40 protein-coding genes and 6 pseudogenes (1 of these 46 running past the window's edge) are annotated in these 57,671 nt (G+C 55.6%); 16 read left to right on the top strand and 30 right to left on the bottom strand.

Annotated features, from left to right (window positions below; translation table 11 throughout):
- The 4 genes from NKF06_RS02275 to kdgK1 form a co-directional block, all read right to left on the bottom strand.
- Positions 1 to 468: the start of a deoxyhypusine synthase gene (locus tag NKF06_RS02275; protein WP_253244392.1), read on the bottom strand. 507 nt of this gene lie to the left of the window's left edge; only the first 468 of its 975 coding nucleotides appear in the window; it begins with the start codon at positions 466 to 468; its stop codon lies beyond the left edge, outside the window.
- A 96-nt stretch (positions 469 to 564) separates the two neighbouring features.
- Positions 565 to 1,005, bottom strand: a complete 441-nt coding sequence (locus NKF06_RS02270; RefSeq protein ID WP_253244391.1) for a hypothetical protein — start codon at positions 1,003 to 1,005, stop codon at positions 565 to 567.
- A gap of 559 nt (positions 1,006 to 1,564) precedes the next feature.
- Positions 1,565 to 4,732: a right-handed parallel beta-helix repeat-containing protein gene (locus NKF06_RS02265; RefSeq protein ID WP_253244390.1), complete on the bottom strand. Its 3,168-nt coding sequence runs from the start codon at positions 4,730 to 4,732 to the stop codon at positions 1,565 to 1,567.
- A gap of 1,151 nt (positions 4,733 to 5,883) precedes the next feature.
- Positions 5,884 to 6,840 carry a bifunctional 2-dehydro-3-deoxygluconokinase/2-dehydro-3-deoxygalactonokinase gene (gene kdgK1, locus NKF06_RS02260; RefSeq protein WP_253244389.1) on the bottom strand — a complete coding sequence of 319 codons (957 nt, stop codon included), beginning with the start codon at positions 6,838 to 6,840 and terminating at the stop codon, positions 5,884 to 5,886.
- Between the two features lie 137 nt (positions 6,841 to 6,977).
- On the opposite strand from kdgK1, the gene eda reads away from it, so the two are divergent.
- Positions 6,978 to 7,625 (top strand): bifunctional 4-hydroxy-2-oxoglutarate aldolase/2-dehydro-3-deoxy-phosphogluconate aldolase, encoded by a 648-nt coding sequence (eda, locus tag NKF06_RS02255; protein WP_253244388.1) that lies wholly within the window; start codon positions 6,978 to 6,980, stop codon positions 7,623 to 7,625.
- Between the two features lie 201 nt (positions 7,626 to 7,826).
- On the opposite strand, the gene NKF06_RS02250 is transcribed toward eda, so the two are convergent.
- The 9 genes and pseudogenes from NKF06_RS02250 to ugpC form a co-directional block, all read right to left on the bottom strand.
- Complete coding sequence (locus NKF06_RS02250; protein ID WP_253244387.1) at positions 7,827 to 8,201, bottom strand: RidA family protein; 375 nt, start codon at positions 8,199 to 8,201, stop codon at positions 7,827 to 7,829.
- An 11-nt stretch (positions 8,202 to 8,212) separates the two neighbouring features.
- The gene (locus NKF06_RS02245; RefSeq protein ID WP_253244386.1) at positions 8,213 to 9,052 is read right to left on the bottom strand and encodes an SDR family NAD(P)-dependent oxidoreductase; all 840 of its coding nucleotides are present in this window, start codon (positions 9,050 to 9,052) and stop codon (positions 8,213 to 8,215) included.
- Positions 9,053 to 9,103: 51 nt separating this feature from the next.
- A complete protein-coding gene (locus NKF06_RS02240) occupies positions 9,104 to 10,270 on the bottom strand; it encodes a mandelate racemase/muconate lactonizing enzyme family protein (protein ID WP_042664080.1) in 1,167 nt (388 codons plus the stop codon).
- Positions 10,271 to 10,311: 41 nt separating this feature from the next.
- Positions 10,312 to 11,460 carry a hypothetical protein gene (locus NKF06_RS02235; protein WP_004062033.1) on the bottom strand — a complete coding sequence of 383 codons (1,149 nt, stop codon included), beginning with the start codon at positions 11,458 to 11,460 and terminating at the stop codon, positions 10,312 to 10,314.
- Between the two features lie 44 nt (positions 11,461 to 11,504).
- Positions 11,505 to 12,350: a carbohydrate ABC transporter permease gene (locus NKF06_RS02230; protein ID WP_008605944.1), complete on the bottom strand. Its 846-nt coding sequence runs from the start codon at positions 12,348 to 12,350 to the stop codon at positions 11,505 to 11,507.
- A pseudogene (locus NKF06_RS02225) lies at positions 12,347 to 13,284 on the bottom strand (sugar ABC transporter permease). The gene NKF06_RS02230 and the pseudogene NKF06_RS02225 overlap by 4 nt, the downstream one beginning before the upstream one ends.
- 9 nt (positions 13,285 to 13,293) lie before the next feature.
- Positions 13,294 to 14,565 carry a sugar ABC transporter substrate-binding protein gene (locus NKF06_RS02220; RefSeq protein ID WP_253244405.1) on the bottom strand — a complete coding sequence of 424 codons (1,272 nt, stop codon included), beginning with the start codon at positions 14,563 to 14,565 and terminating at the stop codon, positions 13,294 to 13,296.
- A gap of 154 nt (positions 14,566 to 14,719) precedes the next feature.
- On the bottom strand, positions 14,720 to 15,520 hold the full coding sequence (locus NKF06_RS02215; RefSeq protein WP_253244385.1) for a creatininase family protein: 801 nt from the start codon (positions 15,518 to 15,520) through the stop codon (positions 14,720 to 14,722).
- Position 15,521: 1 nt separating this feature from the next.
- Entirely contained in the window at positions 15,522 to 16,619 is a 1,098-nt protein-coding gene (gene ugpC, locus NKF06_RS02210) for a sn-glycerol-3-phosphate ABC transporter ATP-binding protein UgpC (protein ID WP_253244384.1), read from the bottom strand.
- Positions 16,620 to 17,123: 504 nt separating this feature from the next.
- Between ugpC and NKF06_RS02205 the strand changes: the two genes are divergently transcribed.
- Complete coding sequence (locus NKF06_RS02205) at positions 17,124 to 17,906, top strand: IclR family transcriptional regulator (protein ID WP_253244383.1); 783 nt, start codon at positions 17,124 to 17,126, stop codon at positions 17,904 to 17,906.
- A 691-nt stretch (positions 17,907 to 18,597) separates the two neighbouring features.
- On the opposite strand, the gene NKF06_RS02200 is transcribed toward NKF06_RS02205, so the two are convergent.
- The 3 genes from NKF06_RS02200 to NKF06_RS02190 all read right to left on the bottom strand — a co-directional run bounded on the left by NKF06_RS02200 (position 18,598) and on the right by NKF06_RS02190 (position 20,847).
- Entirely contained in the window at positions 18,598 to 19,710 is a 1,113-nt protein-coding gene (locus NKF06_RS02200) for a transposase (RefSeq protein WP_253244382.1), read from the bottom strand.
- Positions 19,711 to 19,790: 80 nt separating this feature from the next.
- Positions 19,791 to 20,252: a hypothetical protein gene (locus tag NKF06_RS02195; protein WP_253244381.1), complete on the bottom strand. Its 462-nt coding sequence runs from the start codon at positions 20,250 to 20,252 to the stop codon at positions 19,791 to 19,793.
- Positions 20,253 to 20,547: 295 nt separating this feature from the next.
- Entirely contained in the window at positions 20,548 to 20,847 is a 300-nt protein-coding gene (locus tag NKF06_RS02190) for a hypothetical protein (protein WP_253244380.1), read from the bottom strand.
- A gap of 893 nt (positions 20,848 to 21,740) precedes the next feature.
- On the opposite strand from NKF06_RS02190, the pseudogene NKF06_RS02185 reads away from it, so the two are divergent.
- A pseudogene (locus tag NKF06_RS02185) lies at positions 21,741 to 21,896 on the top strand (ISH3 family transposase); the annotation flags it as partial.
- Positions 21,897 to 22,097: 201 nt separating this feature from the next.
- On the opposite strand, the pseudogene NKF06_RS02180 reads toward NKF06_RS02185, so the two are convergent.
- Positions 22,098 to 22,216, bottom strand: a pseudogene (locus tag NKF06_RS02180) (IS5/IS1182 family transposase); the annotation flags it as partial.
- Between the two features lie 144 nt (positions 22,217 to 22,360).
- Here NKF06_RS02180 and NKF06_RS02175 point away from each other — a divergent pair.
- The 5 genes and pseudogenes from NKF06_RS02175 (at position 22,361) to NKF06_RS02155 (ending at position 29,175) form a co-directional block, all read left to right on the top strand.
- Positions 22,361 to 23,164, top strand: a complete 804-nt coding sequence (locus NKF06_RS02175) for an IclR family transcriptional regulator (protein ID WP_253244379.1) — start codon at positions 22,361 to 22,363, stop codon at positions 23,162 to 23,164.
- 375 nt (positions 23,165 to 23,539) lie between these two features.
- A complete protein-coding gene (locus tag NKF06_RS02170) occupies positions 23,540 to 25,174 on the top strand; it encodes a thiamine pyrophosphate-dependent enzyme (protein ID WP_253244378.1) in 1,635 nt (544 codons plus the stop codon).
- Positions 25,175 to 25,270: 96 nt separating this feature from the next.
- Positions 25,271 to 25,525: pseudogene (locus NKF06_RS02165) on the top strand (aldehyde dehydrogenase family protein); the annotation flags it as partial.
- A gap of 442 nt (positions 25,526 to 25,967) precedes the next feature.
- The gene (locus tag NKF06_RS02160) at positions 25,968 to 28,712 is read left to right on the top strand and encodes an anaerobic glycerol-3-phosphate dehydrogenase subunit C (protein WP_253244377.1); all 2,745 of its coding nucleotides are present in this window, start codon (positions 25,968 to 25,970) and stop codon (positions 28,710 to 28,712) included.
- A gap of 247 nt (positions 28,713 to 28,959) precedes the next feature.
- On the top strand, positions 28,960 to 29,175 hold the full coding sequence (locus NKF06_RS02155) for a hypothetical protein (protein WP_253244376.1): 216 nt from the start codon (positions 28,960 to 28,962) through the stop codon (positions 29,173 to 29,175).
- A 109-nt stretch (positions 29,176 to 29,284) separates the two neighbouring features.
- Here NKF06_RS02155 and NKF06_RS02150 read toward each other — a convergent pair whose 3' ends face one another.
- Both NKF06_RS02150 and NKF06_RS02145 read right to left on the bottom strand, forming a co-directional pair.
- The gene (locus NKF06_RS02150; RefSeq protein ID WP_042665576.1) at positions 29,285 to 29,674 is read right to left on the bottom strand and encodes a Rieske (2Fe-2S) protein; all 390 of its coding nucleotides are present in this window, start codon (positions 29,672 to 29,674) and stop codon (positions 29,285 to 29,287) included.
- 2 nt (positions 29,675 to 29,676) lie between these two features.
- Positions 29,677 to 30,798 (bottom strand): amidohydrolase family protein, encoded by a 1,122-nt coding sequence (locus tag NKF06_RS02145; RefSeq protein ID WP_042665579.1) that lies wholly within the window; start codon positions 30,796 to 30,798, stop codon positions 29,677 to 29,679.
- Between the two features lie 1,722 nt (positions 30,799 to 32,520).
- On the opposite strand from NKF06_RS02145, the gene solA reads away from it, so the two are divergent.
- Positions 32,521 to 33,657 carry an N-methyl-L-tryptophan oxidase gene (gene solA, locus NKF06_RS02140; protein WP_253244375.1) on the top strand — a complete coding sequence of 379 codons (1,137 nt, stop codon included), beginning with the start codon at positions 32,521 to 32,523 and terminating at the stop codon, positions 33,655 to 33,657.
- Positions 33,658 to 33,968: 311 nt separating this feature from the next.
- Positions 33,969 to 34,581 (top strand): annotated as a pseudogene (locus NKF06_RS02135) (DDE-type integrase/transposase/recombinase); the annotation flags it as partial.
- A gap of 136 nt (positions 34,582 to 34,717) precedes the next feature.
- Here NKF06_RS02135 and gdhB read toward each other — a convergent pair.
- The 4 genes from gdhB to NKF06_RS02115 form a co-directional block, all read right to left on the bottom strand.
- The gene (gene gdhB, locus NKF06_RS02130; protein ID WP_253244374.1) at positions 34,718 to 35,995 is read right to left on the bottom strand and encodes a glutamate dehydrogenase GdhB; all 1,278 of its coding nucleotides are present in this window, start codon (positions 35,993 to 35,995) and stop codon (positions 34,718 to 34,720) included.
- A 310-nt stretch (positions 35,996 to 36,305) separates the two neighbouring features.
- On the bottom strand, positions 36,306 to 38,369 hold the full coding sequence (locus tag NKF06_RS02125; RefSeq protein ID WP_253244404.1) for a (Fe-S)-binding protein: 2,064 nt from the start codon (positions 38,367 to 38,369) through the stop codon (positions 36,306 to 36,308).
- Positions 38,370 to 38,488: 119 nt separating this feature from the next.
- Complete coding sequence (locus NKF06_RS02120) at positions 38,489 to 39,448, bottom strand: electron transfer flavoprotein subunit alpha/FixB family protein (protein WP_253244373.1); 960 nt, start codon at positions 39,446 to 39,448, stop codon at positions 38,489 to 38,491.
- A complete protein-coding gene (locus tag NKF06_RS02115) occupies positions 39,445 to 40,242 on the bottom strand; it encodes an electron transfer flavoprotein subunit beta/FixA family protein (protein WP_042665481.1) in 798 nt (265 codons plus the stop codon). The genes NKF06_RS02120 and NKF06_RS02115 overlap by 4 nt, the downstream gene beginning before the upstream one ends.
- Positions 40,243 to 41,049: 807 nt before the next feature.
- On the opposite strand from NKF06_RS02115, the gene NKF06_RS02110 reads away from it, so the two are divergent.
- Genes NKF06_RS02110 through NKF06_RS02095 form a run of 4 tightly spaced genes read left to right on the top strand, consistent with a single transcriptional unit; the run spans position 41,050 to position 45,159 of the window.
- Entirely contained in the window at positions 41,050 to 42,237 is a 1,188-nt protein-coding gene (locus NKF06_RS02110; protein WP_253244372.1) for a hypothetical protein, read from the top strand.
- A 36-nt stretch (positions 42,238 to 42,273) separates the two neighbouring features.
- Positions 42,274 to 43,359, top strand: coding sequence for an ABC transporter ATP-binding protein (locus tag NKF06_RS02105; RefSeq protein WP_253244371.1), 1,086 nt, complete (start codon positions 42,274 to 42,276; stop codon positions 43,357 to 43,359).
- 14 nt (positions 43,360 to 43,373) lie between these two features.
- The gene (locus NKF06_RS02100) at positions 43,374 to 44,303 is read left to right on the top strand and encodes an ABC transporter permease (RefSeq protein WP_082256456.1); all 930 of its coding nucleotides are present in this window, start codon (positions 43,374 to 43,376) and stop codon (positions 44,301 to 44,303) included.
- 1 nt (position 44,304) lies between these two features.
- Positions 44,305 to 45,159 carry an ABC transporter permease gene (locus NKF06_RS02095; protein WP_253244370.1) on the top strand — a complete coding sequence of 285 codons (855 nt, stop codon included), beginning with the start codon at positions 44,305 to 44,307 and terminating at the stop codon, positions 45,157 to 45,159.
- Between the two features lie 184 nt (positions 45,160 to 45,343).
- On the opposite strand, the pseudogene NKF06_RS02090 reads toward NKF06_RS02095, so the two are convergent.
- The 6 genes and pseudogenes from NKF06_RS02090 to NKF06_RS02065 form a co-directional block, all read right to left on the bottom strand.
- Positions 45,344 to 46,016 (bottom strand): annotated as a pseudogene (locus NKF06_RS02090) (IS1595 family transposase); the annotation flags it as partial.
- A 264-nt stretch (positions 46,017 to 46,280) separates the two neighbouring features.
- Positions 46,281 to 48,308, bottom strand: coding sequence for a hydantoinase/oxoprolinase family protein (locus tag NKF06_RS02085; RefSeq protein ID WP_042665469.1), 2,028 nt, complete (start codon positions 48,306 to 48,308; stop codon positions 46,281 to 46,283).
- Positions 48,305 to 50,050 (bottom strand): hydantoinase B/oxoprolinase family protein, encoded by a 1,746-nt coding sequence (locus tag NKF06_RS02080; RefSeq protein ID WP_082256455.1) that lies wholly within the window; start codon positions 50,048 to 50,050, stop codon positions 48,305 to 48,307. The genes NKF06_RS02085 and NKF06_RS02080 overlap by 4 nt, the downstream gene beginning before the upstream one ends.
- A gap of 55 nt (positions 50,051 to 50,105) precedes the next feature.
- Positions 50,106 to 50,975 (bottom strand): NAD(P)-dependent oxidoreductase, encoded by an 870-nt coding sequence (locus NKF06_RS02075; protein WP_253244369.1) that lies wholly within the window; start codon positions 50,973 to 50,975, stop codon positions 50,106 to 50,108.
- 206 nt (positions 50,976 to 51,181) lie between these two features.
- The gene (locus NKF06_RS02070) at positions 51,182 to 52,321 is read right to left on the bottom strand and encodes a pyridoxal phosphate-dependent aminotransferase (RefSeq protein WP_253244368.1); all 1,140 of its coding nucleotides are present in this window, start codon (positions 52,319 to 52,321) and stop codon (positions 51,182 to 51,184) included.
- A gap of 564 nt (positions 52,322 to 52,885) precedes the next feature.
- Positions 52,886 to 53,680 (bottom strand): aldolase/citrate lyase family protein, encoded by a 795-nt coding sequence (locus tag NKF06_RS02065; RefSeq protein WP_042665466.1) that lies wholly within the window; start codon positions 53,678 to 53,680, stop codon positions 52,886 to 52,888.
- Positions 53,681 to 53,898: 218 nt separating this feature from the next.
- On the opposite strand from NKF06_RS02065, the gene NKF06_RS02060 reads away from it, so the two are divergent.
- Positions 53,899 to 55,398 (top strand): CoA-acylating methylmalonate-semialdehyde dehydrogenase, encoded by a 1,500-nt coding sequence (locus NKF06_RS02060; protein WP_253244367.1) that lies wholly within the window; start codon positions 53,899 to 53,901, stop codon positions 55,396 to 55,398.
- An 800-nt stretch (positions 55,399 to 56,198) separates the two neighbouring features.
- Entirely contained in the window at positions 56,199 to 56,432 is a 234-nt protein-coding gene (locus NKF06_RS21075) for a phosphoenolpyruvate carboxylase (RefSeq protein WP_253244403.1), read from the top strand.
- Positions 56,433 to 56,590: 158 nt separating this feature from the next.
- Here the strand turns inward: NKF06_RS21075 and NKF06_RS02050 are convergent, their stop codons facing one another.
- A complete protein-coding gene (locus tag NKF06_RS02050) occupies positions 56,591 to 57,373 on the bottom strand; it encodes an IclR family transcriptional regulator (RefSeq protein ID WP_253244366.1) in 783 nt (260 codons plus the stop codon).
- Between the last annotated feature and the right edge of the window lie 298 nt (positions 57,374 to 57,671).

Genomic DNA, 57,671 nt, shown 5'->3' with positions numbered 1-57,671 from the left:
GAAGAAGTCGTAGAGGTACTCTTCGAGCCAGACGTACCGGTCGGAGGGGACGTAGATGTTGCCGAGGCGGTTGATGCCGCGCTCGCGGAGTTCGCCTTCGTCGGCGTCCCACGAGCCCATCTTGAACGGCTTGGCAGTCTTGATGACGTCCTCGGTTAGCGAACCGGACGTCGTGATGAGCACGTCGACGAAACCTTCGCGGACGAGGTAGGCGACGGCCTCGCGCAGGCCCGACGAGATGATGTTCGAGGTGAACGTCAGGTAGACGGTCGCGTCCGCCTCCTGCATCTGCTCTGCGATGTCGATGGCTTCGGCGAGCTGCGTCGCCTGAAAGCCGGTCGTCGCGTACGCGTCGAGGAACTCGTCGAAGTCGAAGGCGCCGTCGAAGTCGTAGCCCCGAACGTCGGCCGAATCGATGGCCTCGTCGCTTCCGGGGACGACGTGGTCGTGCGTGTCGTCTTCGGTCATCGGCTACGGCTCGTACCGGCGCGCTTGAATCAGTTCCGTTCGGTTCCGAAAACAGCCGGACGGCGTGGGGCTAGGCACCGACCCACTCGGAGACGGTCACCGGCTCGGGGACGAGTCGACGCCGTCGGACTCCGGGCGGGTGTACCACCACGCCCACGCGATAAGCACGCCTTGAAGCGGCAGGCGAAGCCACAGCGCGGCGTCCGAGGGGTCTCGAAGTGTCGCCGGGACGCCTTCGAGGACGATATCGCTCGTCGCCATGTAGACGTTCGCGGGAAAGACCGCGACCAGCAACGCGATGAGTCCCCACGCGGCGACGCGCTGGGTGCGGCGGAAGACGACGCCGACGCCGAGGGCGATTTCGGCGACGCCCGAGACGTAGACGAGGGCGAGCGCCGCCGGGAAGACGGGCGGGACGACCTGCACGTACGCGTCGGGCACGACGAAGTGCATCACGCCGGCGAGGACGTAGAGCGTGCCCATCGCGTACCGGAGCGGCGTCTTGAATCGACGGAGTCGGTCGGCGGCGAGAGCCATTTCGAATCGACGTTGGACCGGCGGTCAAAGACGCTGTCGGCGACAGCGAAGCGACAGTCGCACCTGGATTCGAAAATCACTATTTAGACAGTAAAACAGTACGGATTCTGATTGGTCTGGCGTCAGAGTTCACGAGGGTCGGTCGGGGAGCCAGACCCGACACAGGCGGCCGGCGGTTCGTGAGTACCGACCGCGAGACGCCCCCTGTGTAACCGTCCATACGGACGACAGTAGTTCTACAAACGGGCATCTTTGCGAGCCTGATATAGTTTAGATAATTTGGGTTATTTTAGAATACAGTTTCATGGTGTTAGGTGGTCATTCTTTCATAAATAAGTGGAATGAATTTGGATTCGAGATGTTTATAACAGGATAATTGTTTCCTCACTCATTAATACTCCATATTTCACTCATTTGTATTATCCGTGATTCTACGGTTTTGTACTGACGGGGTGGGACACGCGATAGAACCACGACACGTCCTCGGCCGCGGGGCCGAACGCCACGATACTTCGTCGCGTGGCGGGACGCTATCTGCGACGGTCGTCAGGGGGCGCGTTCACCCTCGCGTCGCCAAGATATATGCGACCCCAGTGAGTCCGGCCCACGCGACACCCGCGGCGAGACCGACACCGACCAGCGAGGCGGTACCGACGAGTCCGCCGATGAGCCAGACGAGGACGGCCGCTCCCGCCAACAGTTGTATTCGAAGGCCGCTCACCGGGGGCGACCGACGCTGAAGGGTCAGCGCCATCCCGTAGCCGCCGAGACCCAGCGCACCCACGTAGAGCCCGCCTCCGAGAAGGCCCCACACCGAGGCCAGTCCGCCGAGGAACCCGTCGTCGGTCGAATCGTTCGTCGGCGACTGAGCCGTGGCCGTCGCCCCCGCCGTGTTCGGGGAGGCCGCTGTCGTCACCGTCGGAGTCGCCTCTGGTGGCGCAACACCAATCGTCGTCGTGACAGTGTCGCTGTCGATTCCCAGTCGACTCTCGACGGCTAACCCGATGTCGAGAGGCTGTTCGCTCATCGTGACGCTGAGTTCGGGGGTCGACTGCACCCGCTCGGTCCCGTTCACGAAGAAGTGATAGCGACCGACTGGCGAGATGTCGCCCGTCGAGCCGGCCCCGGAGAGTCGGAGTTGGCTCGCGGCGCTCGCCGTCGCCGGGGCGTCGATTCGGGCGGTCGGACGGGCATACAACCCGCCGGGTGCCGCGGTTCGGAACGGCGTGAAATCGACCCAGCCGCGCTCGGTGACGACGGGGTTCCCCTCTCCGGACGGGAGAATCGACGAGTGATACGGACCGCTGGCAGCGCCCCAGTAGTTGGACTCGGCGTCGACGGTGCGAATCGGGTCCACCACGATTCGGGCGGTCGCGTTCGCGCTGACCAGCGGCTCGATATCGACCATCAGACCGCGCTCTTGGCCGTAGATACTGTTGTTGACGACGTGGTGGGTCCTGGTTCCCTCGCCGGCCGTTTGGACCCCGATACCCGTCGGGAGCGCGCCGCTCACGCGACGAATCGTCAGGGCGCTGGCTTCCGCGCTCCGCGTCTCGCTTTCGCCGTCCGTCCGGAGGACGACGACCGTGTCGTCCCAGAGCCGAGCGACCGTGAGCCGCTGTGTCAACTCGGGATTTGCGACGAGTTCTTCCAGCGGAACCGTCGACTCGGCCTGGTTGATGATCGCACCGGACGCACCCTCCGCGACGTACACCCCCGTTCCCGGCGTCACCCTCAAAACGAGAACCGGGTCCGCAAAGGCGTTCGTGTTGAACACGATGTCGTTGTCCCGAACGTCGGTCTCGACGACCCCGCGGACGACGACGCCGTAGGAGTTGGCGGCGATAGTGTTGTTGGCGACCGAAAGCTCGCCGCGATGCGTTATCGGGCTGGCGACGAGCAGCCCCGCACCGGCGTTGTTCGCCAGTCGGTTCTCGCTGACGTTCGTCCGGTGAATAATCAGGTTCGAGCGGACCGAAACGGCGTGACCCCCGTTATCGTGGACGGTGTTATTCAGGACGTCGACCCCGCGCGCCGCCGCTCCCGTCTGGATCTCCAGTCCCGCTCCTTCGTTGTCCCGGACGGTGTTGTCCGCCAGTGTGAGACCCGACACGACGGTCCCATCGAGGGCGAAACCGTCGCCGCCGTTCTCGACGAAGCGGTTCCCACGAACGTCGCTCCCCCGCGTCAGCCAGTTGTTGACGTGGACAGCGTCCCCGCCGTTACCGCGAATCGCGTTGTCGGTGAGGTGCAGATTCAGTTCGAGACTGCGAGCGGTGAGGTCGACGCCGTGGCCGACGTTGTCCGCGAGCGTGTTGTCACGGATGGAGACCGCACCCGGTCGGGGGAGTTGCGTCCCCGACTGGCGGATACGGATGCCGGTCCGGGAGCCTCGAATCTCGTTTCCGGCCACGGTCGCCGTCGTCTCGTCGCGAGCGTCGAGTTGGATACCGGCGTCACCGGCGGTGATGTGGTTGTGCAGCAGCGTCGTGTCGCTTCGGGCCGCGCGAACCGCGATTCCGCTGCCCGCGGTCGCCGAAATCTCGTTGTTCAACAACCAGAGCCGGCCGACGCCGTCAGCGGCGACGAAGACGCCGCTCCCGTTGATATCGCGGAACGTCGACTCGCGAACGGTGAGCTGCCGCACGCGCGTCGTGGACGCGGCGCGGTCGTCGACCGGCGACGTGACGTTTCCGACGGCGAGCGAGCCCCGAACACCGTCCGAGAGCTGTGAGACTGTCCCCTTTCGGAGGTCGACCGCAACGGGATAGAAACCGCGCGTCTCCGGGTTGATCACGTCCCCGTACTCCACGAGGAGTCGGCCGTCGCTCGGGATGCTGACCGGCCTCGACAGCGAGATTCGCACGCGACCGTCCCGCGCCGAGACGTCCGCGACGAACGAGTCGAACGACCGCTCTATCGTCCCGTTTCGGTTGCTGTCGAGACCGATGCGGTCGATGCTCTCCGCGTCGACGTCGTCGACGGAGCCGGCGTCGGCGTATCGGAGTTCTATCGTGTCGAAGGTCACGCCGACGCCGGCGTCGAGCGACAGCGTGTGGTTCGACCGCTCCTCGCGCTCTGCGGGTGACGCCGTAATCGAGGTCTCGCCGGCCGCCCCCGTCAGTGGTGTCGCCCGAACCGCGTGCCCGTCGATGCGGCGGAACGTCGACCGCTCGATGGTAATCGGCGGCGTCTCCGCGGTGTCGTCGACCGACAGCCCGGCGTTCGAGAAGTCACGGAACGTCGAGTCGGTAATCGTTATCGACCCGTCCGCACGGGCTACGGTGACGCCGCTTGTCCCGCCCTGCAGGGTCGTGTTGCGTACGACGAGCCGAGAGTCGCTCGTCCCGTTGTAGCGGATGCTCGCCCACCGGCGGTCGGCGGCGGCCCCCTCACTCCGGGAAATCGTCACCGGCTGGGCCACCGTGCCGTCGACGACGAGTGAGCCGTCCACGGAGAGCGTGATTCCCTCGGCGAGTTGAACGTCGGTCCCGGGGCGTATCGTCAGCGTCGTCCCGGAGTCGACGTGGACGCTCTGGATGATTCGGTAGGGGCCGTCTTCCGGCGTCCACGTCGTGTCCGCGGCGATGTCCGATTCCACGAACGTGGTGTTCGCCTCGCTTTGGGCGGCCGCCGCCGGACTGGCGAGTGGGACGAAAAGCGACACGACGACGAGTACGACCAGTATTCGCCGAGTCCAACCGAGAGATGAGGAAGTCAAGAACATTATGCGTCAGCGTAGATATAGGATATATGTGATTTCCACGAGATATAAATGAAGTGGTACTCGGCTCTGAAATCGGCGGAGATCAGCCGTCGGCCGTCACGACTTCCGTTCACACGGAGAGACGCATACAGTTCGCACAATACTACAACTTCTAGCGACCGAATCAAGCGCTCGATGGACGACCAGTTGAGGAGGTCACTAACTATGCAGTGTCTCACAAGAGCGTCAATGAAATGTCTGTCATATTAACTCATCACCCACGCGAACGACGTCGGGGCCGGAGTAGTCCGCGTAGATGACTGGGTTCCGATACTGGCCGTCGTCGAGGTTCGGATCCAAGACTGTTGAGGTGTGTTTCATGATGACTGACAACAAGTAAGGTCTGAATAAACATTGTGTTCAGGGGCCCTCGATTGCACGGCGTTGAACGCTCTCATTAAGTTGTCTGTCGATAACAGAGATATATAAGATAACTGTCTGAATTTGCCTGAGAAACGTCGAATTGCGCTGCAGTCGAGGAGACCAATATCGGGATTAACCACTGATAGTTTTGTAGATATATTACAATATATTATGAGAAATAAGATGCTCGCCGACGAATTTTTTTCAGCCGACATGGTGCCGACCTAACGGCTGTGTTTCATCATCGCCGCTCGGAGAATCACGACATCTCAGGTCCTGTACTCTCGGTGATCTCTGCGTCTATTAGACATCAGTCTCTAGATTTGAATCGAGCAGTCGGCTCGACTACGCCAAGCGAAACCTCACCGAACCGTGGTTTCAGATCCGCAAAATCCGAGTCGGCCGCGTCCACAACTCGTGGGTGAGTAGCCGTGGTACTTTCTCAATTAATATGCAAGACTACATGACACGAGAACGTCCAACGACCGCATCAATCACTCAACAAACGAACGCCGTCCGATATTGTAAATAAATAGATAAAACTATGTCAGAAATCAGTATTATCTTGCGTCCATCACAATGTGAAATCGAAGCTATTTGCCATCAGTTTTCGGAGTGGCTCCCTCAAGTGCGACCTGCCTCGGCGTCGCCTCAGGCGAGTCGTGATCGCGGTCAACCACGACAAACCGGGCATGTGAAACAGCCACCCTCGTATCTCTCGTATCGGCCGCTGAGTCGGTGAACCGTGGTTACCGGCTGATTCCACCGCCGGACTGCTCGCACACGCGCTCGACCTCGGCGGGAGTGATGACGGCTACGTCACCATCCAGCGTTCGCTTGAGGGCCGCCGTCGCAGCACCCGTTTCGAGTGCGTCAGGGACGGGTTCACCGCGAATCCGTGAGGCGAGATAGCCGCCGACGAAGGCGTCGCCCGTACCTATCGGGTCGATTGTCTCGGTTTCGAACGCACCTTGCTCGTACGTCTCGCCGTCGGCGCGGGCGAGTGCGCCCTCGTCGCCGCGCGTGACGAGCACTGTCTCGAAGCCGAACTCCGCTTCGAGCGACGCCGCAATCGCGGCCGCGTCGCCGTCGCGTCCGAGGACGGTTCGGGCGTCGCGCGCCGCAACGACGAATACGTCGACGAGCGGGAAGAGCGGTTCGAGCGTCTCGCGTGCCGCTTCAGGACTCCACAGCTTCGACCGATAGTTCAGGTCGAATGCGGTGGTCGCCCCCGCGCTCCGCGCGGCGTCGAGAAGCGAACGCGTCGTCGATTCCAACTGGTCGGACAGTGCGGGCGTGATGCCGCTCGTGTAGTAGTAGGCCGCGTCTTCGAGGAGGCGCGTCGGGAGTTCGTCGGGCGTCGCGGTCGTCACCGCGGCGTCCGCCCGGTCGTAGATGACCGACGTGCCACGCGGCTCGCCGCCATGTTCGAGGTAGTACGTTCCTTGTCGGTGGTCGTCGCTCCAGGCGACCGCGGGTTCGACTCCGTGTCGACGCACGTCGGTCGCGACCCGGCGGCCGAGCGCCGAGTCGGGGAGTTTCGACAGCCACGCGGCGTTGGCTCCGAGCCTGCTGGCCGCGATTGCGACGTTCGACTCCGCCCCGGCGGTGCTGAACCGCAGCGTGTCACTCGTCTCTAAGCGGCCTCCTCTCGGAGGTGATAGGCGAACCATCGTCTCGCCGAAGGTCACCAGTTCAGGCGTCACAGTATCCACTCCGTCGGGGCGGGTTTGGCATACTCGAACGTCGCGGAGTCGCGTCATAAGGACTCCGCTCTGGACGAAGTTTGCACCCGGCAGTCGTGGACCCCGAAGGTTAAGCCGTGGGTCATCCTGCTACGGATATGGTCGCTTCCACCGCCCAGCGAATCGCAGAGTCGGGTATCGTCGCAATCATCCGCGGGACCGACCCCGAGACGGCGATCGAGACGGTTGACGCGCTCCGCCGCGGCGGGGTTTCGACGGTCGAGATAACCGCGAACACCGAAGGCGTCCTCGATATGATTCGAGACGTGTCTGAGTCGTTCGCGGCCGACGAGGTCACCGTCGGCGCGGGGACCGTCCTCGACGCGGAGACGGCGCGGGCGACGACCCTCGCCGGCGCGGAGTTCATCGTCACGCCGTCGTTCGACGAGGGCGTCGTCGAAACAGCGAACCGCTACGGTGCACCCTCGCTCGTCGGCATCTCCACGCCGACCGAAGCCGTGAACGCCTTCGAAGCCGGCGCCGACATGGTGAAAGTGTTCCCCGCGGGCACGCTCGGTCCGGGGTTCGTCTCGGCGCTCGGTGGCCCGCTCGGCCACATTCCGACCGTTCCGACCGGCGGGGTTGGACTGGACAACGTGGACGGGTTCTTCGACGCGGGCGCAACGGCCGTCGGCGTCGGGAGTTCTATTGTCGACACCGAGGCCATCGCTCGCGGCGAGTTCGACGTTATTGAAGCGAACGCCCGCGCGTTCAGAGAGGCTGTCGAGGCCGCACGGTCGGAGTAGGAGTTCGTTCGGCTCCGACGGCCGCGACAACCGAGGTGTCGCGCGTTCTGAACTGCACGAAGCGAAAGCGGAACCCGACGGTCCACACTGCTTCGGGACCACGGGGAAGGTAGCGTCGTCACTCCCGACGCGGTGTTGCGCCGTCGGCTTCCGCTCTCACCTACGGTCGGGACGTGCTCTCGGAATCGTTGACTCGGCGCGTCACCGCTCGGCGACGACCTCGATTTCCACGTCGATGTCGACGGGGAGTTTCACGACCTCGACGGCGCTCCGTGCCGGATACGGTGCCGACATGTACTCGCCGTAAACCTCGTTCACCTCGTCGTAGTAGCGCATGTCCTTGAGGAAGACGGTGGCTTTCACCACGTCCGCAAGCGACGACCCGCCGGCCTCCAGAATCGCCTCGACGTTCTCGAGGGTTCGCCGCGTCTGTTCCGCCGGCGTTCCATCGACGACCTTGCCCGTTTCGGGGTCGACGGGGCCCTGTCCAGAGACGTAGAGTTTGTCGCCCGAGATGATGCCCTGCGAGTACGGTCCGATGCTGTCCGGTGCGTCCGCTGTGGTTAGTTCTTTCATCGTTGATGTGGTTACCGTCGTGATGGTACTTCGTCCGCGTCGTACACTTCATTGATGAACGACGTCGAGAGACTCGTCGTGAGGCCGCCGTCGAGGACGACGTTCTCGCCGGTGATGAAACTGGACAGCTCCGATGCGAGGAACAGCGAGGTGTCCGCGACCTCACGCGGCGTCCCGAAGCGACCGAGCGGGTACTGGTCGAGCCAGCCTTCGCGCGCGTTCGAATCACTCCGGCCCTCTGTGTTCTCCATCTCTTCGCGCCTGCTCGCGGTTTCTATCGTCCCTGCGGAGATAACGTTCGAGCGAACACCGTGTTGGCCGTAGTGGGCCGCGATGTTTCGCGACATCGCGAGGAGACCGCTTTTCGCCTCCGAGTAGCCGGACAGACCGATGCCGAAGAGCCCGTTGACCGAGCCCATATGGACCATCGAGCCTCCCCCGGCGGCGACCATGGCCGGGAGGACCTCCTTGCTCAGGAGGAACTGGCTCTTGAGGTTCAGGTCGACCATCCGTTCGAACGTCTCCTCGTCGCAGCGGTGGGTCACGTTCGCGGACTCGTCCGAGCCGCCCGCGTTGTTCACCAGCACCTTGACCTCGCCGAACTCATCGAGCGCGGTATCGACGAGGCTTCGAACCTCGTCGCGGTCGGTCACGTCGCACTCGACCGGAACGACCCGGCCGTCGTGTGCGGCGGTGAGTTCCTCAGCGACCGGTCTCACGTCGTCCAACGAGCGCGAGCAGATGGCGACGTCTCCGCCCGCCTCCGCGAACCGCGCCGCGATTTCGCGACCGATACCCCGAGAGGCACCGGTTACGATTGCCGGACGGTCTCGTAGTGATAACTCAACCATAGCGTGCGCACCGATGTGGTCGGAGCTATTCAACCTTGCTATGGTGTTGCACTATATTCGGTACGCTTCGACGGCGTCGAGGTCGACCGAGATTCCGAGGCCGGGTCCGCGCGGTGCGGGGAGACAGCCGTCTTCGACTTCGAACGGCTCCGCGATGACGTCGCCTTCCCACGCGTAGTACGTCGAGTCCGGGGGAAGCGAAAAGCCGGGAATCCCGCTTACGGCGTGGAGAATCGCCGCCGTTCGAATCCCGAGGTCGAACGCACAGTGGTGGGTAAACGGTACGCCGGCGTCTTCGAGTATCGCCGCCTGTTGCCGGATCCCGCTGATGCCGCCGGCCGGGGTGAGGTCGATGACGCCCACGTCCATCGCGCCGGCCTCGACGAGCGAAGAGATGTTGTGTGGCACGTAGGTGTCCTCATTCGGAGCGATGGGCTGCCGAAGGCGCTGTCGCAACCGTGCGAGCGACACGTGGGAGTCCACCCGAATCGGCTGTTCGAGGTACTGCAGGTAGATACCCTCGTCTTCGAGCATCGCGCCGACGCGAACTGCCTGGTCGAGCGTCCAGCCTTGGTTCGGGTCGAGGCGGAACTCCAGCTGTCCGTCCGTCTCGTCGTGCATCGCCTTGATCCGCGCAACGTCTTGTCGCCAGTCCCTCCCCGCTTTCGTCTTGAGCACGTCGAACCCCGCGTCTAGTGCCTCTCGGGCTTTCACGCGAGACTCCTCGGGTGACAGGATTCCGAGGCAGAACGCGACCGGGACTGGACCGGGGCTGCGGGTGCCGTCGGCCACGTGGGACCTGTGCTGGAGCGTGCTCTGGGTCGGCGCGGTCCAGCCGCCGAGCAGTTCGTACACGGGGCGGTCGAGCGCTTTTCCTACGATGTCCCAACAGGCCGTTTCGACGGCGGAAAAGAACATATCGACGTTCGTGTACTCGACGAACACCTGTCGGCGGAGGCGTTCGATTTCGAACGGCGACTGGCCGATGACCATCGGCCCGATACCGTCTTCGATGAGCGATTCGGTCGCCGTCGGCGAGAGGAACACGCGCATCTCGCCCCAGCCTTCGATACCCTCGTCGGTGTCGACGCGGACGAGCACGCGCTCCATCGATTCGAGCTCGCCGTGATTCGTGGTGTACGGGGCGATTCCGAGCGGTTCGTCGGTACTCGTTAGCGGAACATCAACAGTAACCGCTGTCACGTCGGTTATCTCCATACCAACGCTTGGAGGGGGCGGCAGTATGAAAGTATCGTTTGTTACAGACTCCCGTTCGTGGCCTCCCGAATCCACGACAACGACCGCTCGGGCAGTAGTCCGTAGTTGTAGAACGAGACCCGCGGTACGTCAGCGGCACGGAGTGAGTCGACGATGTCGACGAGCGTGTCGCCGTCGTGTATCGCCGGGTGGCCCGGAAGGAGGCCGACGTGTAACGGTACGTCGCCGGTCACCGCATCGACGCTTCGATAGGCGTCCATCACCGCCTCACATGTGGACTCGTACGCCGGCAGACAGAAGTAGTCGACGTGCTCGGATAGCCGGTCGAGGTCGGCTCCGACCATCCACTCGCGACCGGGTTCGGGCGCGCCGACGTAGTATCCAAGCGGCGTCGACTCGCTCGCCGCGGACAGGTCCGCGTAGAGCGTCGCCAGCGTTTCTTCGCGTACGTCGACGTAGTCGGCGACCGCGTCGTGCTCGCGGAGCCATAGCTCGGGCGAGAGGCCGTGCGGAACGGTTCCATCGACGATTTCGTCGAGCGTCTGTGCGACGGTCTCCCGAGCTGATTCGACGTCGGCGCCCGCGTCCGACGCGGTCGCCCGACAGTGGTCGCAGAAGCACAGTCCGAAGAGGAACTCACCGAGGGTTCCCAGCCGAGCGTGAATCTTCTGGTGGTGCCAACCGAACCCCGTCCCGTAGAAGTAGTCGAAGGTCTCGAGTTCGATTCGGTCGAAGTGCGCCGAGTCGGTCAGGTCGCGGACGAGCCCGGTGAGGTACTCCTGCACGTCGGGGTTCGACGGGCAGAGGCCGAAGACGAGGTCGTCGCCGTGCGCGGAGGTCAGCGTCACGTCTCGATGGCGCATCCCGAGCCGCGAGTTGTGGCAGCCGACCGTCCACGAGTTCAACCGGACGTTCTCGAGGCCGTCGGCGATTTCAGCGACCCAGTCTCCGGTCATCCCCTCGTACGGCACCGGTTCGAGGCGGCCGTAGCCGCCGCCAGGGCGGAAGTATGAGCTCGCGCGTGCGAAGAAGGTCCGCCGCTTCGGGTTGTGCGGCGCGAACGCTTGTACGGCGTGGTAGTTCGTCGCGAGGGTCACCTCGTCGACGCCCAGTTCGGCGATGCGAGCGCCCGTCTCTCGTGGTCCCGCATCGAACACGTCCCACGGGTACGCCCAGATAGCGAACTCCATAGCGGGTCGTCACGCGGGTCGATAATAAATATACAGGAGGGTCGTTACTCCTTGACCGCGCCGGCGGTCATTCCCGCCACGATGTACTGTTCGAGGAACGCAAACAGGACGAGAAGTGGGATGATACCGATGACCGAGACGGTGAGCATCATCCGCCAGTCGGTCTGGAGCGCGCCGACCATCGAGAAGACGCCGCGCGGGATGTTGTACTTCCCGCTGTCCGTGAGGAACGTCAGCACGAACAGTAGTCGGTTCCACGCGTACAGGAACGTGTAGGTGATGCTGGCGACGAGCGCGGGTTTGGTCAGCGGAAGAACAATCTTCGTGAGCACCTGTAGCTGGCTGGCACCGTCGATGCGGGCGGATTCCTCCAGTTCGACGGGAACGGTCTTGAAGTAGCCGTAGAGCATCCAGATGTTGAACGGGAGGGTGAACGCCGCTGCGGGGACGATAACGGCCAGGTACGTGTTGAACAGTCCGAGTCGGCTGATGACGTCGAACAGCCCCACGATGAGCACCACGGGGGCGAACATCTGGACGACGAGGACGGCGAGCAGGAACGTCCGCTTGCCCACGAAGTCGTTCCGCGCGCAGGAGTACGCGGCGGGAATCGCGAGCAGAAGCGTCAACACGACGGTTCCGAGCGAGATGACGAAACTGTTGGCAATCCAGAGGAGCACGTCGGTCTGCGTCCAGACGTCCACGTACGCCCCGAGCGACGGCTGGGACGGCACGAGCGTCGCCGGTGCGGAGAATATCTCCGACTCCGGTTTGAACGTACTGGAGAACATCGCGTAGAACGGGAACATCATTATCCCGAGTAGCGCGATGAGCATGCCGTAGACTCTGACTCGGCGCAGTCCGCCCTCGTCGTGGCCTGCCATCGTCACAGCTCCTCACCTCCGCGGGTGTAGACCCTGAGATAGACGATAGCGAACAGGAGCAACAGCAGGAACCCGATGACGCTGTAGGCGGCGCCGAGCCCGAGATTCCCGTTCTGCAGGCCGACCTGGTAGATGTGTATCACCAGCGTCGCGGTCGTGCTAATCGGACCGCCGCCCGTCATCGTCCAGATGACGTCGAAACTGACGAAGGTCCAAATCGTCGAGAGGAGCGTCGCCATCAGGATGACGCTCTTGAGCTGTGGGAGCGTGATGTATCGGAACTGGTGCCACCGCTCGGCCCCGTCGATGGCCGCGGCCTCGTAGAGGTCCTGCGGAATCGACTGCAAACCCGCGAGGAAGATGATCGCCATGAACGGCGTACCGATCCAGATATCCGCCACGACGACGCCCAACCACGCGATGTCTGGGTTCCCGAGAATCCCGATACCCTGCTCAATCACACCGAGTTTGAGCAGAATGGCGTTGAGATAGCCGAACTGTGGGTGTTCTATCCACCGGAAGACGACCGCGGAGATGGCGTACGGAATTCCCCACGGGATGAGAAACGCCGTTCGGAAGAACTTCCGACCCCGAATGTCGCCCTTGAGGTGAACTGCGATGAGCAGACCGAGTAACGTCTTTCCGGCGACGCCGACCGCGACCCACCGTCCCGTTTGCCAGAGGAGACGGTAGAAGATGTCGCTGTTCAGGATGTCGACGTAGTGTTGCAACCCGACGAACGTCTCGATAGTCGAATCGGCGGGAGAGCGGTACAGCGACAGGCGGAACGTCTCCAGTATCGGGTACCGACGACGGCGACGAGAAACACCGCAGCGGGCGCTATCAAGAGGTACGCGCGGCGGTTCCGCTTGACGTGCGCGGCGGACTGTGCCAGTCGCGAATCGTCGCCTGTCTGGGTACGTTCTTCAGCGAGGCTCATATCGTTGCATTAGTCCATCGCGTCTTCGAGGTCACTCTGGGCGTCGTTCAAGGCCTTCTGCGGGCTCTTCTGGTCGGCGAGCGCTTCCTGTATCGCTTGGACCATCCGGTCGTTGAACTGGCTGAAATTGCTGAGTTTCGGCCGAGCACGGGCGTATTGTCCCGCCTCGACGAACGGCCCCCAGTTCTTCGACTCGGAGAAGTACTCCCGTTCGCCGACCGCCTCGACGACCGGGAGGAAGCCCTTCTGTTTCGAGTACTGGAAGCGGCGCTCCTCGTCGAAGTAGAAGCGAATCAGGTCTCGCGCGACGTCCTTGTGTTCGCTCTGGCTGAAGATGCCCAGGGTGTCGATGGTGAACAGGCTGTACCGGCCCGCGGGCCCCTCCGGGACCTGGACGATACCGTAGTCGAAGTCGACCTCGCCGTTCTCCTGTGATTCGGTTATGTTAAGCCCCGTGTACACGTGCCCGATGACCATCCCGAGGTCGCCGTTCTCGAACAGTTGGCGGATGTCCTGTCGGGTCGACGAAAGCGGTGAAGACTGCGTCACGCCGTGTTCGAGATGGAGGTCGGTGTAGAACGAAAGCGCCTCGACGGCGCCGTCGGAGTTGACGACGGGCATCCCCTCGTCGTCGACCAGATCGGCGCCGTGCGACCAGTGGTAGTGGTAGTATTGCGACCCCGTCTCGATGGCATCGGCGCCGGCGAGGCCGAGCGCCGGGATACTCACCTCGTCGCTCTCGGTGAGGGCCTTCGCTGCCGCGAGCATGTCTTCCCACGTGTCGAGCGCCGGGTTTTCCGGGTCGAGACCGGCGGCCTCGAACGCGTCTTTGTTGTAGTAGAGACACTTGTTCGACGCGGCCCACGGGACGCCGTAGTGCGAGCCGTTGTACATCGTGCCGTTGGCGACCCCCTCGGCGAACTTCTCGCCGAACTCGCCGTCCATCAGGTCGTCGACCGGTTCGAGCGCGTCCTTCCCGACGAGTTGCGGAATCCACCGAGCGGGCCAGCGGCTCACGTCCGGGGCCTGGCCGCCGTCGACTCGGTTGTTCACGGTTTGCCGTGCGTTGTCCCAGGTCACACTCGTGAACTCGACGTCGACGCCGTACTCCGACTCGAAGGCGGCGTTGTTCTCCTCGAAGAACTGCTTGATGTTGTCACCGACGCCCATCGTGAGGAGTTGGACGCTCTGGGTGTCGTCCCCACCCTCTCCGCTGCCCTCGCCGTCAGAGCCGCTTTCGCTTCCGTCCCCGCCGCCGGTACAGCCGGCGACGGCGATCATGCCACCAGCGCCGAGCGCTTGAAGGAGCCGCCGACGATCCAGAGTCTGTCCGCTAGCTTCTTCTGTGGTATTCTCTCGCATCATCGCTACCAATTGCCCCCACATATATAATTGTTTTTATCCATATTTTATTTTTATTATGGTTGTCAGTGTCTCACGCGTTCTGTTCGTGAACCGCATCGAGCAGCGAGGCGAGTTCCTCGGCGATAATCGACCGAATCCGCTCTCCCTTCTCGGCGCTCGCCTCCTCGGGGAGCCCGATGGCGCCCGTCTCGGAGTACGCGTCGAACGACCGGTAGACGCTCACCGAGCCCCCGTCGAGGAGGTCCTGTCCGCCCCAGCGGTACGTCTCACTTAGTGGTTCACCGTTCCGGGTGGACGAATCGCCGACGAGGTCGGGTCGGGCCGCAAGCATGAGCGACGTTTCGAACTCGCCCCCGTGAGCCATCCCACCGGTCTCGGTATCTCGAAGCGCCTCGATTCGGTCAGTCGCTAGCTCGAAGTAGGTCGTTCCGAGCACCTCGGCATCGGTCTCGACGCCGACCGTGCTGACGACGGACCCGATGAGGGGTCCGTTGCCGCCGTGGCCGTTGACGAACAACACGGCGTCGAAGTCGTTTTGAAGTCCCGTGTTCGCGATGTCCTCGAGCGTCGCGCGAATCGTTTCGAAATCTAACGACAGCGTCCCGCCGAAGGTGAGATGGTGTGGTGAGAACCCACTCCACACCGTCGGCGAGACGACGACGGGGAGACCGTCGGTCTGCTCGACCGCAGAATCGACCATCGCCTCGACCAAGAGAGAGTCGGTCACCACCGGCAGGTGTTCACCGTGCTGTTCGATGCTCCCCACCGGAATCACCAGAATCGAGCCCGGTTTCGCTCCCACCGCTCGAACCTCGGCCGCGGTCATTCCTGCCCACTCGTACTCGCGTCGTCCGATTGAATCATACATCATGTCAGGCGGAGTCCGTCAGTCGCGTCTCGTTCACTGGTACGCGCGCGCCGTCGCTACCAAAGAGGTGCATGTCGTCCACGTCGAACCCGAGCGTTATCTCGTCCCCGACGCTCGGTCGGAACTCGCTTTCGACCCGCGCAACGACCTCGGACGAGCCGCGGGCCGTCTGCAGGTAGAGGAAGTTGTCCGAACCGACCGGTTCGACGACGTCGACGACTGTTTCGACGTAGCCTCCCTCGCGGTCCGGCGTGAGGTCTTCCGGTCGGACGCCCAGCGTGTACTCACCAGAGGGAATGTCGACATCCAGCGTGAACTCGAAGCTCGGGGATTCGAAGCGAACGCCGCCGTCGTCGTCCGTTGCGGTCACCTCGAAGAAGTTCATCGAGGGCGATCCGATGAAGCCGGCGACGAACTCGTTGTTGGGCTCGTCGTAGCACCGCTCCGGGGGGTCGACCTGCTGGAGTTTGCCGTCGTTGAGGATGACGATACGGTCGGCCATCGTCATCGCCTCCGTCTGGTCGTGAGTGACGTACACTGTCGTGACACCGAGGTCCTCCTGAATCCGCTGGATCTCCGTCCGCATCTGCGTCCGGAGTTTGGCGTCCAAGTTCGAAAGCGGCTCGTCCATCAGGAACACGTCGGGGTCGCGCACGATGGCTCTCCCGAGTGCGACCCGCTGTTGCTGACCGCCCGAGAGCTGTTTCGGAAGGTCGTCTAACAGCTCCGAAATCTCCAGCATCTCGGCGGCATCCTCGACACGATCCCGGACCTCGCCGTCGTCTTCACCGGCGAGACGCAGCCCGAAGGACATGTTCTCGCGGACGGTCATGTGTGGGTACAGCGCGTACGACTGGAACACCATCGCGATGTTCCGGTCCTGCGGCCGCACGTCGTTGACGACGTGCTCGCCGATGGCGATCTCACCGCCGGTGACGGTCTCGAGGCCCGCCACCATCCTGAGCGTCGTCGACTTCCCGCACCCGGACGGTCCGACGACGACGACGAACTCCCCGTCGTCGACGGTGAGGTCCAACCCCTCGACGGCGAGGATGTCCCCGTCGTACTCCTTACTCACGTTCGATAGTCTTACCTGGCTCATGTCGGCTGAGGACTACTCCTCAATCCTGCATAATAAATGTTGGTAATGGAAGCCAACGACGCGCTCCCAACGGTGTTGAATCGCAGTCGGCGCCGCTGCGGTCTTCTCGACACCCCAGTCGTCGGGTGAAGCGTCTGTCCGGTCATCGGTTCTCGCCTCCCCATGCGTCTAACCGAGGGACTCAGCGGTGGTCTTCCCGAAATCATCATGGTCAGCACGCTGTATTCAACACGGTCGAAAATGGAGAACCTCGACGTACGCCTACACTCCCGTTGACATTCAGCGAACACGGCTTCTCAACCGGTATTTCGGCCTGTTCACCGGACGCGGTTTCGCTCTCGGATTCGACGTGTTCGGAAAATACGCATTGGAATGCGGTAAAAATAGCATGTTACTCGCTGTACTTTTTTCTGTGGTGAATACTCGGGATGTTCTTTCCGAGAGAGTTGAATACCAGTTGAACAGGGGGAAAATACTTTCACCGAGTGCGGGAAAGACCGTATCATGTCCGATGGCAACGTCAAAACAATACGCGCGGTCGAAACGACGTTCGAGATTCTCGACGCTCTCAGTGGCGTCGAACCGGCCGGCCTCTCGGAACTCGCGTCGACAGTCGACATTCCGGCAAGCACGATTTACGTCCACCTCAACACGCTCGTCGAACAGGGCTTCGTCGTCAAAGACGCCGGAGACTACCGTCGCTCATTTCGCTTTCTTGAGGTCGGCGGAGACATCCGGCAGCGAGTCGACATCGCTCGGCTGCTCAGGAATAAGGTCGAAGAACTCAGCCGAGTGACGGGCGAGATAGTCGGTGCCGCGGTCGAGGAAAACGGGAAACGAGTCATTCTGTATCGAAGCACCGGGGAGAAGGCCGCGGCGGACGAGATTCCGATCGGGAATCGCACGGAGATGCATTGGACCTCGCTTGGAAAGGCAATCTTAGCGTACCTCCCCGAGGCTCGCCGGGCGGAAATCGTCGAGCGACACGGCCTCCCGTCGGGGACGAGCAGGACCGTTAGCTCGCTGGCGGAACTCGAAGACTCGCTCACGCGGGTCCGTGAACGGGGGTATGCTATCGACGACGAGGAACACCTCCGTGGTATTCGAGGTATCGCCGTTCCGCTTCTCGATAAGAACGGGGAGGTCAAGGCGTCTATCGGCGTGACCGGGCCACGAGACCGGTTCACCCCCGCCTACATGTCGGAGCTGCTGAACGTACTGCAGTACAGCAAAAACGAACTCGAAGTGCGTAACCAGTACTCCGAGTACACGACCATAGATGGGTGATTACCACTCGTCGTGAATAGATTACATAACTATGCCTGTAATGAATTGCGGGAGATACGATGGGTATCGTTCGTCTCGGCGTCTTGCCGGCCTTCCGGCCGAGCAAACCGACAAAGCCACGACGCGTCGGTAGAGTCACCACGGAGAAAGTATTGTACGACTTAAGAAAGTCTAGTACGGAAGTAACTCCCTCCGTATCGCTGACGAAGCGACCATTTGGTGGACGGCCGATTCACAGTCACCACACATTTGAGATGCCATTTGTACTACTTTCATGTTTATTATCATAGAAACAAACATTCATGCCCACAGTTCTAATCATAAGTCGCGACTTGTCAGCTCTGTATGCTCGCGAGATTACCTGCGTCGGCATGAATCATTCAGTTTCGAATACCCATCGGAGATAATGACGGCAGATAAACTTGAATAAAACACCCAATACAGTTGGGGAGAGAGCCGCGAGCTTACGGAGAATCAAGGAGAAAGCCCCGCCCTTTACAGTAGACGCCGAATCAGAATTTTCACCGAAACGAAGTTCTTGGCATTACCATTCTCGCGGTGAGTTTCGGTCACTCTCTCGATGAACGCTTTGGACAAAGAGCGAGGGAACGCCGCCGAAGGTGGCGTTCCCGAGCGATGCCACTCGTGACTAGCGTTCTGACCGGTCATCCCGGTCGACGCTCACTGAACGCTACCCGTATCCGTGCGGGATCACCAGCGTTCGGAAAATACGCGTCGAAATCTGTGGTTTGCTCGGGATCGGCCCACCTGAAACGAGAACGTTCGCTAACACCCACAGATTGTACAGTGCCACCGCGAACAGGAAGTAGAACAACCGCACAGAGAACGTCGGAGACGACGTTCTCGGCAGAAAGTCTCCGATCTTCCGGTACGACGTTTCGATCCCCCAGCGGCGGCGGAACGCCGCCGCGTACGCTCTCGCAGTCTCTGGCTCTACGTCGAGGTTCGTGACGAACCACGCGTGTTCGTCCTCACTTGTTCGATGAGGCACGGCGAAGACGGTGACCTCAGCTGTTGCTGTCGGTGGTCGCTTTCGCTGCATCCGGTAGGAATCGACCATCGTCTCAGCGCCGGCGCTGAGACGGTCTTTCATCCCCTTGCTCGGTCGTGCACGAACCATGTAGTTCACGCCCAAGCGTTCCAACTCTGCGACAACGTGGACTTGGTAGAACCCGCGGTCGAGGTAGACGTGTCTGATCGGGACGTACCGCCGTGCGGTGAGGATGAGTGAGCGAACGGCTTCCTGCTTCGCACGGAAGCCGTTCGCGTCCATCGGTATCGCTGCGAGCGTGAATCGAACGTTGGGAGCGACGATACAGAGTGTCGCAAAGCAGTATGCTCGGTTCGTCCCGAGGTCGGGATAGGTGATCAGAACGTGGTCAGCGTCGGCCGAGCCATAGAACCGCCACTCGTGAAGATCGATAGCAACGTCAACACGAGGTGGAAGCAACCGCCGTGCTCGAAGGACCTGAAACAGACGGTCTCGGACACCATCGAACTGAGTGTCGATGACAGCTGTGTCGAGATTCCGAAGGTGATAGAGCAGCGATTTCGCCAGAAAATTCCGAGCCGTCGACGTCACGTCGACCGGCTCGGGCCGGGCCAACTGAACGGTCTTGCCGCCCGTATTTGCGAATTCGTGATCGAACGCGATTCGAGAGAGGACTTCGAGAAAGTCCTCTCTCGTGTAGGTGCCGCAGGGTTTGATTCCGAAGTCTAACGCCGGGTAAAGGAGTGTTGAGGCAGCACGACAGACCTGTTTTGCTTCAGCCGTGGAGACCATGCTGAACAGTACGTCACGAGTCTTCAGCTAGGTTCGGCAACTACTGTGAACGGCGGGGTTTCCTTGCTACAGAAAGATGATTAGGAGATGTGCTGAATAGCACCGTCCAGTTGGTACTCTCTCAACTGGCGCTTGACCGGTAGTCTGACTGGGTACACTCCTAAAATCGTGGTTCCCCCGGTTCGTTGAGTGTACCGTGTGGGTGACTCATTGAGCAGTGAACGTCGAGGATCACTCTTGTCGAGCAATGTGCCTTTGACACGTTTCGCGTAGTTGTGGCTGGACGATCGATGAGCGATGCTGGTGGAGTCGATGGCCTGAATCTCTCCAGTGTCAAACAGACCCATCGGCAGTCGCAACAACATTCGCCAGACCCACGTCTTCAGCGCCTGCTTCCGGGCGCAGACCGTGTTGAAGTCCAGTAATTCCTCAACGGACAACCCGAGCTTCCCCACGATGTCAGATATTTCACGGAGGATATCGAGGAATCGGCGGTACGGAAGGTCGAGATACTCACGAAGTCCGTGAATCGCAACGAGCACCCAATCGGCGTAACCACCTTTCCTATTCTGAGAGGTGGTAGAGGGTCACATCCGACAGCTTCTTGAGATAATTGGACACATCGTTCGGTGAAACGAACCAGTTTGGAGTGCACACTCGACTGCGCTCACTTCAATTCCTAGAAATCCCGGTTCTTAGACAATATTACTAGTGTCTAAACACGGCTCAAGGCGCCCAAATTGGCGTTAAAATCTTTCCTGACAAGAGCGTTCTACTAAATTGAGTCAAATCACAAATAAAAATTATAGATTGTTTAAGTACTATCGGTTTCGAATTTCACCATTGGGCGTTCCGTTCAACGACACGGAAATATGTGTCCTTCCCAGTTTCAGCTTCAACTCGGTCTAAGCTACCATCCATATTACAGTGATCCAATCCACCATCACCAACCGATCCAGACCATTGGTTTCCATCCACTATATCGGAATAATACTCTAGAGAACCATCCCCTGGTTTACTGAAACTTCCATACACAGTATTTGTGTAATTTTCGTCAAGTCCAACACTATCCGTGCTCTGGATCTCCAACTTTGCTTTTCCATCGAAATTTCCACCGCCGACGAAATCGATGCCCACGTTGACTTTTTTTTACCGTAAACAGATCTCAACGTTAGTTGGTCGAGGTAACCTTCAGCCGTGAAGCTCTTACTCTCTCCTGGAGCGACCCGAACTGGGTCTGCATAACAACCGATTGAATTGTCACAAATGGTAACTTCTGCGGTGAACTCAGTGCCAGCAGATGCACCCATTTCGTTTGAGATGTCTAGGTATAATGGGTCTGCAGCACTCGCAGTTGCAGACAGTGTAGTTATCCCGAGAGCTGTTGCGCCAACTGATTGTATGAACTTTCTTCGAGTTCGTTCCATTTGAACCACATGTGTCGGTCCACCCACAATGGCATTTTTTTAATTTTTGAAATATTTGAATGGATTAGAACTGTACGCTATCTCAAATGATTTCAATCATAACTAATATATACACAACCTCGGAGGATGGAAGTGTTGTGTGCCTTCCGTTCAAGCATAACAACGGTGAAATAGGAGCTGTCTACCGATTCTGATTTCATGTCACTCAGAAAATTTTTCCAAATTCTCTCACTGTGATAAATTCGAAAAGCGCAAGACTGGAACCTAATCAGATACAGACAGCGTGAAAATAAGACACGCAACAGAACCCATCCTACCGAAACTGTGGAAGATCACAGTTTCGGAGGATAGGTGATTTTGGTACTGTTTTTCTATTGGGTTAGACTCAGTACATCACAAAGCCGGTTAGTTGAGACGTCTGATTACTAAGGTAAAATCCGAGGACCAGCTGCTTAACTTCCTCGTCAACACTCTTGACGAGGAATTGCTCTCACATTCCTGAAAAACGCCGCACTCGATGCTGAAGACATCTACAAGTTCCTAGCGAAGGTGCACCCTCACAAAAACTTGGTTCTCTACCATCTCCGCACTAAATCAACCTAGAGACACTTGATACACTACGCGAAACGCTTCGGTATCGAGGCGAGCTATCGACTCTCCGAGGAAAGTATTGCGACGACCCCGACACAGAATCCGGTCGTACAGTTGCTGTACGTCGTGGTGAGCTTGCTGTTACAGAACGTCTGGCGGTATTTGCACTAAAAATACGTGGCGACGCGCTTCACCGCTTTGGTGGCCCGTTGTGGGCATCTTTGACGTGGTTCGGTTCGGGTCACGTTTCGACCTGCACGTTGACGTAGGTTTAGCGTTGGTGACCTGTTTACTTGTTGTCTTATAGTTGCCTTTCCACGCGTGGTCTACACGTAGTTGGTATCCCGGAAGGACATCAGAGAAGATTTCTCAGACCATGATTACAGTACTTCTGGATTATCTCCTCGTTCGTAGTTGATGACGAGGCGAAGACACAGCGCCAGAAACACCTGCACTCGTGCGTGAACGCGGCCCCGGGAGGGGTGTACTCGCCGTTGACTTTGACAGACGGTCTCGTCCACGCAATCTATGTCGGCGTCACTCTTGTTAAGCTTACAATAGTGTCAGTTGGTCTGGGTAATGCTGTTCGAACAACACAAACGATTAAATGAAGCGCTATCAATACACAAGGCATGGCTGAGAAGAAATCACCAAGGACACTATCAACCGTCACAAGAGCTTGTGAGATTCTAAATGCTATTAAAGAATTGAACGGCGCAGGAGTTACAGAGCTAGCAAACTACGTAGGCCTCTCGAAGAGTGGCGTGTACACACACCTCGCGACGCTCCACGACTCCGAATTAGTTGTTAAAGAAGATGAAGAGTACAACCTTAGTGCAAAATTTTACAACTTCGGTAACTTTGTTAAACACCAGTCTGATTTCTACAATATCGGCAAACCTGAGCTTGAAAGATTAGCAGACGAAACCGGGGAGAGTACGCACCTAATGGTAGAACAGTTTGGTAAAGGAGTGTATTATCACACCTCAGTAGGCAAAAACGGTATTGCTCACGAATACCATCGTGACCTCCTTGAAAATCCAGACTATCTCCACTGGAGTGCCGCAGGCAAAGCGATACTTGCGTTCATGCCTGAAGAACGTGCTCACAAGATAGTAACAGAACATGGCATGCCGGAACTCACCGAAAATACAATTACGGACATTGACGAGTTCTTTGAAGTAGCTACACAGATCCGTGAACAGGGTTATGCGACCAACGACGGAGAGCAAATACGGGGTACACGATCAGTCGGGACTGCAGTAACAGATTCTAATGACGATGTCCTTGGTGCGATCAGTATCTCTGCACCCACATCTCGTATTGACGACGACGCCTTCGAAAAGAAGTATCCCGAGATGATTATGCAGACTGCAAACGTCATTGAAGTTGCGTTAGAGACACAGAAGGGGCCGGTCACGCCCGTCTCAGAATAACAACCAGTTCCAATATCAGTATATTGTAAATTGTCCCATGATAACACATTTTGATTAGCAACTAAAACTTTACACAACTAGTACTGTAATTGTAGCTGCGAAATACGCATTTTGATCGATGATTTTGCGGGTCGAAGTGGAACCCATCATAAAAAATTAATGTTCCAAATACGCCCAAAGTTGTTTGTAATGTTCGAACGGATCTCATCTCATGAAATATGACCATCTGCTGGGATAGAAGTGGAAATCAGAGTTCAAATCGCTAAAACCTCGTCTACGATTCTCGAACGCCACCGTGAGATATTGGGTTCTTCTGGCCAGACCTCGACTCGACATTATTTTTAAGACCCCCTGTCCCTAATTCGAGGTATGCGTGTGAGCAGAGCCGTCATTGATTGTCTCGTAGACAATGGTATAGACACGGTTTTCGGTATCCCGGGGAAGCAATCACTTCCGCTTAACGAAGGAATTGATGACAACGACAACCTTGATTTCGTAGTTGCACGGCATGAAACTGCCGTCACTCACCAAGCGTGGGGGTACGCAGAGACGAGTGGTCGAATGGCAGGAACCGTCGTTATTCCTGGCCCCGGAGATATGAACGCCATGAACGGGCTAAAGAATGCACTGAACGACTGCACTCCACTCCTACATATCGCGATAGAAACTGAACCGGAGCTTCGTGGAGGTGACGCAATCCACGAGACACCACCAGACACGTACGACAATGCGGTCAAAGAAAATATCGTGGTGAAAAACCCAGAGTCAACGCTTGTCGATCTCCAGCGTGCGATTACGATTGCGCGAACCCCCCCGAAAGGTCCGGTTCGTCTCGGGATCCCGAAAGACTTCCTTCCGCAGGAAGTTCCGCTCGCAGAGCCTAGTTTAAGCAGCACATCCCCAGACTACTCACCAGCGAAGAAAGACATCGAACGTGCCGCGGGGTTACTTGCCGAGTCGGAGCGCCCTATCATCATTGCCGGAGGAGGTGTTCGTTCTTCCGGAGCATCAGAAGAACTCCGTGCCGTTGCAGAACAGCTTGATGCACCCGTTGTGACAACGTACAAAGGGAAAGGAGTGATACCAAGTGATCACGACCTCTGTATTGGTGCGTTAGGTGGCAGCGCCAGCTCTGAGCTACTTGACTGCCTTGCCGAGTCAGACGTCGGGTTGGCTGTTGGGACCGATTTAGACGCGCTCGCAACACGAGGATGGTCTATCAATATTCCTGAGTCGTTAATTCACGTTACGCTTCACGCCGACGACCTTGGGACGGGATATAAACCAACTGTTGGCATCATCGCGGACGCACGCAAGTCACTCATCGAATTGTCCACAGAGCTCAGTAGGTGCGGGGTAGAGTCGTCCGGCGACTACTCTCGTGCCACGCAGGTGAAATCACAGACAGAAGACCGACTCCTGAGCCTCATTGATTCCACCACGCCGCTCACATCCGTCGAAGCACTTCGTGCGATTCGAGAGGCGCTCCCGGACGACACAATCGCTACTTTTGACGCCGGTGGATCGAAAGTGTGGGCACTCAACGCATTTGACGCTGCTGGCCCACGAAAGTACGTCAATCCTGGGTCGTGGGCTACGATGGGAACGGGACTTCCGTCAGCAATCGGCGCTAAGTTAGCAAACCCGGATACACCGGTCGTTAGTATCACCGGCGATGGCGGACTCATGATGTGCATTCATGAACTCCACACCGCCGTTTCGGAGGGCATTCCCGTCATAGTAATTGTCCTGAACAACGCCGATTACGCCATTATTAGCGAAGAAGCTGGTCGGAGCTACGAGCTGCAGATGCAAGAGTACGGGTGGGACCATGCACCACTCGATTTCTCAACTATCGCTGAAGGGATGGGTATGCGTAGTCTCAAAGCCAATACCCCAGAAGAGATTGATGAAGCAGTCTCAGAAGCCGTGTGTTCAGACGAACCAATACTTATTGAGACGAAAACCGACCCCGCGGAGCCGCAAGCATCGACTTGGATGCAAGACTAACTAGTGTTGCTTCAATCAATAACTGAGACAGGAGAGAGCCTCCACAGTTTGATGCGTGCGTCGTCAGTCGCGAATCGCCAGTCCGTAATCTGACTCGGTCCACACGTTGCGTTGGTTTCGTACTCTGGTGGTATCGAGACTGCGCTTGAGATTCACAACGGTTGTGACTATGGCCTTTCCGGCGCAATTATCTCTGAGGACTACCAACAGTTTAACTACTTCAGAGACAACGTCGAAATCGGCCTTGCGTATGCGAACCTCTCCCTGTATCGGGGTCGAAGTTCAGCTGCCATTCGGCGGGGGTGGAAATCCGGCAACGGCTACCCCTCTGCACGTGAAGTGATTGAGGCGCATCCCGATGACCCCTACGAGTTAATCGCTCGGGAACGTACAATGAGTGCGTCGACAACCTTCACGATATCGAGGAGACACATTACAAGTGGTCTGACGAGGAGATACAAAAACTAGAGAAACTCGATTGAACGCTAACCGATTTTATCCGACACTCGATATGCCTTCCACGACACATATTATTAATCAGTTGGCTAGAAGAGAGTTCGGCTTCGTCTGAGCACTGAGTAAAAGACGAGCGATTTCGCGTTTTCTTAGTCAATTCTACCGAGACAACACCGACCGAGGAAAAGTATAAATATGTAGTGTGTCCATCAACCACACGGTTATGATTAGTGACAAAGAAGTAGTGCTATCTTCACTTCGTCGCGAATTAGATGGCGAAGTCGACTTCAATGAAACCACGCGAGCACTCTATTCAACGGATGCAAGTATCTACCAGATGCGCCCGGCAGGCGTGGTCTATCCAAAGAGTCAGGACGATATTCGACACGTGGTTGCGTTTGCTCGAGAATACGACGTGAGTATCACCGCGCGTGGTGCTGGCTCAAGTCTTACTGGGAATGCGATTGGGAGAGGCCTCATCGTAGACTGTTCGAGGCATCTCAGTGAGGTAGTCGACATTGACCCAGATGAGATGACAGCGACGGTACAACCGGGTGTCGTTCTCGATGACTTGAACGCGCTGTTGGAACGGTACGGCCTGTACTTTGCACCGGATCCATCGACCTCCAGTACGTGTACCATCGGTGGAATGGTCGCGAATAACGCCGCAGGAGCACACTCAATTAAACATGGAACTACGCGCGACAATTTACGTCGAGTAACCAGTGTCCTTTCTGACGGAACGGTCGCCAAGTTCCGTCGACGGGAGGGCGACGGGCTAGACGCCGTTTGCGAGCGGGACGAAATGGTCGGCGAAGTCCACAGAACTGTTCGCAGAATCGGGTGTGAGTACGCTGAACAGATTGAAACCGAGTATCCCGATTTGGAGCGTAACTCCAGCGGGTACGACCTAGAAAGCAGCACCTCACCGGACGGGTCGTGGATCGATCTGTCGAAACTATTCGCCGGGTGTGAGGGAACACTCGGAGTCATTACAGAAGTAACGCTCGAACTAACACCCCGTCCGGAAACGCGGGCCGCTGCACTCGTCTTCTACCATAGCATCACTGACGCCGCGACGGCAGTCGCTTCGGTTCGAGAGTCGGACCCCAGTGCGGTCGAATTAATGGATAGTATGGTTCTTGACTACGCGCGCGACGCGTGGGAACTCGATTTAATACCCGGGGACGCCGGGGCCGCACTGCTCGTCGAAGTCGAAAGCACGTACGCCGAACAGGAATCTGATCTGGACGACGTGGTCGAAGCGGCATGGACAGAGGCAGCCGTGGGCGTCGAGAAGGCGATCGACGACAGCGAGCAGGACCTTCTCTGGACGGTTCGGAAGGCATCGAATCCCCTGTTGAACCGACAGCCAGGCGACAAACAGGCACTCTCGTTTATCGAAGACGCCGCAGTCCCGCCAACTCAACTTCCGGAATACATCGAGCGGGTTGGAGATATCCTTCGGGAACATAACCTACAGGCGAGCGTCTTTGGCCACGCCGGACAGGGGGTCCTCCACATCAAGCCTTTCTTGAATCTCAAAGAGGAAGCCGACCGGAAACGTCTCCGCTCCGTCTCCGAAGCGGTACACGAAGAGGTGCTAGCGGTCGGCGGTAGTGTCTCTGGGGAGCATGGAGACGGTCGGCTCCGGTCCGAACATCTCTCGAAGATGTACAGTGAGACGCTCTACGGCGCATTTAACGAGGTGAAGCGGACGTTCGATCCGAAAGACGTCTTCAATCCCGGAAACGTTGTCCCATCGACTGATGGAGAACTCTCCGAGGTAGACGCCGATCTGCGTTATGAAGGTTATGCCCCCGAAACAGTAGAGACAGCGCTCGACTTTAGCGAGGAAGAAGGGTTCGCATCGGCGGTTGAACAGTGTAACGGGTGTTCGAAGTGCCGCACGTCAGATGGAGGCGTCATGTGCCCGACCTATCGAGCAACGGGTGACGAGATTATGAGTACCCGTGGGCGGGCAAATATGCTTCGCGAAGCCATTAATGGTCAGCTCGGTGGGGAGGCTCTCACGAGTGATTGGTTCCAAAACGATGTACTGGACCTTTGTATCTCCTGTAAGGGATGTGAGACCGAATGTCCGACTGGGGTGGACATGTCCAAGTTAAAAACGGAAGCGAAACACCAGAAACACGAGGAAGTGGGTGTACCGTTTCGAGCCCGCCTATTCGGGAACGTTCGCCTACTTAATCAGCTTGGAAGTTTGTTCGCTCCGATTGCCAACAAGGCGAAGGAATCCACACCGGTCCGAATATTAGTCGAGAAAGTGGCGGGGATTGACCGTCGCCGAACCCTCCCTGATTTCGCGGGAGAATCATTCCAGCAGTGGTTCGCCGCCCATGAGCCGCATCCGAAGGCAGGGGTTGTTGGAACGGTCGCGCTCTTTTCAGACTGTTATATGGAGTACAACCACCCCGAAGTCGGAAAGGCAGCAGTGAGAATCATCGAGTCACTCGGATACGCGGTTGAGATTCCGGACGTGACGTGTTGCGGTCGTGCCGCGCTCTCTCAAGGTCTCGTGGATAAGGCTGAAACGTTCGCTAAGCAAAACCTCGACGTACTTCACGAGTACGTGAACGCCGACATTCCCGTCGTCGGCGTGGAACCGTCGTGTGTAAGCGCAATCAAAGAGTACGGTGAGCTCGTCGACGAGACCAATCAGGTGCCCGAAATAACGCGGACTGTACCGGAGTTCCTCTCCGAACAGATCGCAACGGGCGACGTGGACTTCTCGATCAAGGAAGACGTGAAAGTGGCGTTTCACGGTCACTGTCACTCGAAGGCAAAAGGGTGGGACAGCGCACCCGTGGAGTTGCTTCGTGAGGTCGGTTACGAAGTACTCCAACTTGATGCCACCTGCTGTGGGATGGCAGGGTCGTTCGGGTACGAAGTGGAGCACTACGACCTGTCGATGGCAATCGGTGACGACCTCGAATCGAAGATTGACGCGGTGGATGCAGACCATATCGTCACGACGGGTGCATCGTGTAGCCAGCAGCTTGCGGACCGAGATATCGACACCAGCCACCCGCTGGAGTTACTCGCAGACCAACTCAACTAAAGGATGATGTTTCGCCTATGGCTTCTTGGAATAGTGGGACGAGGTGTGTAGAGGATCGCCCGGCAGAGTACATTGTACACGATCCGCGGCGTTCCTACTCGTTCGATGTGCCGTCGGTAACGTAGTCGTGTACGAGTTGCTTGAACTCACCGCTGGTGATGCCATAACGCGAATACGCTGCAGGCGTCCGTTCTCGGCTAACCGTTGACACGAGAGTGCCATCAAAATAGATACCCCAATCGTCCCCATGCTGCATATTGACATTCATGAATCGGATGGTGATGTTGTGAACGGATTCGAGGTACTGAACCACCGGCGGTACGATCATGTCGTCATCGAACCGTGGGGGCTTGTACGGGCGAAGGTTGTGGTTCCGAAATTCTTCGATAGCGTCAGCCCACCACCCGGGGAGCTGTTCTGTATCGACATCTCGATACAGCTCCTCGTCATCTTCCCATACTGACCGTTCAGTACCCTCATCACGTCGAGGATCGTTGTCATTGTGTCTCATCTAAGAAGTGAGGTTTGAGCCGTGAGGTGAGTGACCAGCGATGGTAGTGCTCTACAGGCCGTTAGAGCTTGACGTAGAGTTCACCGTCTTCGACGTGTACGTCGTACGTCGGTAAGCGGTAGTGATTGCTGGCAGTGTGGCTTCCGTCCGTGATATTGAACTCCCAACCGTGCCACGGACACGAAACTATTTCTTTGTCACAAGACCAGATCAGTTCATCGTCCTCATCAACATCAAGCGTACCGCTTAGCTGGCCCTCACAGGCTGGACCGCCTTGGTGCACGCAGTAGTTCGAGAGAGCGTGGAACTCTCCGTTCGAGTGGAATACAGCGATCTCACGGCCCTGAATGTCCACAACGAGACGCTCCCCCTCATCTAATTCATCGGCGGTAATGACGTGGTGCAGGTTATCGAGATCGGCCGTCAGCTCTGATGTGTCTTTGGTTCCCATGGTTAATCGAAGGCGTACACCCGCTCGGCGGTCTTCCCGTAGATGTTCTGAATCTCTTCGCTAGTGAACTCCGACCGGAGAATCTTCAACAGTGCATCCGTGTTATCGAAGTCGAAGTGGGGATAGTCCGACGAGAACATGAGGTTGTTTTCGCCCTCGAACAGGCGAGTGACCTGATTGAGATAGTTCGGATCGTCTGCTCCCTCAACTGGCTGGCTAGTGAGGTAGAACTGGTCTCTGAGGTACTCGCTTGGCATCTTATCAAGCATTGGTGCATCCCACTTTGCGCCCATGTAATCGTGGTCTATCCGTCGCATGAAGTAAGGGTACCAACCGAGCCCCGATTCTTGGATGATAAACTCGAGGTCCGGGTATCGCTCGGGAACCCCCTGCGTTAGCATATCTGCCAGGTTTGTCTGGTGCATCATGTTATGTGCAGTCGCGTGAACGGGAAGGGCCCGGTTCATCGACTTCCAGGTCGACGGGAACCGAGTCATCATCGTCCCCGCAGCGTTGTGCATCTTCAGCGGGAGCCCCGCGCGTTCACACGCGTCGTAAATCGGGTCGTAGATCTCGTTTCCGAGGGTCGGATCAACCGAGCCACTCGGAATCATGACGGCGGCGATACCTTTTTCGTCAGCCCTTCGGTCGATCTCTTCTGCAGCTTTGTCAGGCTTTTGCGGAGCGACTATTGCGGCACCGTACACACCGTTGTCGCGGTCAACGATATTATCGAGGAGCCAGCTGTTGTACGCATTCGCGAGCGCCGCAGCCAAGTCGTCATGGTGAACTGCCCCGAGGTAGAGGTTCTGGGTCGGCGTTGCAATAGCTTTGTCCCACTGAATGAGTTCTTTCCCCTTCTGAACGTCTTCCGGGGTTCGAACTGATTCCGAGTCGGCCTTACCCATAGTCACGGAGTACAACATCCCAGACGAAGGGTAGACCTGACCCAAGTACCCATAATCGTCCCCGGAACGTTGGCTATTCAGCATTTCGTCGAACGGGCTTTCCAGGTACGGGAAGATATCCTCTTGACGTTCCGTGAGGTGGAAATCGGTGTCAACGATGACATCGAGGTCGTCAATCGAGGAGATCCGTCCACTATCGGCTGTAGACTGACTCATCAAGAATTTCATTAGTAATGGTGATACATAAGCATTTCCGTGATAGACTGGTCAAGCTATTGTGATTCGATTATGAAATCTCTGAATTAATTAGATTTCTTAGTGCAATAATAGTCTATGCACAAGTAACTCCAGACAATCCTTGCTACATGAAACGGAAGGGGTTACGAGAGCCAGTCAATGACCCTGTTCGAGGTACACAAACGAATTTGGGGACACACCCGGTCAGACAAAATCCGTGTTGTCGATGCACCAATCTCAACTCGTTCTGTCACCCCTCAATTACAGGTGTAGATCGCATGAGCAACGGTGTGATTCCGGAGAAAACTGCACTAAAGTATGTTCGAACATCACAAACACGATTTGTGGTACCATTGGTCATGACCCAACTGGCAACTCAAGAGTGGCTATGTGCGATAGAGCGGGTTGTGATACGACTCTCGTTGAACGACCCAATTGCCGTAGCAGGGTTCTCTAGTTGCGTTTCCGGTCTTAGGAGTGAGAAAAGTCAGCCCCCGAACAAAATATCCAGAGCTATTACAGCCCTATTTCTGTAATTTATATGTAGAGGGAGTTATTGTTTTGAGTTAGAACCATGTCACCCAGATGTTTGTTATCTTCGAACATGCCATCTGATCACAAGGCACAATTGATCCCTGGCGAATCATTCGGCTAAACCTTGCTAGTCACCCAAATATGCTGATATGCACACGAGTTTATTATGGAGGACCCGATACCACGAGGTGAGATATGGCGAGCAGTAAAACCACTCAATGCCCAGTATGCGGTCATCAGACGGTTACTCTCCAGTCGACGTGTTGTTGCCCTCAGTGTCCATGGGTGGAAGGAATTAACCAGCCAAGTGATTAAGCGGATGACTCGATCCGTGTCGGCCTTGACGGTAAACCGAGGACGCGGACGAACGTTGTGATGAAGTACCGGCCACTCAGATCAGAGAGTCCAGATCGTGTAGTGGCTGTACGTAATGAGAAGATCAGATCTCAGACCGGGGTCTACGAGAGTAGGTTCGGGTCATAAATACCGTTCTCGCGCGTTCGTCCCGGTATTAGACGATGTAACGAAACAGTACCATCTCAGTCACTCCTTGGTAACTGCAGGTGGTTGCAGGACAACCAACACGGATGTCATCGACCCAATCACCAGAACAGGATCGACTGACGAAACAGCACGTCGGCAACTCCGGAATGCAACGACACGTGTTGATACCACACCGGGAATCATCAAACGACCCAGTCATCCAAACAAAGTTATCGAAGATACGGTCCCACTCAGACGCGATGATAGGGCATTGATGTGCTGTATTTAGCGGCTACCGGGCACAGCATGACGACATCCGTGGTCCGCAAGGGAGGTCTCAGTATACCATCCCCACGTGACTGCAGGTGAATGCACCAGGCTTGCGGTGTGGATGACGTGGAAGTGTACTTGATGGGTCTTCCGTTTGGAGGCGCCAAGGCAGGTATCGCTGTCGATGTCCAGGGAGACTCAGCTGACAAGAAAGAACGTCTTGACCGTTTGCTGAGGGCTCCACGAGGTTGTCGGCCCCAAACAGGACGTTTCTGCACCTAATCTGGATGCTGACGCACAGACCATGGCGTGGTTTATTGACTCTTACTCGATGCGACACGGTGCACGAACGCCTGGTATCGTCACGGACAACCCGCCCGTAATATTATATAACAGGGGGTAGATTACTCAGTCATGTTGGTAGACAGAGACAGGCATTTTGATGTGATTGTTATCGGTGTTGGTGGAATCGGAAGTGCGACAGTCTACGAACTTGCGAGAAGTGGAAACGATGTGCTAGGAATTGAGAGGCATGGTATCCCACATACAAAGGGATCGTCACATGGTCACACACGAATGATTCGGAGAGCCTACCATGAGAATCCTGAGTACATGGCCATGATTGACCAAGCATACACCCGCTGGGAACAGTTAGAAGATGAGTGGGGAGAACAGCTATTATATAAAACGGGGTCAATAGCCGCAGGACGGCCATCATGCGACTTGGTGTCTGGAGCGCTAGAAACGTGTCATGAACATTCAGTTCCGTTCGAAAAAATTGATGGAGAGAGTGCTTCTGAACGCTTCCCAGGATTTCAGTTCCCAAGTGAATATGAAGTTGTTGTTCAAAGTGATGGTGGATTTGTTCGTCCTGAAGCAGCTACGATTGCACATGTTGAGTTAGCCCGGCAATTGGGGGCGACGATTCAGTCAGAAACGAAGGTTACTAGTTGGGAGTCAACAATAGATGGCGTGAAAGTAAAAACAGAGGACGGTCAATACAAGGCAGACCGACTTGTTATCGCCGCTGGTGCTTGGATCGGTAAGATGGTTGAATCACTAGAGGGCATAGTTAGTCCAGAACGCCAGGTCTTGAGTTGGCTACAACCGAACAATGAGACTCACTTCACCCCAGAAAATTGCCCCGTCTTTTTGATCTCTGATGATGATAACATTCACTATGGATTTCCGACCTTCGGCAAGCCTGGTGTGAAATTCGGACGACACTATCACTTAAATGAGCGAGTTGATCCAGATGAGATGGATCATAGTGTCAATGAGCATGATATGGAGGTCTTGACCCAGTCTGGTGAAAAATATCTCAATGTGAGTGGTGAGGACCCATTCGGGTTTGAGACATGCATCTATACGAATACCCCCGACCGTGATTTCATTATTGACACACTCCCAAATCATCCCGAAGTCACAGTCTTAGGTGGCTTCTCCGGACATGGATACAAGTTTGCAGGAGTTATCGGTAAAATTGCAGCCGACCTTGCAAATGGAAAAGACCCTGAGATAGATATCAGTTTATTTGAAATTGATAGATAATACGTCAAGGACAATTATTGTCGCTAGAGATTTCAGCTCGGAAGTATAGGAGTACGCAGTAGATTACCTGTGTTCGATTAAAACGTTGGATCGATCAACTACACCTGTTGACAAATTTATAGTAGTAGTTAGAGGAGACAATCTAGATAAGGAACGAGCAGCTCGAAGATCTAGTGATCTATGCTACGTTCAACCCTGCTCATGAAGAATTTAGGAACTACTACGATTAAATATTGACAACAGGGCGGACAGCGACGTTCACGAGAGTTCTGCCCTCGTGTAGCCCATCAGAACGCAAAGCGTTCTGCGGACCCGTCAGGCCGTTCGCCGTCCAATTCCATTCAACCGGCTATTCCCTCAGATATACAAAGTAGATTCGTCGATATCTTGGTGTTGAACGCTCCTCCTAAAATATTTGTTCCCAGATACATCAAACACCGGTCATCAGACACAACCCGCCTGAGGCAACGCCGAAGCGGGTTGCAGTCGACGAAACTGCTGTCAAAATCAATGGAAATAATCTTGGCTATACGATACAATAATCACGAGACAAAACTGATTCTTGATGTCGAGTCGTGTGGGCGACATGAGACTGATCCGACTGTTGCGCTTCTCCATCGACGCTCGGAGAAACACGATCTTTCAGGCGCTGTGCTTCTCGTTGATGACTACGGATATCTGACTTCCCTCCATCGATTATGATTGAACGGTCGGCTTGGCTTCGTCGAGCGAAGCCTCATCAAAAATGATTTCACACCCTCAAAATTGAGTTGACCGCTTCCATTATTCGTGGGTGGATAGTCACGGAAGCGTCTACCAGTGATTCATATATTTTGCACAATACTGTGACGTTCAAAGACCGCATCAAGCACTCACGGACGAACGCCGGCTGAGGATGTCACTAGCTGGATAGTACTCAGCTGAGGATATATTAATCAGACTTATATGTTTGATGGGTAGGTGGTGTTGATTGAGTAACCAATACTTGAGATTTGTACTCAGACACGTGTCCTATTTTTGCATTGTATTTCCTTCTGCATAATGGTGGTCCTTAGGACAGTTAAGGCCATAATCCGCGAGTTTCTTTTGCCTCACCGATACGACGGAGTGCGACGACGTAGGTCGCATCTCGCCAAGTTAAACTCTTTTCGTCGACGACCGCCTCGATATCACGCCATGCGGTCAGCATCGCTTCTTCGAGTTCCTTGTTGACTCGCTCTTTCGACCACTTCCGTCGGTTGATGTCCTGTAACCACTCGAAGTACGAGACTGTCACACCACCTGCATTGGCGAGAATATCGGGTATTACTGGAATTCCACGGTTATCCAGGATCTCGTCGCCGCTAGTGGTCGTTGGCCCGTTAGCACCCTCCACGATGATATCTGCCTGTATCTGCTCTGCGTTCTCTGCGGTAATGACATTCCCAACCGCGGCAGGGATGAGGATGTCAACGTCCAACTCCAACAGTTCGTCGTTGGTCACCTGCGTGGCTTTCCTGTGACGCGTCACGCCCTCAGGTTTCTCTTTGTGGGACGGAATGGCCTGTGTGTCGAGCCCTTCGGGATCGTATATACCACCGTTTACGTCGCTAACAGCGACAATGTTTGCGCCCCACTCATCCAGCAATCGAGCAGCGTTTGCCCCAACACTCCCGAACCCTTGGATAGCAATTGATGCTCCGTTGAGCGGGCGGTCGAAGTAATTGGCCGCCTCGCGAGCAACGATTGCCACAGAACGACCGGGTGCCTCTTCACGCCCGTATGAGCCACCAATTACTGGCGGTTTCCCGGTAACGACGCCCGGTGTTAGTTCACCATGTTGCATCGAGTAGGCGTCCATAAACCACGCCATCGTTTGCGTGTCAGTTCCCATATCGGGTGCAGGAACATCCTGCTTTGGACCGACAACGTCACGGAGTTCTTCGGCAAAACGACGGGTGAGACGCTCCTTTTCATCGGCTGAGAGGTCCTTGACGTCGACAGCGATACCTCCCTTGGCGCCTCCAAACGGAAGGTCCATCACCGCACACTTCCACGTCATCCACATGGCGAGCCCAGTACATTCTGCCGCGGTCACGTGGGGGTGGTATCTGAGCCCCCCTTTGTACGGACCACGGACGTCGTCGTGCTGGGCGCGGTAGCCGGTGAACACCTCCACACGCCCGTCGTCACGTCTAAGTGGAACCGACACTTCGACGACACGGGTCGGATGGCTGAGTCGTTCGATAACACCTTGCTCGACGTCGACGTGAGTGGCTGCCCGGTGGAGTTGCCGACGTGCTGTTTCGAGTGCTGATTCGTCGACAGACTCGTTCTCTGAAGTGTTTTTTGATGACATATTTCAAGGTATTCTAATGGTTGTCTATCTCTTGGACGCAACAACGGTAGTGCGCGAGCGGTTAGTGGTGGTCTCTGTAGTGTTCGATACATTGTCTGGTGCTGTAAATCAGTCACCGACCTGGCCCACGCAGCCACGTTGTATACTACCATGCATGTTGGAGTCATTAGATAAATCATACGGATATATGTTGAATGGTACCAGTAGATATAAAATTCAAAATAGACGCTATCTCTCTGCCACCACCAGATAGATATCGACTCACTACTTCAACCGAGAAATGATAGTTGGTGTGTGAGGCCGAGACTGCTCAGTTTCGTTTGAGCGCCTCGACAAGGAGTTCAGCGATGTCGATGATTTCGATCTCATCTTCGAAGCCCCCGGTTTTGCGACCGTCTTCGTACATCGTCCCACACATCGGACAGGCGACGACGAATTTCTCGACGGGGCTACCAGCATCGGTATCTTCGAGTGCTTCGCGAAGACGCTCCTCACTTGGTTTCGCGTCCTCCTCGTGGTCCATCCAGAGACCACCACCACCACCGCCGCAGCAAAATGAGTCATCACGGTTCCTGGGCATCTCAGCGAGGGTCACACCAGTTGCGCGCACGAGTTCACGCGGTGCCTCGTACTCGTCGTTGTAGCGTCCGAGGTGACACGGGTCATGGTACGTCACGGTGTAGTCGAGTTCTGTTCCAGACAGACCCAACTGTTCCTCAGTAACGAGTGTCTCGACGACTTGCGTGTAGTGGTACACTGGCGCTTCGAAGTTGGACACTTCGGGATATTCGTTTTTGAATGTGTTGTATGAATGCGGATCCGTACAAACGATCTTCTCGAAGTCACACGCCTCAAACGCTGCAACGTTATCCTCGACGAGCATCTCGTAGAGGCCCTCCTCGCCGACGCGGCGCACGTCGTTGCCATCATTCTGTTCGTCCTCGTAGAGGATACCGTAAGAGATCCCTGCGAATTCGAAGATACGAGCGAGTGATCGGGCAACTCGGCGATTGCGCTCGTCGTAGGAGGGGTAGTCGCCGACGTACCAGAGGAACTCGACCGATTCGTCGCGGGCGTCGGGCACCTCGAAGTCGAGGTCGTCGGTCCAGTCGGGCCGCTTGCGCTGTGGGTCGCCGAAGGCGTTGCCGTTCTGGAAGATATTCATCATCGCCTCCTGTACGGGTTCCTGCTGTTGGCCCGTCTCGGTGAGCCGACGGTTCATCTCGGTGAAGTGGCTTAGATGTTCGATATCGACCGGACAAGCATCCATACAGGACATACAGGCCATACAGGACTCCATCGACTCGGCGTCGACGACGGAGGTGCCACCGTCCGCGACAATATCAACCGATTCAGTCTGACCAGCGTCGATATCCTCACGGTAGGTCTTCAGGTCGAGGATGACGTCTCGCGGGTCAAGGTTACGACCCGAGGCCTTTGCCGGGCAGGCGTCGGTACAACGTCCGCATTTCGTACAGGCGTCCATGTCGAGGACTTGTTTCCACGAGAAGTCCTCGACTGATGTGTAACCGATTTCGTCGGGACTGGCGTCCGCTGGCACACCTGGTAGCCGCTTCCCCGCCTTCTCGTCAGCGGTGACAAGGTTGGCGTACGAGGAGATCATGTGGAAGGGCTTTGCGTAGGGGATGTACGCGACGAACCCAAGCGCTATGATCGCGTGGGACCACCACATCCACCAGTAAAGTGACTCGGCGAGGCCAGCACTAACACCACTCTCATGGAGAACGAGAGCGACGAAGTAGCCAACAAAGCTGACGGTTTCGAACCCGGGGAACTCGGTGCCGACGATGCGCAATCCTTCAGTGAGGTAGCCGCCGACGCCGAGCACCAAGAGTGTCCAGATGAAGATATCGTCCTCAAAGACGGTGTGTTTCCCCCAGAGGCGGTCACTACGGACTACGTAGCGTCGATAGAGTGCCATTCCGAGACCGACGACGAACAGCAATCCTAATGCGTCCATCACGAACGAGTACACGAGGTAGAAATCCCCGACGAAGAAGGACTCCTGAGCGAGCAATTTCGTCCAGATGTCCATATCAATAGCAAGGATGGTCGTTCCGATGAGAAGCGTCAGAAAGCCCCAGAAAATGAAGGAGTGCATTACACCAGCGTAGTGATCCCGATCGAACTGCTTTCTGTTCGAAAAGACAGCCGCGGTGGCGCGAACAATCCGGCTTGGCAGGTCGTTCAGACGGTCGAACGCATCTTCAGTCCCGCGAGCGTATCGAGCGAAGCGGTCATACACTCCGTAAAGGAAGACGAGAATTGCGACCGTCGCGAGATAATAGAACGCGGCCTCGCCAACTGGACTGATAGTCCAAAAGGTGTCTCGTGTGACTGCCGATAACGGCATCGTAGTGGTCATGGGTGACAGATACATGTTTGATTTTGGTGTGTTATAGTGACTGGTATTTGCTCTACGTGACTAAAGAGGTGAACTATCCTGCTGGATTCACCTTCCCGGTTTGACTGTTAGGACTCCAGTTGCTCAGTAAGTTGCGGGACGATCTCGAAGAGGTCACCGACGATTCCATAGTCGGCGATGTCGAAGATAGGAGCGTTGGGGTCGTTGTTGATGGCGACGATAGTCTCCGAGCCCTTCATGCCTGCGACGTGCTGGACTGCACCTGAAATACCGATGGCAAGATAGACATCGGGGGTGACAACCTTCCCAGATTGGCCGACCTGCCGGTTCTTCGGCAGCCAACCGTTGTCGACAATTGGGCGAGACGACGAGACAGTCGCGTCCATCGCGTCTGCGAGGTCGAAGATGAGCTCCAAGTTCTCCTCGTCTTCTATACCACGACCAACAGAGACGAGGAAGTCGGATTCGGAGATGTCTACATCGCCGCCGGCGACTTCTTCAAAGCCAGTAACGGTCGATCGAATGGCCGACTCGTCTATATCGGCCTCAAACGACGTTATCTCGGCGTCACCGGGTTTATCGGTGGTGGACCACTCGGCGTCGCGGATGGAAACCGCGACGTGAGGTGCCTCAGTCTCGACCGTGGTTTCGACCTTCGAGCCATACATCTCGCGGGTAGCGGTGAGCGTATCGTCCTCGTAATCGAGTCCAACCGCGTCAGGAATGAGGTCGATCCCCAATGAATTCGCGACAGCGGGTGCGTAGTCGAGGCCGTTGACGGTATTCGGGAGGAGCAGGATTGCCGGTTCGAGGTCAGCGTAGAGTTGCTCGGTAATCTGCGTGTACACATCATGATTGAACTCCTCACCGTACTCGATAGTGATGATGGTGTCGACGCCCTCACGGTTTAGTTGTTCAGCGAACGTTCCAGTGGGACCACCGATTACCGCAAGGTGAAGGTCACCACCAGTCTTCTCAGCGAGGTCTCGACCTGCAGTAATGAGTTCAAAGGATACATCACGGAGGTCACCGCGACGGTGTTCGGCAACGGCGAGCACGTCGCTCATTGGGCGTTCACCCCCTTTTCATTGAGTAGGGTTGCAAGTTGGCCAGCGGTTTCTGTTGCATCTCCTTCGAAGATAGTTGCGTCACTTTCAGTTTCTGGTTTGTACATGTCGGTCCGTGTGAGACTAGTTTCGAGGACGTTCTCATCGAGACCATAGTCGGCGAGCGTTTTGGAAGCGATCTCTTTGCTTTGGGCCTGCCGGATTCCCCGTAAGCTCGCGTATCGCGGTTCGTTAATCCCTGTTTGAATGGTGAGCACAGCCGGGAGCTCGACGCTAGTGAGTTCCTCAACGCCACCTTCTAACTCGCGGCGGATAGATACTGGACTACCCGAACTACTAAACGAAAGGTCGTTAACGACGGCTGCCCAGCTCGTTCCAAGCCGGTCAGCGAGCGCAACCCCAGTAGCACCGTTGGCGTCGTCACTAGCCTGAACACCGGTGAGGACAAGGTCGGGATTCTCGTCCTCGACGACGGCTGCGAGGATTTCACTCACAGTGTTGTGGTTGATGAACGAACAGTCGTCGAGCGCGGGGTCCCAAACACGAATTGCGCGGTCAGCGCCCTTCGCAAGGGCCATACGAATCGTCTCTTCGCTACGTTCGGGACCGAGAGTGGCTACTACGACTTCGACATCATCGTCGCTTTCTTCTTTGAGTTGAACGCCCTCTTCGATCGCATAGTTGTCCCACTCATTGAGATCATATTCGAGATAGCGGTCGTCAATTCTGAGTCCGTTGATTTCGAACTCGTCTTCGACCTCTGCCACCTCCTTGACAGTGACAAGCACCTTCATAACAACCTACCGGATGACGGGGACTGACATAGATTTACCGGAATCAGTTAAGATACTGATGATTAAAAGACCACTACGTAGACAGCGATACACTATAAAGAATTAGTATTTATCAAACTCAATGTGGCTTGTGAACAGGTATCTTAAAGGAAGATAGCGCATCGCAAACACAAATATTACAAAAATATGGTTGTAACTCTTTTGAGTATCGGTGGGTAGTTATCCGAAGTGGGTTCAGTATCGTAAGGGATGGTCGCTGCCCTGAAAACGCGTCTACGGTATGGAAATAGGGCTAGAGCTTAGTAGAACCCACAAGGTGAGTTCTCCACGATACCAACTTGATAATTACAAATCTGTTCCTGTCGCGGCATTATTATTGACTGCTAGCAATTCCTGACTCATCATCTCACCTTCGCACAATAGCTGATTTCACTAGGGGCTTGTCTTCACTCAGGATTGGGGAATCTGCACGATAACTGACCTCAATGAAATTCCAACCAATTACCCCCGTCAGCTGTATCCAAATTAGCTTTGATAGTTCCAAACTGAGAACTAAAATAATCCTCATTCCACGGTATCTAGTGTTCGGCGTGCACGTCGAGAACTCTGGAGTACAGGTTCGATCGAGACAATCGTTTTTCTGTATTGTTCTCACCTCACGGATGTATTGTCGAATCTATGTCATCTAAGTATAGCGAGCTCGTGTCCTCTCACCCCATGGTAGCAGAGGAGCAGAGATATTCCCATATGAAATGTCATGAAAAGAATGAAAACTTATTTAGTACCTCCCGATGACATCGCATATGCTTGGCAATGACAGACAATAGTCTACACTCCAAGAAACAGAAGCGTCGAACCTTCCTGAAGACGGGAAGCGCAACAGCTATCGGCCTCACCGGACTTGCAGGCTGTCTAACTGGCGGCACCGACACATCCTCGGAAACGGAAGAGACCACAGCAGCCGGTACTGACGAAACGGGAACCAATACGACTGAAAGTGGTGATCTCGACTTTGGAGGCAAAGAGATCGATGTGATGCTAAACGTCGGTTCACTAGCCACCGTCCACAAGAAGTACCTCATCCCTCATGTCGAAGAGAAATACAACCTAAAGATCAACACCGAGACGGGAGCGACAACGTCACAGCTCACAAAACTCCAAGCCAATGAGGACAGTCCACCGGACGTGTTTAATCTCGACGTCATCGGCGTGGATAAAGCATCCCGAAACGAGTGGCTCGAACCGCTGAGTGACCATACTGACATTGTCACGAACCTCTCAGACATCGACGAGAAGTTCGTCCATTACGGTAGCGATGGCGTCTCCTGGGAAGTGGGTGCATTCGTGCCCGTGATAAACACCAACCAATGGGACAGTACACCATCCTCACACTCGAGCGTTGCAACCGATTCTAGTGCGACGGCACTTACTCCATTCTCGTGGTCCAACGGTCCGAACCTACTCCTAATGGCTTCAGCCGTTGCGACCGGGGAGCCGTTCGACTCACAGTTAGATGTCGAACCTGGTTTCCAGTGGCTAGAAGAGAATCTTAAGCCCAAAGTCTCCACGATCATTCAGGGTGTTTCTTCGGCAAACCAACAGCTCGCCAGCGGGAACGTCGACACCGTCAATCTGTACACTGACTTCTTGGTGTACGAGATGTGGAAGAGTGGTGCTCCTATCGAGCCACTGTTCCGCCTCGAACCGACAACTTGCGCGTTCGCTGAGACGATTTCAGTGTCACGGAACTCAGAGAACAAGGAGGCTGCACTCGTGTACGCCAACGAGGCACTTTCACCGTGGTTCCAAGAGAAAGTGTCAGCTGAGATGGGGGCGGGGGTCACCAACACGAAGGCATCCCTCGCACCGGAAGCGGAAGAGTTCGGCGCAATCACCCCCGACGAGTTTGACCAGCTATCGTACCCAGACTTCGAATACGTGTGGAATAATCGATCCGATTGGGCGAAGCGTTGGAACCAGATCTTCTCTGGCTAACAAAAATTACTTTACCCTTGGCGTTTAGGGTAAGGTATGGCAGAACGTGACAAGAGAGACGTTGCCATTCGCTACGATAACGTCACGAAGCAATTTGGTGACGTTACGGCGGTAGATGACGTCTCGTTTGAGGTAGAAGACGGAGAATTACTCGCACTCCTTGGGCCATCGGGATCGGGGAAAACAACGACGTTGCGCATGCTCGCTGGGTTCGAGCAGCCAACGCGTGGGAATATTATCCTTGCAAACAGGGACGTGACCTACGTTCCGCCGCACAAGCGTGACACGGGGATGGTGTTCCAGAATTACGCCCTGTTCCCGCACATGACCGTCGAAGAGAACATCGAGTTCGGTCTCAAGCAAAAAGGGTTCGAGAAGAGCAAAATAGACCGACGAATCTCGGAGGTGTTGGAAATGGTCGACCTCAGCGGGTTCAGAGATCGTGAACCGGCGAACCTCTCCGGCGGCCAGCAACAGCGTGTTGCGACAGCACGTTCACTAGCGATTAAGCCTGAAGTGTTACTTATGGACGAGCCACTCGGTGCGCTCGACAAAAAACTTCGGGACCAACTGGAAGTCGAGTTAACTGAACTCCAGTCCGAACTCGACATTCCTACGCTCTACGTGACACACAATCAAGAAGAGGCACTCACCATGGCGGATCGGATCGCAGTCATGAACGAAGGACAAATTGAACAGATCGCACCCCCGATGGAAATCTACGAGGAGCCAGCGACAGAGTTCGTCGCCGAGTTCATCGGCGATACGAATTTCCTCGAAGGTGATCTCGAAACGCAAAATGGTGAGGTTCGCTTCTTCACCGAGAATACGGAAATCACCGTGAACGCGGATTCAACTGCCACCTCCGGTGGCGCTGTGTTTGTTCGCCCGGAAAAGATCGACGTCCGTTCCGCTGACTTCTACGACGACTCACTAAACACGTTTGAGGGAACAATCATTCGTCGATTGTTCTTGGGTTCGACGGTTCGGTACTTCGTCGAGGCAAATGGGCAGACGCTCATCGTTGACGACTCGAACCAGCACTCTTCGGTCCTTTACGATACTGACGACGACGTGGTGCTTGCGTGGAGCAAAGAGGACACGCGGATAGCGCGTGCGTAAAACTGGTGAGAAAAATGGCTACGAAACAAGAAGAAGAAACACCGTTCGCTCGGATGAATGAGCAACTGTCGAGTGTCGTACGGAGATACAAGAAAACACGGTTGGGGAAGTACTCGCTTCTCGCCCCGACTGTGTTCATTGTTCTGGCGTTGATGGTATTTCCGACGTTCATTCTCATCAGCTTCAGCCTCAACCCGTTCGACCAAGGTGTCATACAGAACGGTCTCACGCTGGCTAACTACCTCGAAGTCTTCGAAACACCACTCTACCAAAGCATCATCTTCCGGACGATCAAACTCGCTACTATCGTCACGGTGATCGACTTTGCACTCGGATTTCCACTCGCGTACGCTGCGGTTCGGAAAGGCGGATGGGTCGGAAAAGTCATCATCATCTCTACGCTCGCGCCGCTCACTATCGACTTGGTGGTCCGCTCGTTCGGATGGTACATCTTGCTCAACAAATCGGGAGTCGTCATCACGATGCTAGAAGCGATCGGTCTAGTCTCCGGTGACACTGCGCCAAAGCTCCTCTTCAACGAGGTCGGCATCATCATTGGACTCTCGCACGTAATGCTTCCGTTCATGGTGTTCCCGATTATCAATGTGATGCACACGATTCCCCGTGAGTACGAGGAAGCCGCACTCAACTTGGGTGCGAACCGGCTCACAATCTTCGCGAAGATACTATTTCCGCTCGCACTTCCGGGTATTAGTGCAGGGGTCCTCATCACCTTCGTCGTCTCGTTGGCCTCCTACGTGACACCCGCGATGCTCGGCGGTGGAGTGAAGGTACTTCCAATCGTCATCACGAACACGTTTACGAGCACGAGCAACTGGCCGTTCGCAAGCGCACTATCGATCGTTCTCGTCGCCATCGCGCTACTCATCATTGTCGGCTACCAGCGGACACTAAAGCGGATGGACAGCGTGGGGGGTTCCTAACATGTCGAAAGAGACTAACAATAGAGGACGGTTCGACTGGATACTCTCCCGTATCGCGAGCATCGGCTTCGAGGCACTCATCTGGGCCACTATCATCTTTCTGCTTGCCCCGCTAGTCATCGTCGTGATTATTTCCTTCGGCGAATCAGCGTACGCAACGTGGCCACCCCAACAGTTTACCATTCAGCACTATGCTAACCTGATAAGTGACCTGAGTTATCTTGATATCGATACCGCATTGTTCTCGAGTGTCAAGCTCGCGGTCGTAACTGGCATCTGTTCGACGGTTCTAGGTTCTCTCGCAGCGTTTGCGATTGTCCGCTACGACTTCAAGTACCAGACGACTCTCGAAACGTTCCTCATCTCGCCGCTCATCTACCCATGGATTGTTATCGGTATCTCATTACTGTTGTTCATCAACCAAGTCGAAGCAGTACTCGGGGTATCTATCACACTCTCGTTCTGGACGCTGCTTATGGGACACATTCTGTTTACGATCCCATACCCAATCCGTACGGTCGGAGCCAGTCTCCAGAACTACGACCACTCACTTGAGGAGGCAGCGCAGAACCTCGGTGCCACCGAACTTGAGTCGTATATCCGCATTACGCTTCCACTCATCCAACCTGGTGTGATGAGTGGATTCGTCTTCGCGTTTATCCTCTCGTTCAACCAGTACATCGTCTCGCTGTTCCTCTCTAGCGCAGACATTAAGACACTCCCGTTGGTTCTGTTCAGCCTGTTCTACAACACTGCCCCGGCAACACTCGCGGCGATTGCGACGCTGCTGATGTTCGGTGTGCTCACGGTTATTATGATTACTGAGTATTTCTTCAGTATCAGCGAGTTCATGTAGGATTTGTCGAACTCATATTTTTAAACGACCCAGAACATCCCCGCGAATAATTACTCTAGTTCCGTCCAGTATCCTTTCTTCGAGTTGTAACCGAACCTGTATCCCGCCCGCACCGAACTTTCGCTCTTCAATTCACACAGTTGCCTGTCCACATCTCGTTCTTGTGGAGTACATTGTTGGTGAGTCAGAGAATTTCTCGGACAATCTCTGTTAGTGTTTCTTGACCCGGCTTGAGGGGAATTCGTCTCCAAAGTTGGGGCGGCCCGAGATATTCTGTCCGTTGGTCTTTTGAGACGCCTCAGCGTGGCTCTCGAATGCGTTCACGTGTGCGTCTCCATCAACGGACTCACCGTCGTCGTGGATTACTGGTTCTCAGTAAAAGTGCTCATCATCGTCAAGTGGGTCGTGGCCCTGAAATCCGTCAGTATCGACAGTCACCGACTCCTTCTCGAGGTTGTCGAGGTGGTGTCGAACGGTCGCTTCATCGGCAGATTTCTCCGGTACAACATATCGCTGAGCGCTGCCGTGATCTACGAACGCGAATGCTGGTGGTTTGTCCCCCTCGTACGTTCATGACTGACGCGTCGAGTGTCCTGGTGAAGCTCGACGCACCGGTGAATCGACCGATACGAAACGTCGAGTTCAGCGTCTAACTGGCGAATACTCGGTTGAACTGGGAACGAGTAGAACGCGAACAAGAGCTTGTCGAGCCTGATCTTCGCGTGCGCAAAGACCGTGCCAGTCTTGTCGTTGAACGTGTGGTCGCAACCCGTACAGAAATACCGTTGGTGCGCTTGATAGCTTCCGTGTTTGTACACTAACTCAGACTGGCAGTGTGGGTACTGGAGGCCCTCGCGGCACTCGCCTCCTCAGATTCAAATCGGAACACTGCGTTCGGGCGACGCGTCCGCGTCAGCCTTGCCCGCTACGCTTTCACAGCGACAGCTCTACTTGGCTAACAACCTGCTTCCGAAGAGCACACCCATCGATTTCTTGCCATCCGAGCATCGTCGATTACCACTCGTGTAAAGGCATGTCGAGACTCGAATTTAAATAGAGATTGTGCAGAGTGTCTCGACAGCGACTAAGAAGAAAAAGACTCAGAGAAACGAATGGACTGGTTACAGCTCTATCAAGAGGTTACCACGTTCGGAGACGGTTGCACTCGTCTCTGGTGGAAGAATCGAGGTACAACCAGACTCCTCGATGATCGCAGGGCCTTCGACTGTGTCACCAATTGGGAGGGTCGCACGGTCGACGATGGGGGTCTTGACGAACCCGGGACCGTCGAAGTACACCTCGCGGGATGACTTGACAGTCTCGCCGTCCGTTATCGTCACATCATCAGTAATTCGCTTAGTCGAGACAGTTCCCGCTAACCGAAGTGTGACGAGGTCAATCGGTTCGTCGGGCATCGCGTACCCGTAGAGCTCGCGGTGCAGTTCGTGGAACTGCTCGATTCCCTGTTCAAGGTTCTCCGGGCTGTAAGACTCGCCCGGAAGCGGAACGGTGAGTTCGTACGCTTGGCCGGAATATCGCAGGTCGAGTTGGTGACCCAAGTCAACCTCGTTCTCTTCGAATCCTTGGCCAGCGAACCGAGACAGGAGTTCCGATTCGAGCGAGTCGAACTCTTCGCGAACCGTTTCGTGATCGATCTCACTACCGGTATATGCTTGGGACTCGTCCATCCGGACATCAGCCAAGAGCAGACCTCGCGCGGACAGCACACCGGGCGTTCGAGGGAGCAGAAGTGAGTCCATATCCATGTTCTGCGCCACAGAAGGTGCCTGCAGCGGGCCAGCACCGCCGAACGGAACGAGGGTGTAGTCAGCGGGGTCGCGTCCCCGCTCGATGGTTACCCGACGGATTTCGCGGGCCATCTTGGCGTTCGCCACCTGAAGAACGTTCATTGCAGCCTCTTCGGGGGACAGACCGAGCGGTTCGGCTATCTTTTCTTGGAAGAGAGTGCGGGCGCGATCCATTGCAGGCTGCATATCTCCGTCGAGGAACACGTCCGGGTCGATGCGACCGAGTATGAGGTTGGCATCAGTTACTGTCGGTTCGGTACCGCCACGCCCATAACAGATCGGGCCGGGATCGGCACCGGCGGATTTCGGCCCGACTCGGAGTCCACCACCGTTGTCGATCCACGCGATACTCCCGCCGCCTGCGCCGACCGTATTAATATCAACAAGCGGTGTGTTGATCGGGAGATTATTAATTTCTCCTTCTGTCGATCGGACGATAGAGCCGTCTTCGACGATGCTCACGTCGGAACTGGTTCCGCCCATGTCGAGGCCAATGGCGTTAGAGAACCCCTCCGACGTGCTTACGTCTCGGCAGGCAACTGCACCTGCAGCCGGACCAGACAGCACTGTGCGGAGCGCAAAATCGGTTGCCTGTTCCGTTCCAAAAATACCACCACCAGAGTGCATTACGTTCAGCGGAACGTCGATACCTCGCTCTTCGATGCCGGCATCTAACCGTCCAAGGTAGTCTTGGATGGTGACTTTCACCGCTTCGTTCAACACAGTCGTGACGGTGCGGTCGTACTCACGGGTTTCAGGGTACACCGCCGAAGAGAGCGCATAATCGAGGTCCGTCTCGGCTTCGATGATTTCGCCGATACGCTGTTCGTGTTCATCGTTTAGATATGAGAACAGCATCGAGACAACGATAGAATCGACGCCTGCGTCCTCGAGCTTCACGACAGCTTCTCGAACGGCACCCTCGTTGAGTTTGTCCACGACGTTACCGTTCGAGTCGAGACGCCCGGGAACACCGAAGCGATGTTTGCGAGGCACAAGCTGTGGCGGCTTATCCGCCTGCAGGTTGTACAGCTCCGGCCGCGTCTGGTCTCCGATTTCGAGCACGTCGCGAAGACCGCTATTCGTGATCAGACCGAGGTCAGGGATCTCGCTTTCGAGGACAGCGTTCGTCCCAACAGTCGTCCCGTGGCTGAGATAAGAGGTTCGTGTTGCTTCTGACCCCGTCTCCTCCAAGATCTTGTCGATACCGTTGAGGACACCTTGGTCGAATTCGGACGGCGTTGATGGCGTCTTTGTCGTGTGTATCTCACCAGTTTCGTCGTCGTAGAGGACGACGTCTGTGAACGTGCCACCCGTGTCAACACCGATTCGAATGGTCATTCTTTGTCACCTCCTTCTGCCGGAACTCCTTCCCCCAATTCTGCTCGTTGGTCTTCGGTCGCGTCGTAGTCGACGCCGTTCTGCGTGATGATAACTCCATATTCGGTTCGAGCTTTTTCTTCCGAGACTTTGTCATTTTGAACGTCTTTGAGTACCGCGTCCGGATCGCGTTCTAGTGGGTCGCCGTAGCCGCCACCACCAGGAGTCTGAACACTCACGATATCATTGGGTTCGAGTTTTGTCGTTGATTTTGACGGTAGGGATTCAGCGTCGTCAGCATCCGGGTTTCGGTAGAACCGCGCTGGACGAGCCGAGTGGCCGTCGAACACGCCCCATGGTGACGACTTCGTCCGCTCCGTAAGGAGTGAGAACGATGCCTCGTGGTCATAGAACTCGAGATCGCGTCGAACGCCGAGTCCACCCCGTTGGCGACCAGCACCTTCCGAGTCCTGGATGAGTTCGTACTTCCGGACGTAGACCGGGAGTTCCTTTTCGAGTTCTTCGATTGGGCTATTGGCCGTGTTCTGGAAGTGAGTCTGCACCGCGTCCATCCCATCTTTTTCGTACCGACCGCCGTAACCCCCGGCGACCGTCTCGTAGTACACGTAGTCTTCGTCATCTCGTGGGTCACGACCACCAAATGCCGTGTTACAGACGATACCTTTCGTGGCACCGATCGTTTCCTTCGGAACTGGCTCACCCATGGCCTTAGTCATCAAGTCCGCTGCACGCATTGCGATCTCCCAGCCGGCTGCTACCGGACGGTTGTGAGTCGGATTAACCATGGTTCCTTCGGGAGTTATAACCTCGAATGGACGGTAGAATCCGTCATTTTTCGGTAGATCCTCGCCGATGAATGCCATGGCGACGGACATGACGCCTGCGAACGCCATCGCAGGAGTGCAGTTGAGTGGCCCTTGATTCTGTTTGGCCGTCCCGGTGAAGTCCACAGTCATCTCGTCGTCCTCGATTGTTATCGTCAACGAAAGCTCAACAGATTCGTCGACGATCCCGTCGCCGTCCATCTTATCAGATGCTGAGAACGTCCCATTCGGCAATTCCTCGATAGCTGCGCGGACGCGCCGCTCCGTGTAGTCAAGCAATTCGTCTAGGTACTCGTTCGTCTGTTCCCGTCCGTAGGTGTCATGAAGATCGCGGAAGCGTTTTTCACCGATACGATTCGCCCCGAGTTGCGCCTGATAATCACCGCGACGCATCTTCGGTTCGCGGACGTTCCGGAGGATGAACGAGAGTACGTTCTCGTCGTATTCCCAGTCGTTCACCGCGTGGACACCTGGAATGACTATCCCTTCACCGTAGAGTTCGGTGTTGTCGTTCGGGATACCACCGGGTGTTCCACCACCGATGTCGACATGGTGCGCCGAGTTCGCGGCATAACCGATAATTTCGTCGTCATGAAAGAGTGGCGAAATCAACATCACGTCCGGCAGATGAACTGCACCCTTGTACGGATCGTTGATCAAGATACCATCTCCCGGTGAAAGCTCGTCTTCCCAATCGGGAATGTTCTTCGGCACAACCGAAACAAGCGAACCGATGTGCTGCGGTGCGATATCGTGCTGAGAGATGTGGCGGAGCTGCGAATCAAACAACGCGCAGGTGTGGTCACGACGAATTTTGATGTTAGTCGAGTAAGCTGTTCGTTGCAGCGTCACTCCCATCTCTTCAACGATACTTTTGAGCGAATGGCGAAATATCTCTAACTCTCCCGAGTCTGGCATACATCGTAGTTATTGCTCTATAATAAAAAAGTACGTATTCAGGAAATTGATGGTGCTATTCTGGTGGTGCGTCCCACTCGGCACCGTTATCTTTCGGTTCGTACCCGAGGACTTCGCGGTTGTGTTCAAGATCGACCCAAGTTGCCTCATTATCGCTGACGCCCCAGAAGATATCAAACTCTACTGACTCATCCTGTAGGCAAAGGTCGATCATCTGTCCGAGGTCACGGTGCGAGAACCAGGTGCATTTCATCCGGTCAACCATCAGGTCATATTCGTCACTATCGCGTTCCCACCAATCCTCGTCAACTCCAGTTTCGGCCAGCCCATACGGATGGTCGTACTGTTCGCCCAGGACAGTCAGAATACGAAGGGAGTAAAAACGAGTCGGGTAGTCACGGAGATTCGTCTCGTACACGGGGTGGAGTGCCCCGAGAGGGTTCGCTTGGCTTTCGACGAATTGCCGCCCGAGCGCTTCCCCGAGCACCTTCGAAACGCCGTAGAATGAGTCAGGACGAACCTGGTCATCATGTGTGATCGAAAGGTCGTGGTTGAGACTGTAGAGCTCAGGCGAGAGCTCAATCTCGTACATTCCAATAGTATGAATAGAGGACGCGTAGATGAAGTTTTCAACCTCGGCCTCAGCCGCGGCCTGCATCACATTATACGTCCCTCTGATATTCAATTCTTCAACCGAATCCCACGGCACACTAAGCTCCGCGGCGGCCGCGAGGTGGATAACGGCGTCTTGGCCTTCAAAATGTGGCCGAATCTCGTCAAGGTTGGTAATGTCGGCGACGACTGTTTCTCGTTCAGGGTGATCTTCGACGTCAAGGCACGTGAATTCGTACTCCTCGCGATCCCCCAGTTCAGAGAGAATGGCGCTCCCGACAGTACCGTTAGCACCGGTGATGAGAATTTGCATCACTTGACCATGTGGTGTTCTGATATAATAATGTTTGGTAACCTGTGGGAGTCGCTAAATTCCTATGCCACAGGGGAAGCAGACACAGCTACAGTTTGAAAACGAGGGGCGCTATGAGCATTCATCAGTCGTGTGGGTCGTGACACCGGCAACTGTGTTGGATTTCGTGGCCCGACATTCTCGACGCGTTAGATGACCTGTCCGTATTATTGGTTCTCAACCCACGCCTCGATTCGGTCGAACGCCGTATTTATCCTGTCGAGGGAGTTCGAATACGCGATTCGAACGCGGCTCGAGTTCGATCCGAAAACGTCCCCCGGGACGAGCGCAACACCGGTGTCATGTAAGAGCGACCAAACGAACTCGCGTCCGTCTGTGCTTGGTTCCGGGACGGTCGGGTACACGTAAATTGCGCCCTCAGGAGTTGGTGCAGTCATCCCTGGAACGTCTTCGATCCGTTCGCAGACCAACGCTCGTCGGTCGGCAAACGCTTCAACTAACGGCTCGAAGAGATCACCTTCTAATGCTCTTAGTGCGGCGTACTGAGAAATCGAAGGTGCACACGTCGTCGTGTACTGTCTCATGCGGAGAATTTCGTCAGCCAGTGCCTTCGGTGCGCCGAGATAGCCGACCCGCCAGCCGGTCATAGAGTAGGCTTTCGAGACACCGTTGATCGTAATCGTCCGCTCGTACATGCCGTCAAGCGAGGCTAAGCTCCGGTGTTTGGCTCCTCCGTAGATGATCTTCTCGTAGATTTCATCCGAGACAGCGATTAGATCATTCTCGACCACGAGATCTCGCACCGCTCGTAAGTGATCGTCGTCGATGACGCTCCCCGTTGGATTGTGCGGGCTATTCAGGATGAGCAGGGATGTGTCGTCATTGATTAGCGAATCAAGTACCTCAATGTTCGGTTGAAATCCGCTTTCGGGATCTAATGGGTACCGTACGGGTGTTCCCCCGGCAGCACGGACGGTTGGTGCGTATGTCCAACAAGGATCGGGGATCAGCACCTCCGTACCGGGGTCAACCATCGACATTATCGAGACGAAGACCGCCTCGCTCGCGCCAGCGGTGACGATAATCTCGTCTTCAGGATCATACGAGATTCCGCTGTCCGTCTCAAACTTTGCCGAGATTCGGTCTCGAAGAGGTTGAATTCCGTAATTCGACGTGTAATGGACGTGACCCTCATCGATCGCGCTTTTTGCAGCTTGTTTTATCGGCGAGGGTGTGTCAAAGTCGGGTCGGCCGATTTCGAGATGGACGATATCCTCACCGTTCCGTTCCAATCGGTTGCACTCCGAGAAAATTTCTCGGATTCCAGAGTATGGAATCTCTGTCATTCGCTGGGCTGGCATAGGGTACTTATGAATGTGTACACTAGATATATAAATAACCACCGGTGATCTGAATTCCTCGCGTAGACTCTTATCGAAGTTAGGATGGTAGCCGAGAACGCCATGTGATTTACAGCAAAGGCTTTGATATATATTAACTATGGTATGTGGTGACACAGGTTAGAATTACATCTGTATGTTTGTAATTTCTAGGGGCAAAAATACGAAAAATCACAGACCACGCCTCTATTTGGCATAGTCAAATCCGTTGAGCATGAATGATGGGAATCCACCCCTCGTTGATCGAAAAGACTAGACATCGTCCTACAGAATTCTTGGAGCCAATTCGGTCAGTATCTAGTTAGCTGGTCGTCCAAGCTTGTCAGATTATGGCTGATACCATGTTCGACACAAAGCTCGGTGGGTAGGCTTCTAGCGCGCAGAACAGCACAATATTCAGAAGGACAGCTGGAAAATATAATGAACCGCGTTCGTAAGGTGGTATCTGAACAGTTCCCAGTTCAACCCGAATTTGCAGCCTAGTACGACTCAAGTCTCCATTGAAGGAGGTTACTTTGGCGTTGAATAGGACTGCTCTGTTTCCGCGATCGAGCGTTCATACTCGGAAACCATCTCCTTGGTTCCGCTGGCGAGGAGCGCCGTATCCTTCCCAACGGCCAAATAGTCGAAGCCTTGAGAAACGCGCTTTTCAATGTCCTCTTGGTTGATTATGAGCGTCCCAATTGGCTTGTCCACCTCTTCGCTGACCTCTACAACACGTTCGATGTGTTCGTTGAGAACCTCGGATTCCCACTGTGCGAAGATACCGAGAGAACCGGAGAGATCCGCAGGTCCGAGAAAAAGTGCGTCGATTCCATCAACAGATGCGATCTCTTTGGCGTTTTCGACCCCGCGCTTAGATTCGATCTGCGCGATCGTCACGATTTGCTCCTCGGCGTTCTCTACGTATTCCACGAAGTCGCTTCCATACTCCGAGGCTCGACCAGATGCAATTCCTCGAATGCCTTCGGGCGGATACCGGACTGCTTCGACGAGCGAGCGAGCTTCATCGGCGGTTTCGATCATTGGGACAATTATTCCATCAACGCCGATGTCGAGAACGCGCTTGATGTGGACGTTATCGTTCCCAGGAACCCGAACGATGGATGCGGTATCGTCACCGGTCGCACCAATTCCTCTGACCATGTTCTCTACTGTCTCTAACCCCATCGTCGAGTGTTCTGTATCAATGACGACGAAATTGAGACCCAGCGATGCACCTATCTCGGCGACGGTCGGATTACCGATTGTAACCCACGTTCCTACTGAATAGTCGCTCTTATCTAGATTTATCAGTTGTTCCATGGTTGAATGTACTCCGTGGTGTAGCTCGACTTGCTTTATAGCCGGCTGACTAGTACAGACGAACGGACAAGTATAAAATCATAGGTTCCCGGGCATCCATTCCATTTTAGTGACCAACAATTCGTTCAGACGGTACACGCCCCGGCAGCAGGATGGTTTACGTGGTGTCGTCTGGGGTAGCGTAACACCTATATGGATCCCTACTGAGTTTTAGTTGCATGACGAGTAAGCAAGAGCAGTCGCCAGCGGCGGCTGATATCCCAAGTTCTGTCCGGAACTACATCGACGGCGAGTGGGTTGCAGCCGAGGGCGATGACGTACAGCCAGTCGTTAATCCAGCAACGGGCGAAACGCTGGTCGACATCACGTATTCAAACACAGAAACGGTCGACGAGACCGTCGAAAAGGCCGCAGCCGCTTTCGACGAGTGGCGGGCGACCTCCCCTGTCGAGCGTGTTCAGTATCTGTTCGACCTGAAGCAGGAACTCGAAGACCGTCAAGAAGATATCGCGCAGGCGCTCACCCGCGAGCACGGCAAGACGCTGGCCGAAGCGCGTGGCGAGATCCGCCGCGGTATCGAGAACGTCGAAGTCGCCGCCGGCATCCCGAACATGCTCCGCGAGGGAAGTGGGAATGTCGAAGGTATCGCCACCAATATGGACGAACATGCGGTCCGCCAACCCCTCGGCGTCTTCACCGCTATCACTCCGTTTAATTTCCCGGCGATGATTCCGCTTTGGTTCCTGCCATACGCCGTCGCCACGGGCAACCCGTTCATCCTCAAGCCAAGCGAAAAGGTGCCACTCAGCTCGCAGCTCATCTTCGAGGCCATCGATGCGGTCAACTTCCCCGACGGTGTCGTCAACCTCGTCAACGGTGGTGCTGACACGGTCAACGCACTGCTCGAGCACGACGATATTGCTGGCGTGTCCTTCGTCGGCAGTACGCCCGTCGCACAGTACATCTACGAGACTGCCGCCAAACACGGCAAGCGTGTCCAAGCGCAGGGCGGCGCGAAGAACTACGCAGTCGCCACCAACTCCGCCGAACTCGACCAAGCTGTTCCGAACATCATCGGCTCGGCCTACGGGAACGCCGGCCAGCGTTGTCTCGCCAACGACGTCCTCGTCGGTGTCGGTGACGTCTACGACGACCTCCGTGCCGAGGTACTTGACGCCATCGACGACCTGACAGTCGGAAACGGCCTTGACGAAGAGACAGACGTCGGGCCGCTCATCACGGACGAATCCGCCGACCGTGTCCTCGAGATGATCGACGATGCCATCGATGAGGGTGCGGAACTTGTCGTCGACGGTCGCGACTTCGAGCATCCCGATTACCCCGAAGGCTACTTCCTTGGACCAACGCTCCTCGAAGGCGTCACCACGGATATGGACATCGCCCAGACCGAGATTTTCGGTCCGGTAATGTGTCTGGCGGAAGCCGACGATCTCGACGAGGCTATCGAGATGGTCAACAGCACCGAGTACGGGAACGCGTCGTCGCTGTACACGGAACGCGGTAATGAAGCACGAAAATACCGCTACGAGGTGGATGCGGGGAACGTCGGGATCAATGTCGGCGTCTGCGCGCCGCTTGGCTTTTTCCACTTCGGCGGTCGCAAGGGCTCGTTCTTCGGCGATCTCCACGCTCAAGGCGAGGACGCGGTGAACTTCTACACCGACAAGACCATCGAGATCCAGCGCTGGTACAGCTAAGACTCGGCTACATCACCTGACTGCCGCAGTTTTGCGTTCACCCCCGTTTTGCGTAATGACTGACCGACATAGGCACGAACGAACATGACAACATACAATTTTGTTATGAAGTCAAGATGGTTAATCCCCTGAGCGAGCTAGCAGCGCTATTCTCATTGAAGAAAGGGGGCACGGGTGTGGCCCTTCGCATGGTGGGACGAGTCCGCCACGTGGTGAGTGACTGACCAAGACTTCCACGTGTGGGGAAGCGCATTGGAGCAAGGGTGCTCTAGTTTTGTAGCTTGCTCCATCTATGTGTTGGATTGCAACACTAATTAACATTATTGTCAATGCAAAATTGGCCAGTAGATGACAGCTGGTTCCCTCATGCCTCGAAAACGTAGATAGCAACCGATACAGAGAGATGATAGCTGTACAGTAATATTCGATCGAAAACTCACGTTGAAATAGCACACAGTCTGTCGGTGGTTATTTGACCGTTCATCGACCTCTGTGTTGTATGCGAGTCTATCGCAGGGATATCCAACAGGATGTTCGTGAGTTTGGACCCTTACTCGGAGACGTAATCACTACCCAAGGATCGAACAATGTGTGCGAGCCAGTCGAAACGCTGAGACAGAATTCCATCGATAATAGAAAAAAGACACTAGGAAGTGGAGCGCCACCACGGGACTCTTTGATGGCGTCGGAGAGGAAGATGCCTTAGTCGTCGCACGCGCGTTCACGAACTATTTTGAGCTGATAAACCTCTGTGAGGTGCGCGAGCGAATCCGGAACTCCAAGAGAGCTGCTTTGGAGAAATCAGCCACGAGTATGAGGCTGCGGTAGACATCGTTCAGGACACCACCGAGGAAGAGTCGTTACTCGGTGTTGGATGGCTCCAAGAGAGTCTCGACCGACGGAATCCCTATGTCGACCCGCTAAATCTATTACAGATTCAGCTCCTCGACGAGGATGATCGCTCCGAACCCGAAGAACGGGCCCTTCGCGTATCAGTGAAAGGAATCGCTGCAGGGATGAAAAATACAGGATAACAGTAAACACACACCCAGTATCGAACTCAAAACCGGGGTTGACGCTGGATCTTTCGGTTTCGGCGTCGGCCTATTTGAGAAGACCGCAGCGTCTAAAATAATGACATCTTAAGTTCTGGTCTGTGGTGCAAAGAGAATATTCGCTCTGCCGCCGTCACTCAAAAGAAATAGTTCTTAGTGTCAATATTGATCTGAATGACGTTTGAACGCTGCCGGACTAGGTCGGGGAAAACCTCGTGGAACTTCTTATCTTTACACCGCTCAAGTGGTGCGGAGATGCTAATCGCGCCTCGAACATGGTTCTCGGGGTCAACAATCGAAGCACCAACCGACCGAAGCCCCGTCGTCAGCTCTTGGTCGTTAACAGCGTACCCTCGCTCTCGAATGCTGTCAAGTTCGTTCAGCAGCGCGTCCCGGTCAGTAATCGTATTTTCTGTCGCACCTTCAAGACCATATTCGTCGATGATTTGGTCTACTTTGTCGGCGGGATACTCTGCCAAGATTGCCTTTCCCGCCGCACTCCTGTGGAGATACTGTCTAAATTCGCGCTGACGAGTGTGGTGCGCTGTCGCAACGGCAACATCACCGTAGCTTTCGTAGAGTTTTATTTGTCTACCCTTCTTTGCGGTGATCAAGTGGACGTACTCCCCGGTTTCGTCGGCAAGAGAATCGATCTCGTCTCTCCCAGCGAGATAGAGCTCCTCTCTATTTCGTGCGAACTCTCCCATCGGGAGGAATTTGAGGCTTACTTTGTAGACGTATCCATCCTTCTCGACGTATCCCTGCTGTTTTAACGTGTTGAGGTAGGTGTGAATTGTCGGCTCAGAGCGATCAAGTGCCTTCGCAAGTTCTTTAATTCGAGCTCCGTCCCGCTTTTTGAGCTCATCAAGGAGTCTACACCCCAACTCGATCGATTTTATTCTACGAGGTTCACTTCCCATAGCACTCACTCATGTTCTACCATCAAATACCTTTGGTTATATCAAATTTGATGGGTCTCTCTGATGCGGATTACTCCCAATCAGAATCACAGTACGAACAGTAACATAGGAAATGCTCACCATCTCATCATGTGGGACGAGAACAACCTGCTGCAACAGTAGTCACATTTTCTATCATCACGGGAATCGAACTTCTATGTGTAAATTTCACAACGATGGACTCATATATTTTAAGAAAAGTATATATGCCTGCATAGATACTTACAAACCATGCATGTCGTAGTAGTTGGTGGTGGAA

The organism is Haloferax sp. AB510, from assembly GCF_024136985.1.
Taxonomy (GTDB): domain Archaea; phylum Halobacteriota; class Halobacteria; order Halobacteriales; family Haloferacaceae; genus Haloferax.
This window is presented reverse-complemented; position numbering and strand designations above follow the sequence as displayed.

Coding starts and splice junctions, on each gene's coding strand:
- NKF06_RS02155 (WP_253244376.1), top strand. CDS start 28,960: ATGCTGCATATTGACATTCATGAATCGGATGGTGATGTTGTGAACGGA.
- NKF06_RS02070 (WP_253244368.1), bottom strand. CDS start 52,321: ATGACAGAGATTCCATACTCTGGAATCCGAGAAATTTTCTCGGAGTGC.
- NKF06_RS02150 (WP_042665576.1), bottom strand. CDS start 29,674: ATGGGAACCAAAGACACATCAGAGCTGACGGCCGATCTCGATAACCTG.
- NKF06_RS02235 (WP_004062033.1), bottom strand. CDS start 11,460: ATGGAGTTCGCTATCTGGGCGTACCCGTGGGACGTGTTCGATGCGGGA.
- NKF06_RS02050 (WP_253244366.1), bottom strand. CDS start 57,373: ATGGGAAGTGAACCTCGTAGAATAAAATCGATCGAGTTGGGGTGTAGA.
- NKF06_RS02080 (WP_082256455.1), bottom strand. CDS start 50,050: ATGCCAGACTCGGGAGAGTTAGAGATATTTCGCCATTCGCTCAAAAGT.
- gdhB (WP_253244374.1), bottom strand. CDS start 35,995: ATGTCATCAAAAAACACTTCAGAGAACGAGTCTGTCGACGAATCAGCA.
- NKF06_RS02095 (WP_253244370.1), top strand. CDS start 44,305: ATGTCGAAAGAGACTAACAATAGAGGACGGTTCGACTGGATACTCTCC.
- NKF06_RS02250 (WP_253244387.1), bottom strand. CDS start 8,201: ATGAAAGAACTAACCACAGCGGACGCACCGGACAGCATCGGACCGTAC.
- NKF06_RS02265 (WP_253244390.1), bottom strand. CDS start 4,732: ATGTTCTTGACTTCCTCATCTCTCGGTTGGACTCGGCGAATACTGGTC.
- NKF06_RS02160 (WP_253244377.1), top strand. CDS start 25,968: ATGCGCCCGGCAGGCGTGGTCTATCCAAAGAGTCAGGACGATATTCGA.
- NKF06_RS02120 (WP_253244373.1), bottom strand. CDS start 39,448: ATGAGCGACGTGCTCGCCGTTGCCGAACACCGTCGCGGTGACCTCCGT.
- NKF06_RS02065 (WP_042665466.1), bottom strand. CDS start 53,680: ATGGAACAACTGATAAATCTAGATAAGAGCGACTATTCAGTAGGAACG.
- NKF06_RS02240 (WP_042664080.1), bottom strand. CDS start 10,270: ATGGAGATAACCGACGTGACAGCGGTTACTGTTGATGTTCCGCTAACG.
- NKF06_RS02245 (WP_253244386.1), bottom strand. CDS start 9,052: ATGGTTGAGTTATCACTACGAGACCGTCCGGCAATCGTAACCGGTGCC.
- NKF06_RS02215 (WP_253244385.1), bottom strand. CDS start 15,520: ATGATGTATGATTCAATCGGACGACGCGAGTACGAGTGGGCAGGAATG.
- eda (WP_253244388.1), top strand. CDS start 6,978: ATGGTCGCTTCCACCGCCCAGCGAATCGCAGAGTCGGGTATCGTCGCA.
- NKF06_RS02060 (WP_253244367.1), top strand. CDS start 53,899: ATGACGAGTAAGCAAGAGCAGTCGCCAGCGGCGGCTGATATCCCAAGT.
- NKF06_RS02270 (WP_253244391.1), bottom strand. CDS start 1,005: ATGGCTCTCGCCGCCGACCGACTCCGTCGATTCAAGACGCCGCTCCGG.
- NKF06_RS02105 (WP_253244371.1), top strand. CDS start 42,274: ATGGCAGAACGTGACAAGAGAGACGTTGCCATTCGCTACGATAACGTC.
- NKF06_RS02200 (WP_253244382.1), bottom strand. CDS start 19,710: ATGGTCTCCACGGCTGAAGCAAAACAGGTCTGTCGTGCTGCCTCAACA.
- NKF06_RS02100 (WP_082256456.1), top strand. CDS start 43,374: ATGGCTACGAAACAAGAAGAAGAAACACCGTTCGCTCGGATGAATGAG.
- NKF06_RS02125 (WP_253244404.1), bottom strand. CDS start 38,369: ATGCCGTTATCGGCAGTCACACGAGACACCTTTTGGACTATCAGTCCA.
- NKF06_RS02220 (WP_253244405.1), bottom strand. CDS start 14,565: ATGATCGCCGTCGCCGGCTGTACCGGCGGCGGGGACGGAAGCGAAAGC.
- NKF06_RS02085 (WP_042665469.1), bottom strand. CDS start 48,308: ATGACCATTCGAATCGGTGTTGACACGGGTGGCACGTTCACAGACGTC.
- ugpC (WP_253244384.1), bottom strand. CDS start 16,619: ATGAGCCAGGTAAGACTATCGAACGTGAGTAAGGAGTACGACGGGGAC.
- NKF06_RS02115 (WP_042665481.1), bottom strand. CDS start 40,242: ATGAAGGTGCTTGTCACTGTCAAGGAGGTGGCAGAGGTCGAAGACGAG.
- NKF06_RS02145 (WP_042665579.1), bottom strand. CDS start 30,798: ATGAGTCAGTCTACAGCCGATAGTGGACGGATCTCCTCGATTGACGAC.
- NKF06_RS02205 (WP_253244383.1), top strand. CDS start 17,124: ATGTCCGATGGCAACGTCAAAACAATACGCGCGGTCGAAACGACGTTC.
- NKF06_RS02075 (WP_253244369.1), bottom strand. CDS start 50,975: ATGCAAATTCTCATCACCGGTGCTAACGGTACTGTCGGGAGCGCCATT.
- solA (WP_253244375.1), top strand. CDS start 32,521: ATGTTGGTAGACAGAGACAGGCATTTTGATGTGATTGTTATCGGTGTT.
- NKF06_RS02175 (WP_253244379.1), top strand. CDS start 22,361: ATGGCTGAGAAGAAATCACCAAGGACACTATCAACCGTCACAAGAGCT.